Source organism: Klebsiella sp. R445 (assembly GCF_051131755.1).
Classification (GTDB): Bacteria; Pseudomonadota; Gammaproteobacteria; order Enterobacterales; family Enterobacteriaceae; genus Klebsiella; species Klebsiella lignicola.
Map to the genome: position 1 here is coordinate 2,927,668 of NZ_CP180446.1, position 57,671 is coordinate 2,985,338.

General features: G+C 55.5%; 50 protein-coding genes, 6 tRNA genes and 3 rRNA genes (1 of these 59 running past the window's edge). 12 read left to right on the forward strand and 47 right to left on the reverse strand.

Annotated elements, in window-relative coordinates; all coding sequences use genetic code 11:
- The 8 genes from rplK to ACMYSN_RS13700 all read right to left on the reverse strand — a co-directional run.
- Positions 1 to 409: the 5' portion of a 50S ribosomal protein L11 gene (rplK, locus tag ACMYSN_RS13665; protein WP_004097640.1), read on the reverse strand. 20 nt of this gene lie to the left of the window's left edge; only the first 409 of its 429 coding nucleotides appear in the window; it begins with the start codon at positions 407 to 409; the stop codon falls past the left edge of the window.
- Between the two features lie 156 nt (positions 410 to 565).
- The gene (nusG, locus tag ACMYSN_RS13670; RefSeq protein WP_002438628.1) at positions 566 to 1,111 is read right to left on the reverse strand and encodes a transcription termination/antitermination protein NusG; all 546 of its coding nucleotides are present in this window, start codon (positions 1,109 to 1,111) and stop codon (positions 566 to 568) included.
- A gap of 1 nt (position 1,112) precedes the next feature.
- Complete coding sequence (gene secE, locus ACMYSN_RS13675) at positions 1,113 to 1,496, reverse strand: preprotein translocase subunit SecE (RefSeq protein ID WP_123758148.1); 384 nt, start codon at positions 1,494 to 1,496, stop codon at positions 1,113 to 1,115.
- 229 nt (positions 1,497 to 1,725) lie between these two features.
- Positions 1,726 to 2,910, reverse strand: coding sequence for an elongation factor Tu (gene tuf, locus ACMYSN_RS13680; RefSeq protein WP_187042249.1), 1,185 nt, complete (start codon positions 2,908 to 2,910; stop codon positions 1,726 to 1,728).
- Between the two features lie 115 nt (positions 2,911 to 3,025).
- Positions 3,026 to 3,101, reverse strand: a tRNA-Thr gene (locus ACMYSN_RS13685).
- Positions 3,102 to 3,106: 5 nt separating this feature from the next.
- A tRNA-Gly gene (locus tag ACMYSN_RS13690) sits at positions 3,107 to 3,181 on the reverse strand.
- Positions 3,182 to 3,301: 120 nt separating this feature from the next.
- A tRNA-Tyr gene (locus ACMYSN_RS13695) sits at positions 3,302 to 3,386 on the reverse strand.
- A gap of 10 nt (positions 3,387 to 3,396) precedes the next feature.
- Positions 3,397 to 3,472, reverse strand: a tRNA-Thr gene (locus ACMYSN_RS13700).
- A 502-nt stretch (positions 3,473 to 3,974) separates the two neighbouring features.
- Here ACMYSN_RS13700 and coaA point away from each other — a divergent pair.
- Positions 3,975 to 4,925, forward strand: coding sequence for a type I pantothenate kinase (gene coaA, locus ACMYSN_RS13705; protein ID WP_123753639.1), 951 nt, complete (start codon positions 3,975 to 3,977; stop codon positions 4,923 to 4,925).
- A 46-nt stretch (positions 4,926 to 4,971) separates the two neighbouring features.
- Here the strand turns inward: coaA and birA are convergent, their stop codons facing one another.
- From birA to pepQ, 11 genes are all read right to left on the reverse strand, one after another.
- On the reverse strand, positions 4,972 to 5,934 hold the full coding sequence (gene birA / locus ACMYSN_RS13710) for a bifunctional biotin--[acetyl-CoA-carboxylase] ligase/biotin operon repressor BirA (protein ID WP_462495207.1): 963 nt from the start codon (positions 5,932 to 5,934) through the stop codon (positions 4,972 to 4,974).
- Positions 5,931 to 6,959, reverse strand: a complete 1,029-nt coding sequence (gene murB, locus ACMYSN_RS13715) for a UDP-N-acetylmuramate dehydrogenase (RefSeq protein WP_462495208.1) — start codon at positions 6,957 to 6,959, stop codon at positions 5,931 to 5,933. The genes birA and murB overlap by 4 nt, the downstream gene beginning before the upstream one ends.
- A gap of 260 nt (positions 6,960 to 7,219) precedes the next feature.
- Positions 7,220 to 7,335: ribosomal RNA gene (gene rrf / locus ACMYSN_RS13720) — 5S ribosomal RNA — on the reverse strand.
- A gap of 93 nt (positions 7,336 to 7,428) precedes the next feature.
- Positions 7,429 to 10,335 (reverse strand): 23S ribosomal RNA (locus ACMYSN_RS13725).
- A 206-nt stretch (positions 10,336 to 10,541) separates the two neighbouring features.
- Positions 10,542 to 10,617: transfer RNA gene (locus tag ACMYSN_RS13730), tRNA-Ala, on the reverse strand.
- Positions 10,618 to 10,726: 109 nt separating this feature from the next.
- A tRNA-Ile gene (locus tag ACMYSN_RS13735) sits at positions 10,727 to 10,803 on the reverse strand.
- A gap of 71 nt (positions 10,804 to 10,874) precedes the next feature.
- Positions 10,875 to 12,413 (reverse strand): 16S ribosomal RNA (locus tag ACMYSN_RS13740).
- The 16S, 23S and 5S rRNA genes sit together here with 2 tRNA genes alongside, the layout of an rRNA operon.
- Positions 12,414 to 12,804: 391 nt before the next feature.
- A complete protein-coding gene (hemG, locus tag ACMYSN_RS13745) occupies positions 12,805 to 13,338 on the reverse strand; it encodes a protoporphyrinogen oxidase (protein ID WP_462495209.1) in 534 nt (177 codons plus the stop codon).
- Between the two features lie 11 nt (positions 13,339 to 13,349).
- Positions 13,350 to 14,801 carry a Trk system potassium transporter TrkH gene (gene trkH / locus ACMYSN_RS13750; RefSeq protein WP_462495210.1) on the reverse strand — a complete coding sequence of 484 codons (1,452 nt, stop codon included), beginning with the start codon at positions 14,799 to 14,801 and terminating at the stop codon, positions 13,350 to 13,352.
- Between the two features lie 40 nt (positions 14,802 to 14,841).
- Positions 14,842 to 15,456, reverse strand: a complete 615-nt coding sequence (locus ACMYSN_RS13755) for an IMPACT family protein (protein WP_123758071.1) — start codon at positions 15,454 to 15,456, stop codon at positions 14,842 to 14,844.
- Positions 15,456 to 16,787, reverse strand: coding sequence for an aminopeptidase P family protein (gene pepQ, locus ACMYSN_RS13760; RefSeq protein WP_462495211.1), 1,332 nt, complete (start codon positions 16,785 to 16,787; stop codon positions 15,456 to 15,458). Before pepQ ends, ACMYSN_RS13755 begins: the two co-directional genes overlap by 1 nt.
- Before the next feature lie 191 nt (positions 16,788 to 16,978).
- Here pepQ and fadB point away from each other — a divergent pair, with 191 nt between their 5' ends.
- Both fadB and fadA read left to right on the forward strand, forming a co-directional pair.
- Positions 16,979 to 19,168, forward strand: coding sequence for a fatty acid oxidation complex subunit alpha FadB (gene fadB, locus ACMYSN_RS13765; protein WP_462495212.1), 2,190 nt, complete (start codon positions 16,979 to 16,981; stop codon positions 19,166 to 19,168).
- Between the two features lie 9 nt (positions 19,169 to 19,177).
- A complete protein-coding gene (gene fadA, locus ACMYSN_RS13770; RefSeq protein ID WP_462495213.1) occupies positions 19,178 to 20,341 on the forward strand; it encodes an acetyl-CoA C-acyltransferase FadA in 1,164 nt (387 codons plus the stop codon).
- Positions 20,342 to 20,564: 223 nt separating this feature from the next.
- On the opposite strand, the gene fre is transcribed toward fadA, so the two are convergent.
- Both fre and ubiD read right to left on the reverse strand, forming a co-directional pair.
- Entirely contained in the window at positions 20,565 to 21,266 is a 702-nt protein-coding gene (gene fre, locus ACMYSN_RS13775) for an NAD(P)H-flavin reductase (protein WP_462495214.1), read from the reverse strand.
- Positions 21,267 to 21,321: 55 nt separating this feature from the next.
- Positions 21,322 to 22,791 carry a 4-hydroxy-3-polyprenylbenzoate decarboxylase gene (gene ubiD, locus ACMYSN_RS13780; protein WP_462495215.1) on the reverse strand — a complete coding sequence of 490 codons (1,470 nt, stop codon included), beginning with the start codon at positions 22,789 to 22,791 and terminating at the stop codon, positions 21,322 to 21,324.
- 177 nt (positions 22,792 to 22,968) lie between these two features.
- Between ubiD and rfaH the strand changes: the two genes are divergently transcribed.
- On the forward strand, positions 22,969 to 23,457 hold the full coding sequence (gene rfaH, locus ACMYSN_RS13785; protein WP_462495216.1) for a transcriptional activator RfaH: 489 nt from the start codon (positions 22,969 to 22,971) through the stop codon (positions 23,455 to 23,457).
- 8 nt (positions 23,458 to 23,465) lie between these two features.
- Here the strand turns inward: rfaH and tatD are convergent, their stop codons facing one another.
- From tatD to udp, 9 genes are all read right to left on the reverse strand, one after another.
- Positions 23,466 to 24,260: an amidohydrolase family protein gene (gene tatD, locus ACMYSN_RS13790; RefSeq protein WP_462495217.1), complete on the reverse strand. Its 795-nt coding sequence runs from the start codon at positions 24,258 to 24,260 to the stop codon at positions 23,466 to 23,468.
- Between the two features lie 27 nt (positions 24,261 to 24,287).
- Positions 24,288 to 25,061, reverse strand: coding sequence for a Sec-independent protein translocase subunit TatC (tatC, locus tag ACMYSN_RS13795; protein WP_123758081.1), 774 nt, complete (start codon positions 25,059 to 25,061; stop codon positions 24,288 to 24,290).
- Between the two features lie 2 nt (positions 25,062 to 25,063).
- The gene (gene tatB, locus ACMYSN_RS13800; RefSeq protein ID WP_123758082.1) at positions 25,064 to 25,609 is read right to left on the reverse strand and encodes a Sec-independent protein translocase protein TatB; all 546 of its coding nucleotides are present in this window, start codon (positions 25,607 to 25,609) and stop codon (positions 25,064 to 25,066) included.
- 3 nt (positions 25,610 to 25,612) lie between these two features.
- A complete protein-coding gene (gene tatA, locus ACMYSN_RS13805) occupies positions 25,613 to 25,864 on the reverse strand; it encodes a Sec-independent protein translocase subunit TatA (protein WP_123758083.1) in 252 nt (83 codons plus the stop codon).
- A 130-nt stretch (positions 25,865 to 25,994) separates the two neighbouring features.
- Positions 25,995 to 27,635 carry a ubiquinone biosynthesis regulatory protein kinase UbiB gene (gene ubiB / locus ACMYSN_RS13810; RefSeq protein WP_123758084.1) on the reverse strand — a complete coding sequence of 547 codons (1,641 nt, stop codon included), beginning with the start codon at positions 27,633 to 27,635 and terminating at the stop codon, positions 25,995 to 25,997.
- Positions 27,632 to 28,237, reverse strand: a complete 606-nt coding sequence (ubiJ, locus tag ACMYSN_RS13815) for a ubiquinone biosynthesis accessory factor UbiJ (protein WP_462495218.1) — start codon at positions 28,235 to 28,237, stop codon at positions 27,632 to 27,634. Before ubiJ ends, ubiB begins: the two co-directional genes overlap by 4 nt.
- Positions 28,238 to 28,250: 13 nt before the next feature.
- A complete protein-coding gene (gene ubiE / locus ACMYSN_RS13820; protein WP_123758086.1) occupies positions 28,251 to 29,006 on the reverse strand; it encodes a bifunctional demethylmenaquinone methyltransferase/2-methoxy-6-polyprenyl-1,4-benzoquinol methylase UbiE in 756 nt (251 codons plus the stop codon).
- A 66-nt stretch (positions 29,007 to 29,072) separates the two neighbouring features.
- Positions 29,073 to 30,521 (reverse strand): DNA recombination protein RmuC, encoded by a 1,449-nt coding sequence (gene rmuC, locus ACMYSN_RS13825; protein WP_462495219.1) that lies wholly within the window; start codon positions 30,519 to 30,521, stop codon positions 29,073 to 29,075.
- A gap of 139 nt (positions 30,522 to 30,660) precedes the next feature.
- Complete coding sequence (gene udp, locus ACMYSN_RS13830; RefSeq protein ID WP_123758088.1) at positions 30,661 to 31,422, reverse strand: uridine phosphorylase; 762 nt, start codon at positions 31,420 to 31,422, stop codon at positions 30,661 to 30,663.
- Positions 31,423 to 31,806: 384 nt separating this feature from the next.
- Between udp and ACMYSN_RS13835 the strand changes: the two genes are divergently transcribed.
- Positions 31,807 to 32,619 carry a dienelactone hydrolase family protein gene (locus ACMYSN_RS13835; RefSeq protein ID WP_462495220.1) on the forward strand — a complete coding sequence of 271 codons (813 nt, stop codon included), beginning with the start codon at positions 31,807 to 31,809 and terminating at the stop codon, positions 32,617 to 32,619.
- Positions 32,620 to 32,623: 4 nt separating this feature from the next.
- Here ACMYSN_RS13835 and ACMYSN_RS13840 read toward each other — a convergent pair whose 3' ends face one another.
- Complete coding sequence (locus ACMYSN_RS13840; RefSeq protein WP_462495221.1) at positions 32,624 to 33,313, reverse strand: type 2 periplasmic-binding domain-containing protein; 690 nt, start codon at positions 33,311 to 33,313, stop codon at positions 32,624 to 32,626.
- 257 nt (positions 33,314 to 33,570) lie between these two features.
- Positions 33,571 to 35,832, reverse strand: coding sequence for a 5-methyltetrahydropteroyltriglutamate--homocysteine S-methyltransferase (metE, locus tag ACMYSN_RS13845; RefSeq protein ID WP_462495222.1), 2,262 nt, complete (start codon positions 35,830 to 35,832; stop codon positions 33,571 to 33,573).
- A gap of 246 nt (positions 35,833 to 36,078) precedes the next feature.
- Here metE and metR point away from each other — a divergent pair, with 246 nt between their 5' ends.
- On the forward strand, positions 36,079 to 37,032 hold the full coding sequence (metR, locus tag ACMYSN_RS13850; protein WP_123758097.1) for an HTH-type transcriptional regulator MetR: 954 nt from the start codon (positions 36,079 to 36,081) through the stop codon (positions 37,030 to 37,032).
- Here the strand turns inward: metR and ACMYSN_RS13855 are convergent.
- From ACMYSN_RS13855 to pldB, 3 genes are all read right to left on the reverse strand, one after another.
- Complete coding sequence (locus ACMYSN_RS13855; RefSeq protein ID WP_123758098.1) at positions 36,920 to 37,819, reverse strand: carboxylate/amino acid/amine transporter; 900 nt, start codon at positions 37,817 to 37,819, stop codon at positions 36,920 to 36,922. The genes metR and ACMYSN_RS13855 overlap by 113 nt on opposite strands.
- 88 nt (positions 37,820 to 37,907) lie before the next feature.
- Positions 37,908 to 38,708, reverse strand: a complete 801-nt coding sequence (yigL, locus tag ACMYSN_RS13860; RefSeq protein ID WP_174510366.1) for a sugar/pyridoxal phosphate phosphatase YigL — start codon at positions 38,706 to 38,708, stop codon at positions 37,908 to 37,910.
- Positions 38,709 to 38,774: 66 nt separating this feature from the next.
- A complete protein-coding gene (gene pldB / locus ACMYSN_RS13865; RefSeq protein ID WP_462495223.1) occupies positions 38,775 to 39,767 on the reverse strand; it encodes a lysophospholipase L2 in 993 nt (330 codons plus the stop codon).
- A 109-nt stretch (positions 39,768 to 39,876) separates the two neighbouring features.
- Here pldB and rhtB point away from each other — a divergent pair, with 109 nt between their 5' ends.
- Positions 39,877 to 40,497 (forward strand): homoserine/homoserine lactone efflux protein, encoded by a 621-nt coding sequence (gene rhtB / locus ACMYSN_RS13870; RefSeq protein WP_462495224.1) that lies wholly within the window; start codon positions 39,877 to 39,879, stop codon positions 40,495 to 40,497.
- A gap of 44 nt (positions 40,498 to 40,541) precedes the next feature.
- Here rhtB and rhtC read toward each other — a convergent pair whose 3' ends face one another.
- The 3 genes from rhtC to pldA all read right to left on the reverse strand — a co-directional run bounded on the left by rhtC (position 40,542) and on the right by pldA (position 44,013).
- Entirely contained in the window at positions 40,542 to 41,162 is a 621-nt protein-coding gene (gene rhtC / locus ACMYSN_RS13875) for a threonine export protein RhtC (RefSeq protein WP_123758102.1), read from the reverse strand.
- An 84-nt stretch (positions 41,163 to 41,246) separates the two neighbouring features.
- Positions 41,247 to 43,073: an ATP-dependent DNA helicase RecQ gene (gene recQ / locus ACMYSN_RS13880; protein WP_462495225.1), complete on the reverse strand. Its 1,827-nt coding sequence runs from the start codon at positions 43,071 to 43,073 to the stop codon at positions 41,247 to 41,249.
- A 67-nt stretch (positions 43,074 to 43,140) separates the two neighbouring features.
- Positions 43,141 to 44,013 carry a phospholipase A gene (gene pldA, locus ACMYSN_RS13885; RefSeq protein WP_462495226.1) on the reverse strand — a complete coding sequence of 291 codons (873 nt, stop codon included), beginning with the start codon at positions 44,011 to 44,013 and terminating at the stop codon, positions 43,141 to 43,143.
- A 156-nt stretch (positions 44,014 to 44,169) separates the two neighbouring features.
- Between pldA and yigI the strand changes: the two genes are divergently transcribed.
- Both yigI and rarD read left to right on the forward strand, forming a co-directional pair.
- A complete protein-coding gene (gene yigI, locus ACMYSN_RS13890) occupies positions 44,170 to 44,634 on the forward strand; it encodes an acyl-CoA thioesterase YigI (RefSeq protein WP_154145220.1) in 465 nt (154 codons plus the stop codon).
- Positions 44,635 to 44,683: 49 nt separating this feature from the next.
- Positions 44,684 to 45,577: an EamA family transporter RarD gene (gene rarD / locus ACMYSN_RS13895; RefSeq protein WP_462495227.1), complete on the forward strand. Its 894-nt coding sequence runs from the start codon at positions 44,684 to 44,686 to the stop codon at positions 45,575 to 45,577.
- Between the two features lie 62 nt (positions 45,578 to 45,639).
- On the opposite strand, the gene corA is transcribed toward rarD, so the two are convergent.
- From corA to lptM, 8 genes are all read right to left on the reverse strand, one after another.
- Positions 45,640 to 46,590: a magnesium/cobalt transporter CorA gene (corA, locus tag ACMYSN_RS13900; RefSeq protein ID WP_123758105.1), complete on the reverse strand. Its 951-nt coding sequence runs from the start codon at positions 46,588 to 46,590 to the stop codon at positions 45,640 to 45,642.
- Between the two features lie 148 nt (positions 46,591 to 46,738).
- Positions 46,739 to 46,795: a YsgD/CorL family protein gene (gene ysgD / locus ACMYSN_RS13905; RefSeq protein WP_350028775.1), complete on the reverse strand. Its 57-nt coding sequence runs from the start codon at positions 46,793 to 46,795 to the stop codon at positions 46,739 to 46,741.
- 148 nt (positions 46,796 to 46,943) lie between these two features.
- Complete coding sequence (uvrD, locus tag ACMYSN_RS13910) at positions 46,944 to 49,106, reverse strand: DNA helicase II (RefSeq protein ID WP_123758106.1); 2,163 nt, start codon at positions 49,104 to 49,106, stop codon at positions 46,944 to 46,946.
- A gap of 78 nt (positions 49,107 to 49,184) precedes the next feature.
- Positions 49,185 to 49,901 (reverse strand): 5-amino-6-(5-phospho-D-ribitylamino)uracil phosphatase YigB, encoded by a 717-nt coding sequence (gene yigB, locus ACMYSN_RS13915; protein WP_123758107.1) that lies wholly within the window; start codon positions 49,899 to 49,901, stop codon positions 49,185 to 49,187.
- Positions 49,901 to 50,803, reverse strand: coding sequence for a tyrosine recombinase XerC (gene xerC / locus ACMYSN_RS13920; RefSeq protein WP_154145217.1), 903 nt, complete (start codon positions 50,801 to 50,803; stop codon positions 49,901 to 49,903). Before xerC ends, yigB begins: the two co-directional genes overlap by 1 nt.
- Positions 50,800 to 51,507: a DUF484 domain-containing protein gene (locus ACMYSN_RS13925; RefSeq protein ID WP_123758109.1), complete on the reverse strand. Its 708-nt coding sequence runs from the start codon at positions 51,505 to 51,507 to the stop codon at positions 50,800 to 50,802. Before ACMYSN_RS13925 ends, xerC begins: the two co-directional genes overlap by 4 nt.
- The gene (gene dapF, locus ACMYSN_RS13930) at positions 51,504 to 52,328 is read right to left on the reverse strand and encodes a diaminopimelate epimerase (protein WP_462498258.1); all 825 of its coding nucleotides are present in this window, start codon (positions 52,326 to 52,328) and stop codon (positions 51,504 to 51,506) included. The genes ACMYSN_RS13925 and dapF overlap by 4 nt, the downstream gene beginning before the upstream one ends.
- Before the next feature lie 35 nt (positions 52,329 to 52,363).
- Positions 52,364 to 52,567 (reverse strand): LPS translocon maturation chaperone LptM, encoded by a 204-nt coding sequence (lptM, locus tag ACMYSN_RS13935; RefSeq protein ID WP_174510362.1) that lies wholly within the window; start codon positions 52,565 to 52,567, stop codon positions 52,364 to 52,366.
- A 138-nt stretch (positions 52,568 to 52,705) separates the two neighbouring features.
- Here lptM and cyaY point away from each other — a divergent pair, with 138 nt between their 5' ends.
- Positions 52,706 to 53,026 (forward strand): iron donor protein CyaY, encoded by a 321-nt coding sequence (gene cyaY, locus ACMYSN_RS13940; RefSeq protein WP_123758112.1) that lies wholly within the window; start codon positions 52,706 to 52,708, stop codon positions 53,024 to 53,026.
- Between the two features lie 62 nt (positions 53,027 to 53,088).
- On the opposite strand, the gene cyaA is transcribed toward cyaY, so the two are convergent.
- Complete coding sequence (gene cyaA / locus ACMYSN_RS13945) at positions 53,089 to 55,641, reverse strand: class I adenylate cyclase (protein ID WP_123758113.1); 2,553 nt, start codon at positions 55,639 to 55,641, stop codon at positions 53,089 to 53,091.
- Positions 55,642 to 55,989: 348 nt separating this feature from the next.
- On the opposite strand from cyaA, the gene hemC reads away from it, so the two are divergent.
- Positions 55,990 to 56,931, forward strand: a complete 942-nt coding sequence (gene hemC, locus ACMYSN_RS13950) for a hydroxymethylbilane synthase (RefSeq protein WP_462495228.1) — start codon at positions 55,990 to 55,992, stop codon at positions 56,929 to 56,931.
- A complete protein-coding gene (gene hemD / locus ACMYSN_RS13955; protein WP_462495229.1) occupies positions 56,928 to 57,668 on the forward strand; it encodes a uroporphyrinogen-III synthase in 741 nt (246 codons plus the stop codon). The genes hemC and hemD overlap by 4 nt, the downstream gene beginning before the upstream one ends.
- Positions 57,669 to 57,671 lie beyond the last annotated feature (3 nt).

Genomic DNA, 57,671 nt, shown 5'->3' on the forward strand with positions numbered 1-57,671 from the left:
CCATGGAACGTGCAGTACCTTCAATGGAGCGAGTCATCGCTTCAATGTCGGAACCAGTCATGTCGGCAGCTTTGGTCTGCGCGATTTCCTGCAGCTGAGCGCGGGAAATTTTACCAACTTTATCTTTGTTCGGCTTACCGGAACCAGACTTGATGCCTGCAGCTTTCTTCAGCAGAACAGCAGCCGGCGGGGTCTTGGTAACAAAGGTAAAGGAACGGTCAGCGTAAACGGTAATAACAACCGGGATCGGCAGACCTTTTTCCAGGGATTCAGTTTTGGCGTTGAACGCTTTACAGAATTCCATGATGTTCACACCCTGCTGACCCAGTGCTGGACCAACCGGCGGGCTCGGGTTTGCCATACCAGCTGCAACCTGCAGCTTGACGTAGGCTTGTACTTTCTTAGCCATTTAAATTTCCTCGTTTGGGTATAACGCCTTCAGAAAAGGCTCCCCGTTATCAATATCGTTTTATGAACCCATGGCCCATAAAAACAAAAGGCGCGAAATTGTATGTCAATTTCGCGCCTCATGCAACGATTAAATCGCTGCTTTTTTGATCGCCGGTTAGGCTTTCTCTACCTGAGCGAAGTCCAGTTCAACCGGGGTTGCACGGCCAAAGATAGATACAGAAACCTTCAGACGGGACTTCTCGTAGTCAACTTCTTCAACGACACCGTTGAAGTCAGCGAACGGACCATCGCTAACACGAACCATTTCACCCGGCTCGAACAGCGTTTTAGGACGCGGCTTATCGCCAACCTGCTGCAGGCGGTTCATGATAGCGTCAACTTCTTTATCGCTGATCGGCGCCGGACGGTCAGAAGTACCGCCGATAAAGCCCATCACGCGTGGCACGCTACGCACCAGGTGCCAGCTTGCGTCGTTCATGACCATCTGGACCAGAACATAACCCGGGAAGAATTTGCGCTCGCTTTTGCGGCGCTGGCCACCACGGATCTCGACCACTTCTTCGGTCGGTACCATGACTTCGCCAAACAACTCTTCCATATTGTGTAATTTGATATGTTCACGCAACGAGGTAGCTACGCGACCTTCAAAACCGGAAAACGCCTGAACGACGTACCAACGTTTTTTAGGAGCTTCAGACATCTCAGAACCTCAGGCCAGTGATAAAGGATACCAGGCGAACCAGAATACCATCCAGCCCCCACAGGATCAGTGACATTACCGCAGTAACCGCAGCAACAATCAGCGTGGTGTGCAGCGTTTCCTGGCGAGTTGGCCAGATAACCTTGCGGACTTCGGTTCTCGCTTCACGGGCAAACGCCACGGTCGCCTTACCTTTAGTGGTTAACAGCGCGACGCCACCGGCAGCAGCGATCAGAACCACTACAGCCAGCGCACGCAGTGCTAGCATAATGTCACGATAAAGGAAGTTGCCTACGATGGCCACAATCAGCAGCGCAGCAACGATCAGCCACTTCATCGTTTCCAGGCCGCGCCCGCTCCCTTGAGCTTCGGTATTCGCACTCATAAACCAACCTGTCACAAGAATTCAGACAAATAATTTTGCCCCGCGAGAGCGAGGCAACCAAACCGAAATGCTCTGTTGCGTTTCGGACTCAACGCCCTCTACAGAGCCTGTCTCAGCAATGATTATGGCAAAAAAAATCACTGATGAGCCAGGTTCTGGTTCGAAAGCGTACAAAAAGGGCATCAAATGATGCCCTTTTATTGCGCATTGCGTCAAATGTTATCAGCGATTAGCCGAGAACTTTTGCTACCACGCCAGCGCCAACGGTACGGCCGCCTTCACGGATTGCGAAACGCAGACCATCGTCCATCGCGATCGGGTGAATCAGGGTAACAACCATTTTGATGTTGTCGCCCGGCATTACCATCTCTACGCCTTCCGGCAGTTCGATGGTACCAGTCACGTCAGTTGTACGGAAGTAGAACTGCGGACGGTAGCCTTTGAAGAACGGAGTATGACGGCCGCCTTCATCTTTGGACAGGATGTACACTTCAGATTCGAATTTGGTGTGCGGCTTGATGGAACCCGGCTTAGCCAGTACCTGACCACGTTCGATTTCTTCACGTTTGATACCACGCAGCAGAACACCAACGTTCTCACCAGCACGGCCTTCGTCCAGCAGTTTGCGGAACATTTCAACGCCAGTACAGGTAGACTTAGCAGTCTCTTTGATACCAACGATTTCAACTTCTTCGCCAACTTTAACGATACCGCGCTCTACACGACCGGTAACAACAGTACCACGGCCGGAGATGGAGAATACGTCTTCGATCGGCAGCAGGAACGGCTTGTCAATCGCACGCTCTGGTTCCGGGATGTAAGAATCCAGGTAGCCAGCCAGCTCAACGATCTTAGCTTCCCACTCTGCGTCGCCTTCCAGCGCTTTCAGAGCAGAACCACGGATGATCGGAGTGTCGTCGCCCGGGAAGTCGTACTGAGACAGCAGCTCACGCACTTCCATCTCAACCAGTTCCAGCAGCTCTTCGTCATCAACCATGTCGCATTTGTTCAGGAACACGATGATGTAAGGAACGCCTACCTGACGACCCAGCAGGATGTGCTCACGAGTCTGCGGCATCGGGCCGTCAGTCGCAGCAACAACCAGGATCGCGCCATCCATCTGAGCAGCACCGGTGATCATGTTTTTAACATAGTCGGCGTGGCCCGGGCAGTCTACGTGTGCGTAGTGGCGAGTCGGGGTGTCATATTCAACGTGGGAAGTGTTGATGGTGATACCACGAGCTTTTTCTTCTGGTGCGTTATCGATCTGGTCGAATGCACGAGCAGAACCACCGTAGGTTTTAGCCAGAACGGTAGTGATTGCAGCAGTCAGCGTTGTTTTACCATGGTCAACGTGGCCGATAGTACCGACGTTAACGTGCGGTTTTGTACGTTCAAACTTTTCTTTAGACATCGATTGTCCCTCTAAGACACGGATAAATCGGTGATATCACCACATCAACCGGGCAACATGCCCGACTTGTTGAATGCAATAAACAGAGAGAAACAGGGAAGGAGAGATAAAGAAGTGGTGCTGATACCCAGAGTCGAACTGGGGACCTCACCCTTACCAAGGGTGCGCTCTACCAACTGAGCCATATCAGCACGTCTGGAGCGGGCAGCGGGAATCGAACCCGCATCATCAGCTTGGAAGGCTGAGGTAATAGCCATTATACGATGCCCGCATCCTGAAACTCGGCTACCCAGTTCTTTCTATAACAAAAAAAAGAGAGTTCTCTCTTTTTTTTGTTTGAGTTGTTTAGTTTAACCAAGCAACTCTGGCTCCGCAAAGCGTTGCCGAAAGATGGTGGTGGGGGAAGGATTCGAACCTTCGAAGTCGATGACGGCAGATTTACAGTCTGCTCCCTTTGGCCGCTCGGGAACCCCACCAGGCACTTGATGGTGCCGACTACCGGAATCGAACTGGTGACCTACTGATTACAAGTCAGTTGCTCTACCTACTGAGCTAAGTCGGCATCAAGTAGCGCGCATTTTAGGGAGACATACGCATTCATGCAACTAAAAAATTGCATAAAATGTTCCATCGCTCATATTTTGTTCTCTAACGTGGAAAAATGGTGTAATTTCAATCAATGACGTACAAAAAACCGCCATCCCTTCGCATTAAAACGTCCAGTCATCCTCGCTATTTATGCCAGCAAAGGTATTCCCAGGCCGGACGATGGTGTTTCTTGCCGTATCCCGACAGTCAAAACCCACTTATATCCTGACCAGTGTCTGCGCGCGCCATCCTGCTTATGCGCATTCAGACGTGCAGGGACAACGTTGCCGCAGGCGAGTGACGCATAATGAGCAACAAACCCCGCTCTTGTGATGTCTGCATTAGAAAGCACCATTCGATGAGTTTTTTTCTTATTATTCCTCGCAATCTGGTGTTACCCTCCTGCCCATTGTCCTGATTAACTTGTGTGAAGCATCCCTCGCAACTTCTGATTTGGCGATGCTAAGAACATGCTTATGAGCAAAAAAGAGCAGACGTTAATGACACCTTATCTACAATTTAACCGCAACCAATGGGCTGCACTTCGTGATTCCGTTCCGATGACGCTGACAGAGGAAGAAATCACGCGGTTAAAAGGCATCAACGAAGATCTTTCCCTTGAAGAAGTTGCAGAGATCTATTTGCCGCTGTCGCGTTTGCTTAATTTCTATATCAGTTCCAACCTGCGCCGTCAGGCCGTGCTGGAGCAATTCCTCGGTACTAATGGTCAGCGCATCCCGTATATCATCAGTATTGCCGGAAGCGTTGCGGTAGGTAAAAGCACGACCGCACGCGTATTACAGGCGCTGCTTAGCCGCTGGCCGGAACATCGTCATGTTGAATTAATTACGACTGATGGCTTCTTACATCCGAATGCCGTACTGAAAGAACGCGGATTGATGAAGAAGAAAGGCTTCCCGCAATCCTACGACATGCATCGACTGGTGAAATTTGTTTCTGATTTGAAATCTGGCTTACCGACAGCTACCGCCCCGGTTTATTCCCATCTTATTTATGATGTGATTCCTGAAGGCGATAAGACAGTGGCGCAACCAGATATATTGATTCTTGAAGGGTTGAATGTCTTACAAAGTGGCATGGATTATCCCCATGACCCGCACCATGTATTCGTTTCTGACTTCGTTGATTTCTCTATATATGTCGATGCGCCAGAAGAACTGTTGAAAACATGGTATATCAACCGCTTCTTAAAATTCCGTGAAGGGGCATTCACCGATCCGGATTCTTATTTCCATAATTATGCAAAGCTTTCCAAAGATGAGGCTGTGAATATTGCCACCTCATTATGGAATGAGATTAATCTGTTGAATCTTAAAGAAAATATACTTCCAACCCGAGAGCGCGCTAGTTTAATCATGACCAAAAGCGCGAACCATTCGGTCGATCAGGTCCGACTGCGGAAATAATCAAGTGCATAATAAAAAGGGAGCTCAGGCTCCCTTTTTATTTGGTTTATTCCGCGCTACGCAGCGATATTTCACCGCCGACCCATGGCTTGATAACGCCATCCTGCTCAAGCAACAATGCCCCTTGAGTATCGATACCGCGCGAAATCCCAAAGATTTCTTTATCACCAATAATAAGCTTTACCGGCCGATTGAGGAAATTATCCAGTTTTTCCCAACGCGCAAGATAAGGTGCCAGACCATCCTGCTCGAACAGCTGCAGGCCAGCACGCAGTTCTTTAATCAGCCGTGCAGCCAGGGTGTTACGATCGATAGATACCCCGGCTTCCTGCAGACTGATCCAGCCCTGGTTCACCACCTCAGACTCAACGCGGCGCATGGCCAGATTGATCCCTGCCCCACTCACGATCTGCGCCGCATCGCCAGTTTTTCCCGTCAGTTCGACCAGAATACCCGACAGTTTACGATCCTGCAGATAGAGATCGTTAGGCCACTTCACGCGAACGTTATCTGCCCCCAGGCTCTGGAGAACTTCGGCAATAACAATACCGATGACCAGACTCAGGCCAATCGCCGCGGCCGGCCCCTGCTCCAGACGCCAGTACATCGAAAGATAAAGATTTGCCCCAAAGGGTGAGAACCACTTACGCCCTCGGCGGCCACGCCCCGCCTGCTGATACTCGGCAACGCACGCATCCCCGGATTGCAGCTCGTTGAGGCGATCGAGCAAGTACTGGTTTGTCGAATCAATGACCGGAAGAACCGTTACCCGACCATGTTCGATCTGTGCGGCAATGCTGTCTTCATCTAATAACTGGATAGGCTCCGGCAAACTGTAACCCTTGCCAGGGACGGTAAAGACATCAACGCCCCAGTCACGCAATGTCTGAATATGTTTATTGATGGCCGCCCGGCTCATTCCGAGACGTTCGCCCAGTTGCTCTCCGGAATGAAACTCGCCATCGGCTAAAATGGATATCAATGTCAGGGGGATTGTATTATCTCTCACGCAATGGTCTCCTCGGCATTCACTTCGCCGGTAGTGCCAATAAAACGAACTTCCGGCTGTAGCCAGACATTGAATCTCTCGCCGACCTGCTGGCGTACGTAGTGGGCCAGCTGAACAACATCATCGCTGGTTGCATCTTTGTCATTGATTAAGACCAGCGCCTGCTGGCGATGCACCGCAGCTCCGCCGATGGTTTTCCCTTTAAGCTGGCATTGATCGATCAGCCAGCCCGCGGCCAGTTTCATACTGCCATCCGCCTGTGGGTAATGTGGCGCATTCGGGAATGCTGCCAGCAGCGCCTGGCTTTGCTCCGCGCTGATAACAGGGTTCTTAAAGAAGCTACCGGCATTGCCATTTACTTTCGGATCTGGAAGTTTTGTCATGCGCATATGGCAAATGGCATCAAATACCTGACGTGGCGTCACGGTCTGTGGGTCCAGGCGAGTCAGGTCACCGTACGTTAATACCGGATGCCAGGTTCTGGACAGACGAAGTCCCACCGCAACAATGGCATAGCGATCCTGATACTCATGCTTGAAGATACTGTCACGATAGCCAAAACGGCACTCGCTGGCGGAAAGACGTTGCTTACGGCCGCTCGCCAGCTCGATACAGTCGACATAATGACAAACACGTTGGAGTTCAACACCATACGCGCCGATATTCTGGATTGGGGAAGACCCTGCGCAGCCAGGAATCAAGGCAAGGTTTTCCAGGCCCGGCATGTCATTCTCCAGCGTAAACTGCACCAGTTGATGCCAGTTTTCCCCGGAACCAACGTGCAAGAGCCAGGCATCAGGTGTTTCCGTGACCTCAATCCCCATGATGCGGTTAATAATAACCGTACCGGCATAATCCTTCAGGAACAGCACATTGCTCCCTTCACCGAGGATCAAAACGGGCTGATCTTCTGCTGTGGCTCTCTGCCAGGCAGACAATAGCTGCTGTTCATTATCAGCACGTACGATGACTTTGGCTGTACGGTCGATGCCAAAGGTGTTCCAGGGTTTGAGAGAATGATTCATAGTGGCTTCCTGATGCAAAATCCGGACTAGTTTACCGTATCTGCTGTGGGAAGGCTTGTTTGAATGCGGCGGTATGGGTGTCGTGCGATGCTGTGCTGTTTTGTGACGCCATAAGGCTAAACATAAAGCTAAAACGCAAAAAGCCCATCCGTCAGGATGGGCTTCTGAGCTGTCTGATAGCCCGGAAATACCTTTCCCGGCTAAATCGCAGACAAAACAAAAGGCCCAGTCTTTCGACTGAGCCCTTTGCTTTATTTGATGCCTGGCAGTTCCCTACTCTCACATGGGGAGACCCCACACTACCATCGGCGCTACGGCGTTTCACTTCTGAGTTCGGCATGGGGTCAGGTGGGACCACCGCGCTATTGCCGCCAGGCAAATTCTGTTACCAGGATGCTAAAAGCACCCCAGTTAATCTGTATCAGGCTGAAAATCTTCTCTCTGCTCACCAAAACAGCTTTGGCGTTGTAAGGTTAAGCCTCACGGTTCATTAGTATCGGTTAGCTCAACGTATCGCTACGCTTACACACCCGACCTATCAACGTCGTAGTCTTCAACGTTCCTTCAGGACTCTCAAGGAGTCAGGGAGAACTCATCTCGGGGCAAGTTTCGTGCTTAGATGCTTTCAGCACTTATCTTTTCCGCATTTAGCTACCGGGCAATGCCATTGGCATGACAACCCGAACACCAGTGATGCGTCCACTCCGGTCCTCTCGTACTAGGAGCAGCCCCCCTCAATTCTCCAGCGCCCACGGCAGATAGGGACCGAACTGTCTCACGACGTTCTAAACCCAGCTCGCGTACCACTTTAAACGGCGAACAGCCGTACCCTTGGGACCTACTTCAGCCCCAGGATGTGATGAGCCGACATCGAGGTGCCAAACACCGCCGTCGATATGAACTCTTGGGCGGTATCAGCCTGTTATCCCCGGAGTACCTTTTATCCGTTGAGCGATGGCCCTTCCATTCAGAACCACCGGATCACTATGACCTGCTTTCGCACCTGCTCGCGCCGTCACGCTCGCAGTCAAGCTAGCTTATGCCATTGCACTAACCTCCTGATGTCCGACCAGGATTAGCTAACCTTCGTGCTCCTCCGTTACTCTTTGGGAGGAGACCGCCCCAGTCAAACTACCCACCAGACACTGTCCGCAACCCGGATTACGGGTCTACGTTAGAACATCAAACATTAAAGGGTGGTATTTCAAGGTTGGCTCCACGCAGACTGGCGTCCACGCTTCAAAGCCTCCCACCTATCCTACACATCAAGGCTCAATGTTCAGTGTCAAGCTATAGTAAAGGTTCACGGGGTCTTTCCGTCTTGCCGCGGGTACACTGCATCTTCACAGCGAGTTCAATTTCACTGAGTCTCGGGTGGAGACAGCCTGGCCATCATTACGCCATTCGTGCAGGTCGGAACTTACCCGACAAGGAATTTCGCTACCTTAGGACCGTTATAGTTACGGCCGCCGTTTACCGGGGCTTCGATCAAGAGCTTCTCCTTGCGGATAACCCCATCAATTAACCTTCCGGCACCGGGCAGGCGTCACACCGTATACGTCCACTTTCGTGTTTGCACAGTGCTGTGTTTTTAATAAACAGTTGCAGCCAGCTGGTATCTTCGACTGGTTTCAGCTCCGTGAGCAAGTCACTTCACCTACACACCAGCGTGCCTTCTCCCGAAGTTACGGCACCATTTTGCCTAGTTCCTTCACCCGAGTTCTCTCAAGCGCCTTGGTATTCTCTACCTGACCACCTGTGTCGGTTTGGGGTACGATTTTGTGTTACCTGATGCTTAGAGGCTTTTCCTGGAAGCAGGGCATTTGTTACTTCAGCACCGTAGTGCCTCGTCATCACACCTCAGCGTTAACAGAGTTCCGGATTTACCTAAAACTCCCGCCTACATGCTTAAACCGGGACAACCGTCGCCCGGCTAACATAGCCTTCTCCGTCCCCCCTTCGCAGTAACACCAAGTACAGGAATATTAACCTGTTTCCCATCGACTACGCCTTTCGGCCTCGCCTTAGGGGTCGACTCACCCTGCCCCGATTAACGTTGGACAGGAACCCTTGGTCTTCCGGCGAGCGGGCTTTTCACCCGCTTTATCGTTACTTATGTCAGCATTCGCACTTCTGATACCTCCAGCAACCCTCACAGGCCACCTTCAACGGCTTACAGAACGCTCCCCTACCCAACAACACATAGTGTCGCTGCCGCAGCTTCGGTGCATGGTTTAGCCCCGTTACATCTTCCGCGCAGGCCGACTCGACCAGTGAGCTATTACGCTTTCTTTAAATGATGGCTGCTTCTAAGCCAACATCCTGGCTGTCTGTGCCTTCCCACATCGTTTCCCACTTAACCATGACTTTGGGACCTTAGCTGGCGGTCTGGGTTGTTTCCCTCTTCACGACGGACGTTAGCACCCGCCGTGTGTCTCCCGTGATAACATTCTTCGGTATTCGTAGTTTGCATCGGGTTGGTAAGTCGGGATGACCCCCTAGCCGAAACAGTGCTCTACCCCCGAAGATGAGTTCACGAGGCGCTACCTAAATAGCTTTCGGGGAGAACCAGCTATCTCCCGGTTTGATTGGCCTTTCACCCCCAGCCACAAGTCATCCGCTAATTTTTCAACATTAGTCGGTTCGGTCCTCCAGTTAGTGTTACCCAACCTTCAACCTGCCCATGGCTAGATCACCGGGTTTCGGGTCTATACCCTGCAACTTAACGCCCAGTTAAGACTCGGTTTCCCTGCGGCTCCCCTATACGGTTAACCTTGCTACAGAATATAAGTCGCTGACCCATTATACAAAAGGTACGCAGTCACCTGACAAATCAGGCTCCCACTGCTTGTACGTACACGGTTTCAGGTTCTTTTTCACTCCCCTCGCCGGGGTTCTTTTCGCCTTTCCCTCACGGTACTGGTTCACTATCGGTCAGTCAGGAGTATTTAGCCTTGGAGGATGGTCCCCCATATTCAGACAGGATACCACGTGTCCCGCCCTACTCTTCGAGTTCACAACGTGTGCATTTTAGTGTACGGGGCTATCACCCTGTACCGCCGGACTTTCCAGACCGTTCCACTAACACACGCGCTGATTCAGACTCTGGGCTCCTCCCCGTTCGCTCGCCGCTACTGGGGGAATCTCGGTTGATTTCTTTTCCTCGGGGTACTTAGATGTTTCAGTTCCCCCGGTTCGCTTCGTTAAGCTATGTATTCACTTAACGATAGTGTGACGAATCACACTGGGTTTCCCCATTCGGAAATCGCCGGTTATAACGGTTCATATCACCTTACCGACGCTTATCGCAGATTAGCACGTCCTTCATCGCCTCTGACTGCCAGGGCATCCACCGTGTACGCTTAGTCGCTTAACCTCACAACCCGAAGCTGTTTCGTAAAACAGTCCGCGTTGCGAAAATTTGAGAGACTCGAACACACCATTTTTCCTTTCTTATTACGGAGAAAGGAAACAGTGTGTCGTTTCAATTTTCAGCTTGATCCAGATTTTTAAAGAGCAAAACTTCGCAGCATACCTTTTCAGGTATGCTCTGAAGTTTTCTTGTTATTCAGCAGTAAAGGATGGTGGAGCTATGCGGGATCGAACCGCAGACCTCCTGCGTGCAAGGCAGGCGCTCTCCCAGCTGAGCTATAACCCCATCGTAATACTCATCTCTCGTACCGGTAATTCAGACTGAAACAAGGCGTGGAAGGGCGAAGCATACTGACGTATGCGAGTCGTTTCACAACGCAGTATCAGGATGAATTTGGTAGGCCTGAGTGGACTTGAACCACCGACCTCACCCTTATCAGGGGTGCGCTCTAACCACCTGAGCTACAAGCCTGCAGAGATGTTTTACTGCTTATTTTTCATCAGACAATCTGTGTGGACACTACAAAGGCAGGTTCTTTCAGGTAAGGAGGTGATCCAACCGCAGGTTCCCCTACGGTTACCTTGTTACGACTTCACCCCAGTCATGAATCACAAAGTGGTAAGCGCCCTCCCGAAGGTTAAGCTACCTACTTCTTTTGCAACCCACTCCCATGGTGTGACGGGCGGTGTGTACAAGGCCCGGGAACGTATTCACCGTAGCATTCTGATCTACGATTACTAGCGATTCCGACTTCATGGAGTCGAGTTGCAGACTCCAATCCGGACTACGACATACTTTATGAGGTCCGCTTGCTCTCGCGAGGTCGCTTCTCTTTGTATATGCCATTGTAGCACGTGTGTAGCCCTACTCGTAAGGGCCATGATGACTTGACGTCATCCCCACCTTCCTCCAGTTTATCACTGGCAGTCTCCTTTGAGTTCCCGACCGAATCGCTGGCAACAAAGGATAAGGGTTGCGCTCGTTGCGGGACTTAACCCAACATTTCACAACACGAGCTGACGACAGCCATGCAGCACCTGTCTCAGAGTTCCCGAAGGCACCAAAGCATCTCTGCTAAGTTCTCTGGATGTCAAGAGTAGGTAAGGTTCTTCGCGTTGCATCGAATTAAACCACATGCTCCACCGCTTGTGCGGGCCCCCGTCAATTCATTTGAGTTTTAACCTTGCGGCCGTACTCCCCAGGCGGTCGACTTAACGCGTTAGCTCCGGAAGCCACTCCTCAAGGGAACAACCTCCAAGTCGACATCGTTTACAGCGTGGACTACCAGGGTATCTAATCCTGTTTGCTCCCCACGCTTTCGCACCTGAGCGTCAGTCTTTGTCCAGGGGGCCGCCTTCGCCACCGGTATTCCTCCAGATCTCTACGCATTTCACCGCTACACCTGGAATTCTACCCCCTCTACAAGACTCAAGCCTGCCAGTTTCAAATGCAGTTCCCAGGTTGAGCCCGGGGATTTCACATCTGACTTAACAGACCGCCTGCGTGCGCTTTACGCCCAGTAATTCCGATTAACGCTTGCACCCTCCGTATTACCGCGGCTGCTGGCACGGAGTTAGCCGGTGCTTCTTCTGCGAGTAACGTCAATCACCAAGGTTATTAACCTTAATGCCTTCCTCCTCGCTGAAAGTACTTTACAACCCGAAGGCCTTCTTCATACACGCGGCATGGCTGCATCAGGCTTGCGCCCATTGTGCAATATTCCCCACTGCTGCCTCCCGTAGGAGTCTGGACCGTGTCTCAGTTCCAGTGTGGCTGGTCATCCTCTCAGACCAGCTAGGGATCGTCGCCTAGGTGAGCCATTACCCCACCTACTAGCTAATCCCATCTGGGCACATCTGATGGCATGAGGCCCGAAGGTCCCCCACTTTGGTCTTGCGACGTTATGCGGTATTAGCTACCGTTTCCAGTAGTTATCCCCCTCCATCAGGCAGTTTCCCAGACATTACTCACCCGTCCGCCGCTCGTCACCCGAGAGCAAGCTCTCTGTGCTACCGCCCGACTTGCATGTGTTAGGCCTGCCGCCAGCGTTCAATCTGAGCCATGATCAAACTCTTCAATTTAAGTTTGATGCTCGTGAATTAAACTTCGTAATGAATTACGTATGTTCACTCAGAGACTTGGTATTCATTTTTCGTCCGAGGACGTTAAGAATCCATGTCACTTTGAGTGCCCACACAGATTGTCTGATAAATTGTTAAAGAGCAGTGCAACGCGGCTTTCGCTCACCGTTGCGAGGTCCCGTATAATACGTTTTCCTCATTCAGAGTCAAGCATTTGTTTTCGCTTTTCTCTGTCAGAATTTCCGGAGAAACCCTGCTGACCCGGCGGCTTGCGTGCCGTTGTTCCGTGTCAGTGGAGGCGCATTATAGGGAGTTCTGAGACGTTGACAAGCCCTGTTTTAAAAAAACTTTTCAACCGCTCAAATTCCCGCCATGACGCCGGTTTTACGCGCTATTTGCGCGTCATTTGTGCGATTTCCTGCGCAAAATTAGCGACCTGCTTCCAGTCGGTATACACCACCTCTTTACTGGTATCCGTTTCACCACCGGTCATTTTCATAATCAGGCGAATCATAAAGCGGTCATACCAGCGATAACGCGGATAACGCAGCGCACCGGCAAACACCGCGCTGCGCTGCGGCTGCCACGGCGAGTTGAGCAGGAACTTGCGCGTATAGCTATTCGTTTGTGGTGTGCGCTTCTCTGGTTTACGTGCCACCAGGTTCACCGAGAAAAATGCGCCGGGGCGTGCCTGCAACGACGAAAGGTGTTTCTTCACAAAGCGGTCCACTGCCGGATGAAAGTGCCCGTAGCGAATCGACGCGCCAATCACCACGCGATCGTAATGCTGCCATTCGACGTCCACGGTACGGTTTAGATTAACCGTATCTGAATCAACGCCCAGCTCTTTCAGTTCAGACGCCAGGAAGGAGGCAATTTCGCGGGTCTGCCCGTCACGGGTGGAAAATAGAATCAACGTTTTCACAAGCACTCCTGTTATTCGCGCCAGAAAGTGGGGGTAAAGAGCACCAGTAAAGTGAACACTTCCAGACGACCAAACAGCATATTAGCAATCAAGATCCATTTCGCGACCGGGTTCATTGTAGCGAAGTTATCCGCCACCACGCCAAGCCCTGGTCCCAGGTTATTAAGTGTCGCCACGACCGAGGCAAAAGCAGAAAAGTCATCCACGCCGGTCGCAATGATAGCCAGCATACTGATAATAAAGACCAGCGCATAGGCGGAGAAGAATCCCCATACCGCTTCCAGAATACGTTCAGGCAGTGCACGGTTGCCTAACTTAATGCTGTATACCGCATTCGGGTGCACCAGCCGTTTAAGTTCGCGGTTCCCCTGTTTAAACAGAAGCAGGATACGAATCACTTTCAAACCGCCGCCCGTCGAACCGGCGCAGCCGCCGATAAATGCCGAGCACAATAACAGGACTGGAAGGAACAGCGGCCAGCGGGCGATGCTGTCAGTGGTAAAGCCCGCGGTGGTGGCCATCGACACCACCTGGAAAAAGGCCTGATTGACCGTAGTCAATGCCGAGCTGTAGACGTCATGCAGCCAGAGCACCAGTGTGCAAATCACCACCAGCGTCAGTTGGACGCCGATAAACATACGGAATTCAGGATCACGCCAGTACACCCTCAGGCTGCGTCCGCTCAGCAACGAAAAGTGCAGGCCGTAGTTACAGCCGGAAATCAGCAGGAAAATCGCGATAATCGTGTTAATGGTCGGGCTGTTAAAATACCCCACGCTGGCATCATGAGTAGAAAAACCGCCGATCGCGATAGTCGAAAAACTATGGCCGATGGCGTCAAATGCCGGCATCCCCGCAAACCATAGCGCCAGCGCGCAGGCCACGGTTAACAGGACATAGATGAGCCACAAGGTTTTTGCCGTTTCGGCGATGCGAGGGCGCATTTTATTGTCTTTTAGCGGCCCGGGCATTTCTGCCCGATACAGCTGCATTCCCCCGACGCCCAGAATCGGCAGTATCGCGACCGCCAGCACAATGATCCCCATACCGCCAAACCACTGCAGCATCTGGCGATAGAACAAAATAGCGTGAGGTAACGAATCCAGCCCCACCAACGTGGTTGCCCCGGTGGTGGTCAGGCCTGAGAAGGATTCAAAGAACGCATCGGTGATGGTCAGGTTCGGCTGTTCGGCAAAAATAAACGGTAGCGCACCGACGCTGCCAAGCACGGTCCAGAAGAGTACAACGATCAGAAAACCTTCGCGGGATTTCAGCTCCCCCTTTTCACGGCGGTTCGGCCACCATAATAGAGAACCAATCGCCAGTGCGACAAAAAAGGTCTGGGTAAACGCCCGTCCCGCGCCATCACGGTATATCAGGGCCACTAATCCCGGCAGGATCATGGTCCCCGAAAATAAAATGACCAGCAGTCCAACGATTCGGGTTATCGCGCGAAAATGCATCTCTGGCGCTTCCTATGATATGCAAAAAATCAGGTGGGGATTATTCGTCAATCTTTAATAATTGCAACGAACCACGACTAAAATCAGCCAGTTTTGTCGAAAAAGAGGCCACTTCAGCTTGCGGAAGCGCCACTCTGAGCTGGACGAACGCCTGATATTCGCTTTCGACAATGCGTCCTGAGAACTGAGCCAACAGCGTTTCAATCCCGGCTAACTGCCCGTATTCACACTGCAAAGTATATGCGGTTAACGGCGTCTTGCGCTGGGTTGTTAGCTCAGCAAGCGCCTGATGCACACCACCACCGTAGGCTTTGACCAGACCACCGGTGCCCAACAAAATCCCGCCGTAGTAGCGCACCACCACAGCGGTTATTTCGCCGACGCCGCTGCCCATCAGCTGTGCCAGCATCGGCTTACCTGCCGTCCCCGCCGGTTCGCCATCGTCAGAGAACCCCAGTTGCTGCGAGTCATTGGGCGGCCCGGCCACCCACGCCACACAATGGTGACGGGCGTCCGGATGTTCTGCCCTGACGGACTCCACAAAGGCTTTCGCCGCAACCACGCCGTCGGTATGTGCCAACAGCGTGATAAAGCGACTCTTTTTAATCTCTTCAACGAAGGTGACCGGCGCGGCCGGTATCAACCAGCTATCCATTACGCCAGTTTCAGGTCACGCGTCATATTTTCAACACTGTTTTCGTGAATGACGACGTTATCTTCAATACGGATCCCACCAAACGGCTTCAGCGCGTCAATTTTCTGCCAGTTGAAGTGTTTGCTGAACTGCCCTTCGCGCCACGGCGCCAGCAGAGATTCAATAAAGTAGATACCCGGCTCAATCGTCAGCACCATACGCGGCTGCAGAATGCGCGTGCAGCGCAGATACGGATACTTCGACGGCGCCGCCAGATGCGTGCCTGAATCATCCTGCATGAACCCCGCCACATCATGAACCTGTAAACCCAGCGGGTGACCAATGCCGTGCGGCATAAACGGCCCGGTGAGGTCGTTTTCCACCATCGCTTCTTCGCTCATGTTGGTGACGATCTGGTGCTTACGCAGCAGCTTCGCGATGCGCTGATGGAACTGGATATGGTAATCCACATAGCTGGTGCCCGCTTTCATGGTGCTAATCAGCGCCAGCTGCTCATCGTTGACGTCTTTAATCAGATGCGCATAGTCATTGTCGCTGTGCGCAGCCCAGGTGCGGGTCAGGTCGGCTGCGTAGCCGTTGTATTCCGCCCCGGCATCCAGCAGGAAGCTGCGCGCATCTGCCGGTGCACGGTGATCCAGTTTGGTGTAGTGCAGCACGGAAGCATGTTCGTTCAGCGCCACGATATTGCTGTAAGGCACATCGGTATCGCGGTGGCCGGTAGCCGTCAGGTAGGCCTGGTTAATATCGAACTCGCTCATTCCGGAAAGGAAGGCTTCATGAGCGGCACGGTGGCCATTCACCGCCGATTTCTGCGCTTCGCGCATGCAGGCCAGTTCATAGTCGGTTTTATAAGAGCGGTAGTAGTGCAGGTAATCGATCACCCCTTTCGGGTTGATATTTTCGGCGGCGATATCCAGAGCCAGCGCCCGCTCCGGTACCGGCCCGATATAGCCGATGTTGCCGCGTGCTGCCGGCAGCTGGCTACCAATGCCGTCCGCTTTCGGCAGCGCAATCACTTCAACTTCTTCCGTCCAGAAAGAGGTCGGCAGCGGTTCCACGTTATGCCAGTAATCCACCGGCAGATAGAACCACAGTTTCGGCTTGTTGATGCCATCTACCAGCAGCCAGCAGTTTGGCACCTGGGTCACCGGTACCCAGGATTTAAATTGCGGGTTGACCTTAAACGGATACGGATGATCGTCGAGGAAGACGTTGACCAGCTCACCAGAGTGAATCAGTAACGCATCGAGCTTAAAACGCGCTAAAGCATCACGGGTACGTTCTTGTAGGGTAACGATATGATTTTTATAGAGCGCGGCTAGTGATTCCATCTTTCATCCTTTGCTTTTATTGGATCGTGATGTTCCGCATCTTAGCACATTGGCCTCGGGCAGGGTGATTTCCGCCGGGTGTGATCAGACCAGCATTTATTTAAAGACTCATTTGCAATTCTTTAACATAAATCCCACACTCCGTTGCATCTGGTACGACCAGATAACATTGCTGGATTCAGGAGACTGACATGCTCTACAAAGGCGACAACCTATACCTCGACTGGCTGGAAGATGGCATTGCCGAACTGGTGTTCGATGCCCCCGGCTCGGTGAACAAGCTCGACACCGCAACCGTAGCCAGCCTCGGTGACGCGCTGGACGTGCTCGAAAAGCAAAAAGATCTCAAGGGGCTGCTGCTGCGTTCAGAAAAGGCGGCCTTTATCGTCGGTGCCGACATTACCGAATTCCTTTCCCTGTTCCTGGTACCACAGGAACAGCTCAGCCAGTGGCTGCATTTTGCCAACAGCGTCTTTAATCGCCTGGAAGATTTGCCGGTTCCCACGATTTCAGCGGTAAACGGCTATGCGCTGGGCGGCGGTTGCGAATGCGTCCTCGCGACGGACTATCGCCTGGCGACTCCAGATCTACGCATCGGCCTGCCGGAAACCAAACTGGGTATCATGCCGGGCTTCGGTGGTTCAGTGCGTCTTCCGCGCCTGCTCGGTGCCGATAGCGCGCTGGAAATTATCGCTGCCGGTAAAGATGTCAGCGCCGATCAGGCGTTGAAAATTGGCCTGGTGGATGGGGTTGTCAAACCGGAGAAACTGCGTGATGGCGCGATCGCCATTCTTCGTCAGGCCATCAACGGCGATCTGGACTGGAAAGCCAAACGTCAGCCGAAGCTGGAACCGCTGAAACTCAGCAAGATTGAAGCCACCATGAGTTTCACCATCGCCAAAGGCATGGTTGCACAGACCGCCGGCAAACACTATCCGGCACCGATAACGGCGGTGAAAACTATCGAAGCGGCCGCCCGTTTCGGCCGTGAAGAAGCGCTGAATTTGGAAAACCAAAGCTTTGTCCCACTGGCGCACACCAAAGAAGCCCGGGCACTGGTGGGTATTTTCCTCAACGATCAGTACGTCAAAGCCAAAGCGAAGAAGCTGACCAAAGACGTTGAGACCCCGCAACAGGCTGCAGTGCTGGGCGCCGGGATCATGGGGGGCGGGATTGCCTACCAGTCCGCCTGGAAAGGCGTGCCGGTGATCATGAAGGATATCAATGATAAATCACTGACGCTTGGGATGAACGAAGCCGCCAAACTGCTCAACAAGCAGCTTGAGCGCGGGAAAATTGACGGTCTGAAACTGGCAGGCGTGATCGGTACGATTCACCCTACCCTGGATTACACCGGTTTTGAACGCGTTGACGTTGTGGTGGAAGCCGTCGTCGAAAACCCGAAAGTGAAAAAGGCCGTGCTGGCGGAAACCGAAGAGAAAGTGCGCCCGGATGCGGTACTGGCTTCTAATACCTCAACGATTCCGATCGGTGAGCTGGCCAGCGTCCTGCAACGACCGGAAAACTTCTGCGGCATGCACTTCTTTAACCCGGTGCATCGCATGCCGCTGGTTGAAGTCATTCGCGGCGAGAAAACCTCGGATAAAACCATCGCCAAAGTGGTGGCCTGGGCCAGCAAAATGGGCAAAACGCCGATTGTGGTCAATGACTGCCCCGGCTTCTTCGTCAACCGTGTGCTGTTCCCCTACTTCGCCGGCTTCAGCCAGCTATTACGCGATGGCGCCGACTTCCGCAAAGTCGATAAGGTGATGGAAAAAGTGTTTGGCTGGCCGATGGGCCCGGCATACCTGCTGGACGTCGTTGGCATTGATACTGCACACCATGCGCAGGCCGTCATGGCTGCCGGTTTCCCACAGCGCATGCAAAAAGATTACCGCGACGCCATTGACGCCCTGTTCGACGCCAGCCGCTTTGGTCAGAAAAATGGTCTCGGCTTCTGGCGCTATCAGGCGGACAGTAAAGGTAAGCCGAAGAAAGAAGAAGACCCGGCCGTTGATGCACTGCTGGCCGATGTGAGCCAGGCAAAACGCGACTTCAGCGATGAAGAAATTATCGCCCGCATGATGATTCCGATGGTCAATGAAGTGGTGCGCTGTCTGGAAGAAGGCATCATTGCCAGCCCGGCCGAAGCAGATATGGCGCTGGTTTATGGGCTCGGCTTCCCGCCATTCCACGGCGGTGCCTTCCGCTGGCTGGATACCCTCGGCAGCGCAAAATACCTCGATATGGCGCAGCAGTACCAGCACCTCGGTCCGTTGTATAACGTCCCGGAAGGTCTGCGTAATAAAGCGGGCCATAACGAACCCTACTATCCTCCGGTAGAACCAGCCCGCCCGGCGGGTGTTCTGAAAACGGCTTAAGGAGTCACAATGGAACAGGTTGTCATTGTTGATGCAGTTCGTACCCCGATGGGCCGTTCAAAGGGCGGCGCTTTTCGCCACGTGCGCGCGGAAGATCTCTCCGCGCACCTGATGCGTAGCCTGCTGTCGCGTAACCCGTCGCTGGATCCGTCCGCGATTGACGATATCTACTGGGGCTGCGTGCAACAAACGCTGGAGCAAGGTTTCAATATTGCGCGTAATGCCGCGCTCCTCGCCGAAATCCCGCACTCGGTACCGGCGACAACGGTCAACCGCCTGTGTGGATCATCGATGCAGGCGCTGCATGACGCCGCCAGAATGATCATGACCGGAGACGCCAGCGTCTGTTTGATTGGCGGAGTGGAACATATGGGCCACGTCCCGATGAGCCACGGCGTCGATTTTCACCCGGGGCTGAGCCGCAATGTAGCAAAAGCGGCCGGCATGATGGGATTGACCGCCGAAATGCTGGCGCGCCTGCACGGCATTAGCCGGGAAATGCAGGACCAGTTCGCAGCGCGCTCCCACGCCCGGGCATGGGCAGCCACGCAGTCCGGCGCGTTCAAAACGGAAATCATCCCGACGGGCGGTCATGATGCCGACGGCGTACTGAAGTCATTTAACTATGATGAAGTGATCCGCCCGGAAACTACCGTGGAAGCACTGTCGACGCTGAGACCGGCATTCGACCCGGTAACCGGTACCGTGACGGCAGGAACCTCATCGGCACTTTCGGACGGCGCTGCCGCCATGCTGTTAATGAGCGAAAGCCGCGCCCGCGAACTGGGGCTGACACCTCGTGCACGTATTCGCGCCATGGCGGTGGTCGGCTGTGACCCTTCTATTATGGGCTACGGCCCGGTACCAGCCTCAAAACTGGCGCTGAAAAAAGCCGGGCTATCAGTGAACGATATCGACGTGTTTGAAATGAACGAAGCCTTCGCCGCACAGATCCTGCCGTGCATTAAAGATCTTGGGCTGATGGAGCAGATCGACGAGAAGATCAACCTCAACGGCGGCGCGATCGCTCTGGGTCATCCGCTGGGATGTTCCGGCGCGCGTATCAGCATTACCCTGATTAATCAGATGGAGCGCAAAGACGCCCAGTTTGGTCTGGCCACCATGTGTATCGGACTGGGTCAGGGGATCGCGACGGTATTCGAACGGGTTTAATCGGGAAGATATCCCCTCACGCATTTGCGCTGTATCGCGGCGGCAACTGAGCACATCCCCGGGAGCATAGATAACTATGTGACCGGGGTACGCGAGGGCAGCCAATAAAGAGACAGCGTAAAGGCGGACGGGGAAGAGTTTAGTTGCCGTTTTTCCCGCCTGTCAGGGGCGGGTTTTTTAATTCTGTGATCCCTGATCCTCTCCCCGAAGAGAGAGGAAGGCATCAGATAAAGGCAAACGCATCGCCGAACAGGCGATCTTCACGGGCGCTACGCTCATTGCAGAACAGCTCACGGGCAATTTTGGCCATCTCGAAGCGACCGGCAATATAGATATCATGCTCCGCCAGCGTACCGTAATCCTGCAGTACCGCGGTCAACACGGTGCCGGAACGGCCGCGCCAGTCTTCTTCAGGCTGTTCAACCACCGGCTCCACCCGCAGACCCGGATGTTCCACGCTCAGCGCTTCCAGTTCCGCCAGATCGTAGAGGTGCTTCGCTTCGCGGCCACCCCAGTAAACAGCGATGTCCCGCTGAGGATTCTGCGCCAGCGCCGTCAGCAGAATAGAACGCACATAGGAGAACCCGGTGCCCCCGGCAATGAGAATCAGCGGACGATCTTCGTCTTCGCGCAGCCAGGCTTCACCATGCGGGATATCAACCTCAATTTCACGCTCTTTCAGAATGCGATCCATCACCGCCATCGCATACAGGTTGAGCTCAGAAGCGCCGATATGCAGTTCAATACATTCCTGTTCCGACGGCGTGGAAGCCATAGAGAACGGGCGCTTGTCGCGCTCATCCATTACCACCATCAAATACTGACCAGCGCGGAAAGAAAATGCCGCTTCCGGCACTAATCGAACGCGATATACGGTATCGGTAATCGCCTCCACCGAGGTCACTTTACAGCTTAAGGTTGTCATGCGTCCCCTCTGTCGGGTCTATAGAGCAAAACAGCGGCGTTAGCCCCGCTTACTATTATTTAAAGATAGCCAGCTCATCCCAGATGGCGTCGATGCGTGCCGTCACCTCAGGATCTTTCTTGATTGGACGACCCCATTCACGCTGGGTTTCGCCAGGCCATTTATTTGTGGCATCCAGCCCCATTTTTGAACCCAGACCGGAAACCGGCGAGGCAAAATCCAGATAATCGATTGGCGTATTTTCTACCAGTACCGTATCACGAGCTGGGTCCATACGGGTAGTAATCGCCCAGATCACATCGTTCCAGTCGCGTGCATTAACGTCATCATCGCAGACGATCACGAACTTAGTGTACATAAACTGGCGTAAAAACGACCACACGCCCATCATTACGCGTTTCGCGTGACCGGCGTACTGTTTTTTCATCGTGACCACGGCCAGGCGATAAGAACAGCCTTCCGGCGGCAGATAAAAATCGACAATTTCAGGGAACTGCTTTTGCAGAATCGGCACGAACACTTCATTCAACGCCACGCCCAGCACCGCCGGTTCATCCGGCGGACGGCCGGTGTAGGTGGAGTGGTAAATGGCGTCTTCGCGCTGGGTAATATGCGTCACGGTAAAGACCGGGAAGTTGTCCACTTCGTTGTAGTAGCCGGTATGGTCGCCATACGGCCCTTCCGGCGCCATTTCACCCGGTTCGATATAGCCTTCGAGCACAATTTCCGCACTGGCGGGCACTTCAAGATCGTTAGAAATGCACTTCACCACTTCGGTTTTCGTGCCGCGTAGCAGACCGGCAAAGGCATACTCTGAAAGGGTATCGGGAACCGGTGTCACCGCACCCAGAATCGTTGCCGGATCGGCGCCCAGCGCCACGGAGACAGGGAAACGCTCGCCCGGATGAGCCGCGCACCACTCCTGGAAGTCCAGCGCGCCGCCGCGATGCGAAAGCCAGCGCATGATCAGCTTATTCTTGCCAATCAGTTGCTGGCGATAGATCCCGAGGTTCTGCCGCTCTTTATGCGGACCGCGGGTGACCGTCAGCCCCCAGGTGATCAGCGGCGCGGCATCTTCCGGCCAGCAGGTCATGATCGGGATGCGCGTCAGATCGACGTTGTCGCCTTCAATGATTTTTTGTTGGCAAGGGGCGCCGCGCAGACGTTTCGTCGGCATATTCAACACCTGCTTAAACTGCGGCAGCTTATCGAACAGATCGCGAAAGCCTTTCGGGGGTTCCGGTTCTTTCAGGAAGGCCAGTAACTTACCGACTTCTCGCAGCGAGCTAACATCTTCCTGCCCCATCCCCATGGCGACGCGACGCGGCGTGCCAAACAGATTACACAGGACCGGCATGGTGTAGCCTTTGGGATTTTCAAACAGCAGGGCCGGGCCGCCGGCACGTAAAGTACGATCGGCAATTTCGGTGATCTCGAGATGCGGATCGACCGGCAGGGAGATTCTTTTAAGTTCGCCCTGCTGCTCCAGTAATGTCAGAAAGTCGCGTAGATCATGGTATTTCATGGAGTTGTTATTGACCTCTATACAGGCGGCTGATTATACGGTGTTCGCCGGTGCCATGCTGTACTTTTGTTAAAGTAGCGTGAAAGAATATGGAATTTTTAATTTCACGGGTATTGGCTTTCGCGATCGCTCCAGGCTTTTGTTATGCTTGCTGCTAATAGAGTGGAAAGAGTTATTATGCAAGCTTGGTATTTACTGTATTGCAAACGTGGGCAGCTCCAGCGGGCCCAGGAACATCTCGAGCGACAGGCTGTGAATTGCCTGATGCCGACGATCGCGCTGGAAAAAATCGTCCGAGGTAAACGCACTACAGTCAGTGAGCCTTTGTTCCCCAATTATCTGTTCGTCGAGTTCGATCCCGAAATTATCCACACCACGACCATCAGTGCCACCCGTGGCGTGAACAGTTTCGTACGCTTTGGCGCCCAGCCGGCTATGGTGCCGTCCGCCGTCATTCATCAGCTGTCGATCTACAAGCCGGAAGGTATCACCGACCCGGAGACACCGCATCAGGGCGATGCCGTACTGATTACCGACGGCGCGTTTGAAGGCCTGCAGGCTATCTTCACCGAACCGGACGGCGAAGCGCGTTCGATGCTGCTCCTGAACCTGCTTAACAAGCAGGTGCTGCAAAGCGTCAAGAACACCGACTTCCATAAACTCTGATTACCACGTTAAAAACGGATGCCCAAAAGCGTTCTGACATTGGTATCCGTTATCTCTTCCAGCCGCTGCGCCTCCTCACCGCGCCACCCCGCAATACTTGCCAGAATATGTGGCAGGTGAGCAGGTTCGTTACGGCGGGAGGCCGGTTTCGGGCTCAGATCACGAGGCAGTAAATACGGAGCATCCGTTTCAATCAGCAGGCGTTCTGCCGGGATGTCCGGTAGCAGGTTACGTAGCTCGAGTCCGCGTCGTTCATCGCACACCCAGCCGGTGATCCCGATATACAGGCCGTGGTCCACACACGCCTGCATTTCGTCACGGGTTCCGGTGAAGCAGTGCAGCACCGCGCCTGGCAGCTTGTCCAGCCACGGGGTCAGTAGCATCAGAAAGCGTTCATGGGCATCGCGGCAGTGTAAAAACACCGGCATAGCCAGCTCTGCGGCCAGCGCCAGCTGTGCGCTGAAGGCGGCTTCCTGCTCCTGAGGCGTTGAAAAGTTGCGGTTAAAATCCAGGCCGCATTCGCCGACGGCGACCACTTCCGGCTGGCGCGCCAGCTGAAATACCGCCTCCGCCACCGATGCCGTCCAGCTGCTGCTGTCATGCGGATGGACGCCTGCCGTTGACCAGCAATGGGCATAGCCAAGCGCCATTTCCCGGGCCTGTTCGCTTTCGTGCAGATTGGTCCCGGTAATCAGCATACCCGTCACGCCTGCGGCCTGAGCGCGGGCTACCACCTCATCGCGATCGCGTGAAAACTGTGAACTGGTCAGATTAACGCCGATATCAAACATCGCTGCTCCCATATGACAACCGCCCTGACGGGCGGTTGATTACTCTTCTTTGCTCCCCGCCTCTTCCGCGGCGGCATCTTCGTCACGCGTCATGCGTTTCCCGGTATAGAACCGGGCAAAAAAGACCCCGACCTCAAACAGGCAGTACATCGGAATCGCCAGCAAGGTCTGCGAGAAGACATCCGGCGGCGTCAACAGCATGCCGACGACAAAGGCCCCCACCAGAACGTACGGGCGCTTCTTACGCAGGTCTTCCGGCGTTGTAACCCCTACCCAGCACAGCAGGACAATCGCCACCGGCACTTCAAACGACACGCCAAAGGCGATAAACAACGCCATGACAAAATCAAGATAGCTGCGGATATCGGTAGAAACCTGTACCCCTTCCGGCGCCGCGTGCGTCAGGAAGCCAAACGCCAGCGGGAAAACGACAAAATAGGCAAACGCCATGCCGATATAGAACAGCAGCGTGCTGGAAACCAGCAGCGGCATCACCAGTCGGCGCTCATGCTTATACAGCGCTGGCGCAACGAAGGCCCAGACCTGATAAAGAATGACCGGCACAGACAGAATCACCGAAACCATAAAGGTCAATTTGATCGGTGTAAAAAACGGAGACGCCACGTCGGTCGCGATCATTGTCGCGCCCACCGGCATCTGTCGAATCAGCGGAGCCGAGACCAGCTGATAGATATCGTTGGCGAAGTAAACTAACGCCAGAAAAATCACCAGAATCGCGACGATGCTATTGATCAGGCGCTTGCGCAGCTCAATCAAATGCGAGATTAGCGGTTGAGTATCTTCTACGCCCATGGTTACGATTTATCACTTGATGCAGGAGTGGAGTCGGAAGCGGTTACCGCCACTTTTTCTTTAGCGGCGGCCGGGAGAGGTTCAGCTGGCGCCGCGGCGTGCGCGTCAGCAACGGGCTCTTCCGGCGCATGTACAGGTGCACTGGCCTGGTGCTCAGCCGTGGCTGGCGTAATGTCCTGGCGCTGTGCTTCACTCCCCTTCACCACCGGGTTATGGATCGTGTGTGCTTCGTCGCTGGTTTTCTCAGGGTCGTGGGCGGTATAGGAGCGCTTCATGGATTCCGCGGCTTCACGCAGCTCATCCATGGATGCTTTCAGCTCCGGCGTCAGGTTATCCAGGCTCGCCTTTTCAACTTTCTTCAGGCTATCCTGGAACTCCTGCAGTTTTAGTTCCTGAGTTATCTCATTTTGTACGGTAGCCGCCAGAGACCGTAGCGTACGAATCCAGCTGGCCACCGTTTTTACCGCGACGGGTAGCCGCTGAGGCCCCAGTACGATGAGGCCAATAACGAACACCAGCAGCAGTTCACTAAAACCGATATCGAACACGAATTACACCTGCTCTTTGTCGTGGCGTTTTGCTTCGTCTTTTTTCGCATCATCCGGCTTATCAGCGATGGATTTCGCCGCGAAATCTGCATCCGGCTCGGATTTTTCAGGCTTATCTTCATCGCTCATGGCTTTTTTAAAGCCTTTAATCGATGCACCTAAATCCGACCCCAGCGAGCTCAGCTTTTTCGTCCCGAAAAGCAGAACCACAATGACGACAACAATTAACAACTGCCAAATACTGATACCACCCATACACATTCCCCTATGACAGATGATGAAGAATTAGCACGCATTATACACGTCAACCCGCGGGCTGCCTCGTGTCAGGCCACTCGCATGACTCCACGCCACAACGCATGCACGATAAAAAAGACAATACCTGTCAGCGCGTTTTCCGCCAGCCAATCAACCATGAGACGACGCCAGCGGCCATCAGCCAGCCCGGCATCATGCCCCATTCCGGGCGATGGATGAACAGCAGCGTACCACTCAGTAACAGAACCGCACCTATACCAAACAGATATCGGGACTGTCCCTGGCGCACATGTCGCACCTGGAAGTCGCGCACGATGGTATCCACGCTAGTCTGCAACTGACGGCTCTGCTGCAACGTCTGATACACCAGCTCAGGGATTTCCGGCATTCTTTCAATCCAGAACGGCGCTTTTTCTTTAAACGCACGCACCAGTGCCGGAATGCCAACCTGATCTTTAATCCACGACTCAAGGAAAGGTTTCGCCGTTTTCCATAAGTCTAACTGAGGATAGAGCTGGCGGCCTAACCCTTCTACGTAAAGTAATGTTTTCTGCAACAACACCAGCTGCGGCTGGACTTCCATATTGAAGCGCCGGGCGGTGTTAAACAGGTTCAGCAGAACATGACCAAACGAAATTTCCGCCAGCGGCTTTTCGAAGATGGGTTCGCAAACGGTACGGATGGCAAACTCAAACTCTTCCACGTTGGTGTCCGGCGGAACCCAGCCTGAATCGACGTGCAGCTCGGCCACTTTGCGGTAATCGCGGTTGAAAAAGGCGATAAAGTTTTCCGCCAGATAGCGTTTATCTTCTTTGTTCAGCGAGCCCACAATGCCGCAGTCAATCCCGATGTACTGTGGGTTCTCCGGGTGGTCGTAGCTGACGAAAATATTGCCCGGATGCATGTCCGCATGGAAGAAGCTGTCACGGAAGACCTGGGTGAAAAAGACCTGCACGCCACGCTCGGCCAGCAGCTGCATGTTGGTGCCCTGTGCGTTCAGCGCGTCAATGTCGGAGACCGGGATCCCGTAAATCCGCTCCATCACCATCATGTTTTCGCTGCAGTAATCGGAGTAAACCTCCGGTACATAGAGCATCGGGCTGTCTTCAAAGTTGCGCCGTAGCTGAATCGCGTTTGCCGATTCACGCAACAGGTTGAGCTCATCCAGCAGCGTTTTTTCGTATTCGCGAACCACTTCCTGCGGGCGCAGACGGCGGCCGTCGGGTAACAGCCGTGGTACCCAGCGCGCCAGGCGGTAGATAAGCTTCATGTCCGCTTTGATCACCGGCACGATGTCCGGGCGGATCACCTTGATAACGACCTCTTTGCCGTTAGCTTTCAGGCGTGCGGTATGCACCTGAGCAATCGAGGCTGACGCCAGTGGTTCAATCGAGAAATCATCAAACCATGCTTCGACGGGCAGACCGCCCATCGCCTGTTCAATCTGCTGCTTAGCCAGCTGGCCATCAAACGGCACCACACGATCCTGCAACAACGCGAGCTGATCGGCAATCTGCGGCGGAAACATGTCGCGGCGGGTGGAGAGCATCTGACCGAACTTGATCCACACCGGCCCCAGCTCCTGTAGCGCCAGGCGTAAACGTTCACCGAGTGGTTTGTCTTTATGGCGGTTCGGCATCCAGAACAGCGTCCGCCGCCAGAGGCGTAGCGGGAGCGTAATACGCATTTTGGGAATGAGCTCATCAAGCCCGTAACTCAAAAAGGTGCGGATGATAAGATACAGGCGCCGTAATTCTCCTGGCGTCATTTGCCCTCCAGCGTTTCCAGCCGTTTTTCCAAAGCAGCAAGGGTGCGTTCTACCGCAGCCGTCTCTTCACCAAACCACGCCATTTCCAGCGGTCCTGGTGCCAGACGCCACTCTTCGGTCAGCGCCTCAGCGACATAGCGCTGCTGGCGTTGCGCGCCGTGTAACAGAAAGCGTGCCCCGGAACGAAACAGTTTACTGAAACCTTCCGCGACGATATCGCCAGTATAGGGTGCCAGCAGTTCCGCGGGGTCGAACTCTGCCAGGTCGCATAATGCCACCGCGTTCTGCACCACCTGCAGGTCGCCCTGCACTTCCAGGTCACCGCTGCGGATAAGTGCGGTCAGCTGTTGGCGATTCCGCAGCTGCGGCAACACGCTGAGACGGGTCATCACGGTACAGTCGGCATCGCCTTCCCAGGCCCCCAGTACGTCGATCTGGCGTTCACTGAAAACCAGCACGACCGGCGTCGACAGCTCTTTGATCTCAACGCGCAGCACTTTCCCCAACAGACGCTGACGAGCAGGTTTTAACGCTTTGTCCCGCCAGAGAAAAGTATTGAGGGTGGTTTCAATGCCGGCGGTGACCAGTGGTGTGAAAGGCATAGGCTCCCTCCTGTCAGAACTTATAGCCGCGGTGCAGCGCAACGATACCCGCCGTCAGGTTGTAGTAGTCAACGCTCTCAAAACCGGCGTCCTGCATCATGGATTTCAGGGTGTCCTGATTCGGATGCATTCGGATAGATTCGGCCAGGTAGCGATAGCTTTCACCATCTTTCGCGACCAGTTCCCCTACGCGCGGCAGTACATGGAAGGAGTAGGCATCATAGGCTTTGCTGAGCGGCTCAATAACCGGCTTCGAGAATTCCAGCACCAGCAGGCGTCCGCCCGGCTTCAGCACGCGATACATGGAACGCAACGCTTTGTCTTTATCCGTGACGTTACGTAAACCGAACGAAATTGTGATGCAGTCAAAGGTGTTATCGGCAAACGGCAGCGCTTCTGCGTTCGCCTGAACGTACTCTACGTTGCCGACGATACCGATATTACGCAGCTTTTCGCGGCCCATTTTTAACATTGAGTCGTTGATATCGGCCAGCATAACGCGACCCGTTTCACCCACCAAACGGGAGAACTTCGCCGTCAGGTCACCGGTGCCACCCGCCAGATCCAATACAGTCTGACCACGGCGCACGCCGCTGCAATCAATGGTGAAACGCTTCCACAAGCGATGAATACCGAACGACATCAGATCATTCATAACATCATATTTCGCGGCCACAGAATGGAATACATGTGCCACCATGTCCGCCTTCTGCTCTTTGGCTACCGTCTGAAAACCAAAGTGCGTCGTTTCTTGTGAATCCTCAACCATCTCAATGCCTGCTTATCAAGAAAATGTTCGTCGAGTGTAACAGATTCAGCGCATTTCCCATACGCTTCAACGTGGCGTAGAGGGCTCCGCAGACATCTTCTGGTGGGCCGGGTCGGACATAAATTCGTTATCTTCCAGCGCGTTTTCGTCCTCTTCAGAACGATATTCATCATCCTGGGCGGTCGCCTGTTCAACTAAATCAGGATTAATCTCGCGCTTGACCTCTACGCCCAGTTCACGGAAGGACTCGGCCTGCACCAGCAGGTTGCCGCGCCCGGAGGCCAGCTTTTTCATCGCCTGGTGATAGTTATCCTGCGCTTTGTCGAGGCTCTGCCCGATAGCCGACATATCGTCGACGAACAGCCGCATTTTGTCGTACAGGCGCCCTGCACGCTCGGCGATTTTCTGTGCATTACGGCTCTGGTGTTCATAGCGCCATAGGTTGGCAATCGTGCGCAGCGCCACCAGCAGCGTGGTCGGGCTGACCAGCATGATGTTGTGCTTCAGCGCTTCGGTGATCAGTTCAGGTTGACGGTCTATCGCCAGCAGGAATGCCGGCTCGACGGGGATAAACATCAGGACATAGTCGAGCGAACGCAGGCCCGGCAGCTGTTGATAGTCTTTGCGCCCCAGCAAACGAATATGGTTACGCACCGAGGCGATATGCTCCTGCAGCGCCGCCTCGCGGGTGTAGTCATCTTCGGCGTTAAAATAGCGTTCATAGGCGACGAGGGTCATTTTGGCATCAATGACCACGTCTTTCCCCTGCGGCAGACGGACGATCACATCGGGCTGCATGCGTGAACGACCTTCCGTTTCGATGCTCACCTGGGTCTGGTACTCGTAACCCTCGCGCAGCCCGGATGCCTCCAGCACGCGGGTTAACACCACTTCTCCCCAGTTGCCCTGGGTTTTGTTATCCCCTTTGAGCGCCCGGGTCAGGTTCAGCGCTTCCTGAGCCATCTGGGCATTCAACTGCTGCAGGTTGCGAATTTCATGCGCCAGAGTATGCCGCTCGCGCGCCTCCTGACCAAAACTGTCCTGCACCTGGCGTCGGAAACCGTCCAGCTGTTCACGCAACGGCGTCAGCAGGCCGTGCAGGCTCTGCCGGTTCTGTTCATCCACGCGGCGGTTGCTGTGTTCAAAAATGCGGTTTGCCAGGTTTTCAAACTGCTCGCTCAGGCGCTGCTCGCTGTTGACCATCTGGCGAATTTTATCTTCCGCATGCATGCGGGTAGATTCAAGACGAGTGGTGACCTCACGGAGGTCGGCCTCCAGCGAGCTGTTGATTTCACGCAGGCTGCGCAGCTCGTTGTTCAGCAGCTCGCACTCGTCGCGCCAGTGGGCCTCCTGTACCAGCTGCTGGCGCGCGGCGCTGAGCTCGATGTCCAGCTCACGACGCTCTTCAATCAGATCGGCACGGATTTGGTCGGCTCTGGCTTTGGTCGCCAGCCATCCAGCAACCAGCCCGACGGCCAGCGCCACGATGGCACTTATCATAATCGAGATATCCACAACGCCCCCTGCGGCAACGGCTTACGGCACAAAAATAGAATTGTGCTGTACAAACGTCCAGTTGAAAAGGAATTTCCTGCGAGGCGCTGCGCAAAAAAGAAAGGCCGGAAGATCCGGCCTGGCATTAAGAGAGGGGGAACTACAGCAGGCGGCGTGCCGCTTCCACCACGATTTTTACCGCGTGGCTTTCTGTTTTCTTCATGGTTTCAGCATTCGGAATTTCCTGCTGGGTACGGTTCACGATAACCCCGGCCACCATCCCGGCACGCAGGCCCTGGCTGGCGCACATGGTCAGCAGCGTCGCCGATTCCATTTCGTAGTTCATCACGCCCATTGACTGCCACTCTTCCATCGAGCCTTTGAAACGGTTGACGACACGACCTGAGAAGGTGTCGTAACGCTCCTGGCCTGGGTAGAAGGTATCAGACGATGCTGTTACGCCAATATGCGTGGTCGCGCCGATCGATTTCGCCGCTTCAACCAGCGCAGTGGTGCACGCAAAGTCAGCCACTGCCGGATATTCCATTGGTGCAAAGTGCAGGCTCGCGCCGTCAAGGCGCACGGATGCGGTGGTCACCAGCACGTCGCCGACATTGATGTGCGGCTGGATTGCGCCGGTGGTGCCGATACGCAGGAAAGTACGAACCCCCAGTTGAGCCAGTTCTTCAACGGCGATGGAGGTGGACGGGCCACCGATACCGGTGGAGCACACGATAACCGGCTTGCCATCAAGCTCGGCACGCCAGGAGGTAAATTCGCGATGAGATGCCAGCTTGACCGGCTTATCCATCAGCGCGGCGATCTTTTCCACACGCTCCGGATCGCCAGGGACGATAGCCAGCGTAGCCCCTTGTAAATCGTTTTTGGTGAGGCCGAGATGAAAAACATCAGACTTAGACATAAAAAACTCCTCTGTGGGTCGAATTATCAGCAGAAGCAAAACGGTACTTTACAGAAGCTATCCGCATAATTTTGTGATGCCAATCACTACAGGTGAAAATCATTGCAATGATTTTCCATTAAAAAGTGATAAACATCACATTAACAAGTTATATTCACCGTGCCTGAACAAAAGATAGCCTGTTTGAGGCAGTGTGGTTCGTTAACGTCCGATCGATAACGTCTATACCCGCCATACTTCAAGCTGCATAGGTGTTGGCTGCGCCCCAGTCAGTTACCAGTGTAAGCTCCTGGGGATTTACGGCCTTGCCGCCTTTATGCAACTTGCCGTATTTAGGGTCTATAGTTATCGGTGCGCTAATAATTAAAGGGTACGGAGAATACCATGACCACAACCAAGCAACCTGGCTTTGCGCCTGCAGCCACGCCGCATGCTTCTACCGCTGTTCATACCTCGGAGGAGAGCATTATCACTGGCGAAACGTCGATCCCGACTCAGGGAGAGAATATGCCGGCGTACCACGCTCGCCCGAAAAACGCTGATGGCCTGCTGCCGGTCGTTATCGTGGTGCAGGAGATTTTCGGCGTTCATGAACATATCCGCGACATTTGCCGCCGTCTGGCACAGGAAGGATATCTGGCGATCGCACCAGAACTCTACTTCCGCCAGGGCGATCCTAATGATTACACCGACATCCCCACGCTGTTCCAGGAACTGGTCAGCAAAGTGCCGGATGCTCAGGTACTGGCAGACCTCGACCATGTTGCCAGTTGGGCCGCGCGTCACGAAGGCGATGCCCATCGGCTGCTGATCACCGGCTTCTGCTGGGGCGGTCGTATCACCTGGCTGTATGCCGCACACAATCCGCAGCTGAAAGCGGCGGTGGCCTGGTACGGGAAACTGGTGGGCCAGAAAACCCTGAACACGCCGAATTATCCGGTGGATATCGCGGTCGATCTCAACGCGCCGGTTCTGGGACTGTACGGCGGCAAAGATGCCAGCATTCCGCAGGATACGGTGGAAACCATGCGTCAGGCGCTACGTGCCGCCAACGCCAAAGCGGAGATCATCGTCTACCCGGAAGCCGATCACGCCTTTAATGCCGATTATCGCGCCAGCTACCATGAAGAATCAGCCAAAGACGGCTGGCAGCGCATGCTGGCGTGGTTTGCCCAGTACGGTGGCAAACGCGCTTAAGCCGTTACCGGTTGCCGATATGGTGGTGAATCATATCGGCAATCGTACCGTCATCGAGCCACCTTGCCAGGCAATCACGGATAAAAGCATAGTGCTGGAGCCGGGTACGCGGTACGCAAATCGCCTGCTGTATCTGACTGAAGCTATCGGGCAGGACGCGAAACTGCGGGTATTGCTGTGCCACGCCGCAGAGCGGCTGACGAATGCCGGCAACCATATCACCCTCACCGCCGATAAACGCGCGGATCGCCTCCTGGGACGTGGCATACTGCCGCATCGTCGCCTGCTTTAAGGTTCGAATCAGATACAGCTCATAGGCTGCCCCTTTGCCGACGTTAATCGTCACCCCAGGCTTGTCCATCTCTTGCACAGAGCGAATCTCATTGTCATCTCTGACCATCAGGGTGCTTTCAATGGTGATATAGGGCCGGGTGAAGCACAGCGCGTCTTCCCGGGCGGGGTCTATCGCCAGGAAGGCAATATCCCACTGGTCCTGCAGGGCGGCTTCCACCACCTTTCCGGCCGTCGGCCAGGTGATAAAGCGCGCTTCGCGACCGCACTCAGCGGCCAGCTTGTTGGCGAGCGCGACGGAGATCCCACCCGGTGTGTTATCGGGCAATAAGGTGGCGAGAACCGGGTTCCCGAGGTTAATGGCAAAACGTAAAGTGCGCGTTGAGTCGTCGTGCCCGGTCATCGTTCGCTCCCGGAAATGGTTGGCTTACAGGATTGGCGTATATCATGCCGCTAAGCGTAGCCCAGCCGGGGTGATTTCGCTGGCACAACGCCGCATTTTCCCACTACGCGATCGCTGATGGCGGGTAGCCATTTTCCTGCAGCTGCTGCCAGACGAGACCGTAAACTGGTGCTTCGGGCAAGCGCGGGTAAAATAAGAAAAATGCAAAAAAAAGAGGAGGCACGGGGCCTCCTCTGGGGATGAATAAGCTGAGGTTATTACGCCTGACGTAGGTTCTGCGCGGCTTTTACCATGTTAGCCAGCGCCGCGCGGGTTTCCGGCCAGCCGCGGGTTTTCAGGCCGCAGTCCGGGTTGACCCACAGACGTTCTGCCGGGATACGCTGCGCCGCTTTCTCCAGCAGCGCTTCGATCCACTCTACGCCAGGGACGTTCGGCGAGTGAATGTCATACACCCCCGGCCCGATTTCGTTCGGGTATTCGAACTCTTCAAACGACTCCAGCAGCTCCATATCGGAACGCGACGTCTCAATGGTGATCACATCGGCATCCAGGGCGGCGATGGAATCCATGATGTCGTTGAACTCGCAGTAACACATGTGGGTGTGGATCTGGGTATCATCCTGCGCCACCGCGGCGTTGATGCGGAACGCTTCGACGCCCCACTGCAGATACGCATCCCAGTCGCTGCGTTTGAGCGGCAGCCCTTCGCGCAGCGCCGGCTCATCAATCTGGATGATACCAATACCGGCAGCTTCCAGATCCGCGACTTCGTCACGCAGCGCCAGCGCAATCTGTTTAGCGATGGTTTCGCGGCTGACATCTTCACGCGGGAAGGACCAGCACAGAATGGTCACCGGACCGGTCAGCATGCCCTTCACCGGTTTGTCGGTCAGCGATTGTGCATACTTCGCCCACTCCACGGTAATGGCTTCCGGGCGGCTGACATCGCCGATCACCACCGGCGGCTTCACGCAGCGGGAACCGTAGCTCTGCACCCAGCCGTTCTGGGTGAAGATGAAGCCGTCCAGGTGCTCACCGAAGTACTCCACCATGTCATTGCGCTCGGCTTCGCCGTGCACCAGAACGTCCAGTCCCAGGCGCTCCTGCTCAACGATCGCTTGCTTAATATGTTCGGCAATTCCGGTGCGGTAGTTGCCAGCATCCAGATTACCTTTTTTGAAGTCCAGACGCAGGCCGCGGATCTCGGTCGTCTGCGGGAAAGAGCCAATGGTGGTGGTGGGCCACGCCGGCAGGTTGAAGCGGCTGCGCTGCGCCTCGGCACGTTCAGCGTACGGGCTGTTGCGTTGGCTGTCCTTAGCGGTAATGGCCGCCAGACGTTTTTCTACCGCCGCGTTATGAACCCGGGCCGAGTGGCGACGGGCCTGAATCGGCGCGCTCCACGCCTCCAGCGCGACCGTATCACCGCTGTTCAGGGCATCGCGCAGTAGGGATAGCTCCTCACATTTTTGCAGGGCGAAGGCAAACCAGCTTTTCACTTCCGCATCGAGGCGAGTTTCAACGCTCAGGTCGATCGGGCTGTGCAGCAGGGAGCAGGAAGAGGCAATCCACAGCGGGCGTTTGCCGACAATATCTTTGATCTGCGCATACTTCTCGGTCAGATCGGCGCGCCAGACGTTTCGACCGTTGATCAAGCCCGCAGAGAGCAGCCAGTCGGCAGGCAGGCGCTGGTGCAGCGCCGCTACCTCATCTTTGCCGTGCACCAGGTCAACGTGCAGGCCCTGGACCGCCAGGTCAGCAATCGTCCCAAGGTTCGCGGTAATGCCTTCAAAGTAGGTGGTCAGCAGCAGCTTAACCTGGCCTGAGAGCGCGTCATACGCTGGCTTGAACGCGTCCAGCCACGCCTGCGGCAGCTCCAGCACCAGCGCCGGCTCATCAATCTGTACCCACTCAATGCCGCGTTTTGCCAGTTCCGCCAGCACCTTCTGGTAAACCGGCAGAATGTCGTTCAGCAGGGTCAGGCGGTCAAACTGCTCGCCTTTCACTTTACCGAGCCACAGGTAGGTCACCGGGCCAAGCAATACTGGTTTCACCTTGTGACCGAGTGCCAGCGCTTCGTCGACCTCATCCAGTAGCTGCGTCCAGGTCAGCGCAAACTCCTGACCTTTGCTGAATTCCGGTACCATGTAGTGGTAGTTGGTGTTAAACCATTTGGTCATTTCCGCCGCTGCCGCCGGTTCACCGGTTGGTGCACGACCGCGGCCAATGCGGAACAGGGTATCGATATCGACGGAACCGTCTTTATTCTGATGACGAGCCGGCACGTTACCCAGCAGCAGGCTGGTGGTCAGAACATGGTCGTACCAGGCGAAATCCCCGACCGGCAGCAGGTCAATACCCGCCTGCTTCTGCTGATCCCAATGACGGGCGCGCAGCTCGCGCCCCACCGCCAGCAACGCTTCACGGGTCGAATTACCCGCCCAGTAGCTCTCTTGTGCTTTTTTCAGCTCGCGACGAAGGCCAACGCGAGGGAAACCGAGGGTATGATTAATAATTGTCATTTTTGTTCCTCTCTTATTTCATTGAATCTGAAGAAAAACGCTAAATAATTCGGTTTGCAGGAAGGCGGCAACGATACGCATCCCCAGGAGCTTACTGAAGTAAGTGACTGGGGTAAGCGAGGCAGCCAACGCATCTGCAAGTCGAAATATGACGAGTTTAGACGTCCAGATGTTTACACATCCATAATTGAAGGTTACTGTATCTTCCTCAAGCGCAACATTTTCATGCCGAAGTGAAGGACTTTCATGATCGAAATTAAACACCTGAAAACGCTACAGGCGTTGCGGAACAGCGGGTCGCTGGCAGGCGCTGCGGCGGCCCTGCATCAAACCCAGTCCGCCCTGTCCCACCAGTTCAGCGATCTGGAACAACGCCTTGGCTTCCGCCTGTTTGTGCGTAAAAGTCAGCCCCTGCGCTTCACGCCGCAGGGGGAAATCCTGCTGCAGCTGGCAAACCAGGTGCTGCCGCAAATCACCCGCGCGCTGCAGGATTGCCACGAGCCGCTGCAAACGCGCCTGCGCATCGCCATCGAGTGCCATAGCTGCATTCAGTGGCTCACCCCGGCGCTGGAGAATTTCCGCGCCCGCTGGCCGCAGGTCGAAGTGGATTTCCATTCTGGCGTCACCTTTGACCCGCAGCCGGCCCTCCAGCAAAGCGAGCTGGACCTGGTGATGACCTCAGATATCCTGCCGCGCAGCGGCCTGCACTATTCACCGATGTTTGATTATGAAGTGCGCCTGGTCCTCGCGCCGGAGCATCCGCTGGCAGCGAAAACCCGCATTTCGCCGGAGGATCTGGCGACAGAGCTGTTACTGATTTATCCGGTTCAGCGTGGTCGCCTGGATATCTGGCGCCATTTCCTGCAGCCGGCCGGGATCAGCCCGCAGCTGAAGAGCGTCGACAATACGTTGCTGTTAATTCAGATGGTTGCTGCACGCATGGGCATCGCCGCCCTGCCGCACTGGGTCGTAGAAAGTTTTGAGCGCCAGGGTCTGGTGGTCACCAAAACCCTGGGCGAAGGACTGTGGAGCCGACTGTACGCTGCGGTGCGCGACGGCGAGCAGCGTCAGCCGGTGACCGAAGCATTTATTCGCTCAGCGCGGAACCACGCTTGCGATCATTTGCCGTTTGTCCGGAGTGCGGAGCGACCCAACGGCGATGGACCCACAGTGAGGCCAGGATCACCAGAGCCCCAATAATAAAGCTCGGCCAGTGAGGCTGCTCCTGCCAGATGGCGAGGTTAACCAGCAGCCCGGCCGGCACATGCACGTTGTTCATGATGCCCAACGTGCCGGCATCCACCTGCGTCGCCCCGTAGTTCCACATAAAGTAGCCAAGTCCCGACGCCACCACGCCCAACCACACCAGAACGCTCCACTGTAGCGTCGTGGTCGGCAGCCGTTGCGGATTGCCGAGCATCAGCCAGGCCGCCACCGCCACCAGCAAGGCGCCCATATAGAACCAGGCAAAGGCGTTATGCTGCGGCATCGGACGCAGCTCCATCAGCCGCTTATAGCCCACCATGCCGATCGCAAAGCTGAGGTTCGACAGCTGAACCAGCAGCAGGCCGGTCCAGAAATGATCGCTCACTTTGTCATAGCGAATAATCGCCGCACCCAGCACCGCCAGCCCGGCGCTCAGCAGGTATCCCCAGCGCAGCTTACGCCCGCTGATCAGATCATAAATCAGGGTGATATAGAGCGGCGTGAAGACGGTAAACAGCAGAAATTCAGAGACCGTCAGGTATACATAAGCGCGGAAGGCCAGCAGATACATGATGCCCAGCTGCATCGCGCCGACTAGCATGTAGAGCACGATGGTCCGCGGCGATTGCCCACGGGTACGCAGAAACGGCAGGAACACCAGAGCCGCCAGCCCCACCCGCATCAGCACGGAGAAGTAGCTATCGACGCTACCCGCCAGGTATTCGCCTATCAGGCTAAAGGAAAAGGCCCACAGGATAGTGGTGATAATCAGTAGCGCCACAATGAATGTCTCTCAGGAAGAAGAGCACTCATTGTAGCGGAGAGTTCGGTTGACAACTGAACGATATATGAACAGTCGTCAATCTTTATCAGGCGAGGTAGAGATTGCGCAGGTAGTGCGGCACCGCGTCGTCGGCGTTGCTGCCGATCACTTCCAGCTCCGGATGCAGGTCTTTCAGCCGCTGGTGCGCGTTCAGCATGATGCAGCCTTTGCCAGCCATCGACAGCATTTCCGCATCGTTCATGCCATCGCCAAAGGCGATGCAGTCTTTCAGATGGTAGCCGAGCATTTTGGCAACCGCTTCCAGCGCATGTCCCTTCGACACGCCGCCGGCCATCACTTCCAGGCAGGTCAGGGTCGAGAAGCTGACGTTGACGCGATCGCCCCAGCGCGCGTTGATCGCCTGCTCCAGCGGCAGCAGGTGCTCGTGATCTTCGCAGGTGAAGAACACTTTGCTGATCCCCTGCGGATCGAGCTCGCCCGCTTCATACAGCTTGTAGTTGAAGACCGCCTCTTTGAAAAAGCGCATCTCTTCCGGACGATGGCGGTTCATATACCACTCATCTTCACGGTAGACGTTGGTCACCACTTTCGGGTCGTTACGCATCATCTCAAACAGATCGGCCGCGATATCGCGGTCAAGGTTATGCGCAAAGATCTGCTGCCCGTCGCTATCGTGCACGCGCGCGCCGTTGGAGGTGATCATGTAGGATTTAATACCGAGATTATCGCGAATCTGCCCAACATCGATGTAATGGCGACCGGTTGCGAAGACAAAATTGATACCGCGCGCGGTCAACAGCTGCAGCGTCTCTTTTGCGTAGGGGGTTAAGTAGTGATCGGGAGAAAGCAGCGTGCCATCTAAGTCAGATGCAACAACCTGGTACATAAAAATTTTAACCTCTAAGCAGGGCGACGAGCATTTCGCCGGATTAAGAGCCTGTCCTGGCAGACTCTAATTGTGTCGACTGAAAAAATCGACGATGGCATTCAGCGCGACTGAGCGCATGGCGTCCTTTTCAAAAAGGATCTCATGGTATGCCCCTTCTATGACAAGCGGCTTATTATCTTCGCAGGGATGACCTGCTGCGGCACGACGTTCGCAATAGCGCTCGTGCATGCGGTTATCGACAACCCGTTCTTCTTCGGCCTGCAATAACAATGTCGGGGTGGTGTCTTTCTCAACGCCCGCCAGCGCTTCTTCGCCGGCAAGCACCCCCTCACGTACCCAGTGGTAGGTTGGCCCGCCAACGCGCAGCTGCGGTTCATCGGCATAAAATCGCAGGTTACGCTGGTAGCGTTGACGGCTGTGTGTCAGCACGTTGAGCGAGAAGGGCAACGCCCGCCAGCGCCCGGTACCGAGCGCGTACTCTTCCCGAATGCGCTGATGGCCCTCAGCCCAGTCGAGAATATGCCGCACCATCCAGTCAGGGAAACGCATGACAATGCCAAACATCGGCGCGCACAGCGCAATCGCATCACAATGCGGCTGATGACGCTGCAAAAATAACGTGGCGATCGCGCCCCCCATCGAATGGCCGAGTATAAACCGTTTTCGCCAGTGACCGGGAGCGACTTCCTGCTGCCAGAGCGCAGCCAGATCGTCGACATAATCGCTAAAGCGCACCACGTGACCGCGATGGCTATCGTTGAGGATGCGTCCGGAGCGTCCCTGACCGCGATGATCGATAATCATCACATCAAAGCCGCTGTGGAACAGGTCATAAGCCAGTTCAGCGTATTTCACATAGCTTTCAATACGCCCCGGGCAAATCACCACCACCCGATCGTTATCTTTGGCGCAAAAGCGCACGAAGCGAACCGGGACATCATCTACGCCCCTGAATTCCGCCTCTTCCCGCTGACGCCAGAAATCGGTAAGTGGCCCCATCGTAAAAGCCGCAAACGCGTTTTCTCGCGTGTCCCAATCCTTTTGCTGCTTGAACATCGGGTTTACACCCCTGTTAACCACTGAAAATCGTTTTTTTATCGCGCATCAGACAATGCTTACACAATAGCGTATTGTGGCATAAAAACAGACAATCAGGGAGTTTCTCATGACGTTCGAGTGGTGGTTCGCCTATCTGCTGACATCTATCATTCTCAGCCTGTCGCCGGGATCCGGGGCGATTAATACCATGACGACCTCAATCAACCACGGCTACCGTGGCGCGGCCGCCTCTATTGCTGCTTTACAGGCCGGGCTGGCCATTCATATCGTACTCGTCGGGATTGGGCTGGGAACGCTGTTTTCCCGTTCTGTGCTGGCCTTCGAAGTGCTGAAATGGGCCGGGGCAGCCTATCTTATCTGGCTGGGTATTCAGCAGTGGCGGGCGGCGGGTTCCCTCAACCTCAACACCCTGGCGAAGGCCCAAACGCGTGGAAAACTGTTCCAGCGTGCGGTGTTCGTTAACCTCACCAATCCGAAGAGCATTGTCTTCCTGGCCGCGCTGTTCCCGCAGTTCATCACGCCGGATCAGCCCCAGCTCATGCAGTATCTGGTGCTGGGCGTCACGACCGTCGTGGTGGATATCATCGTCATGATTGGCTACGCGACGCTGGCGCAGCGGATTGCGGCATGGATTAAAGGTCCAAAGCAGATGAAGGCCTTGAACAAGGTGTTCGGATCGTTATTTATGCTGGTAGGGGCGTTGCTGGCTTCCGCACGCCATGCCTGAGAAGTAGGTCCCGGTTTACCTCAGGCGAACCGGGACATATCTGCTTAGCGTGAAATGATCAGATGAATACCAAAACCGGCAAACAGCGTACCGGCAATACCGTCGATCCATTTCGCCATTCGCTGATAACCGCGACGCATCGTCGGTAACGCAAACAGGCTGGCGACGACGGTGAACCAGGCCAGGGTTTCAAGGACGATCAGCAGGAAAATACCCCAGCGTTCACCCGCGCCAACATCATCCCCGACAAACAGCGAGAACACGGAACCGAAGTAAATGATCGCCTTCGGGTTGGCGAGGTTTGTCAGCAGCCCTTTCAAAAAGCTGCGCCCGCTGCGGGCCAGTTCAACCTGCGGTTCCGCCGCCGTGACGTCGCTTTTCTTCAGCGCGCCGCGCAGCATCTGATACCCCATCCAGCACAGATACAAGCCGCCGCCGACCATAATAATGGTGTGCAGCCAGGCCATTTTTTCGATAATCAGGTGCAGGCCAAGCAGCGCCACGCCCGCCCAAACCATGACGCCAACGGTAATGCCCAGCACGCCCATCATCGCCTCTTTACGAGAGCGGCTGACGGCGGTCTGCGAAACAAAGAAAAAATCCGGGCCAGGACTCATCAGCGCAATGATATGCACCAGCGCGACGGTCAGGAAAAGCATCAGCATGATTGAACCCTACTTAACAGGCTATTTTACTAGCAGGAATATAGTGAAGACCGAAACTATCCTGGCACTTTTTGGCCCGGCTGACTACTCATCTTCACCATCGACATGGGCGCGGATCAGCGCCATAAACTCTTTACCGAAGCGCTCCAGTTTCCGCGTGCCCACGCCGTTGACGCTCAGCATCTCACCGGCGGTGATCGGCGATTGCTCGGCCATTTCAATCAGCGTCGCGTCGTTAAATACGACGTACGGCGGGATATTCTCTTCGTCGGCAATGGCCTTGCGTAACTTGCGCAGCTTGGCAAACAGCTTGCGATCGTAGTTGCCGCCGAAGGTTTTTTGCATCGCCTTCGGTTTGAGCGCCACGATACGCGGCACGGCGAGCTGCAGCGGCACCTCGCCACGCAGTACCGGACGGGCGGCCTCGGTCAGCTGTAGCGCCGAATGCTGGGCGATATTTTGCGTCACCAGGCCGAGATGAATCAGTTGGCGAATCACGCTCACCCAGTGTTCGTGGCTCTGATCGCGACCAATGCCGTACACCGGCAGCTTGTCATGGGCCATCTCGCGAATGCGCTGATTATTGGCCCCGCGCAGCACCTCAACCACATAGCCCATCCCGAAGCGCTGATTCACGCGGTAAATGGTCGACAGCGCCTTACGCGCGTCCATTAAGCCGTCGTACTGTTTCGGCGGGTCGAGGCAGATATCGCAGTTACCGCACGCCTCCTGACGCCCCTCGCCAAAATAGTTCAGCAGCACCAGACGGCGGCAGGTTTGCGCTTCGGCAAACGCGCCCATCGCGTTGAGCTTATGGCGTTCGATGTCCTGCAGCGGCCCGGCGGGTTTCTCCTCCAGACAGCGGCGTAACCACGCCATATCGGCCGGATCGTAAAACAGCATCGCTTCTGCCGGCAGGCCATCACGCCCGGCGCGCCCGGTCTCCTGGTAATAGGATTCAATATTGCGGGGAATGTCGAAGTGCACCACAAAGCGGACGTTGGGTTTGTTGATCCCCATGCCGAAGGCAACGGTCGCGACCACGATTTGCAGATCGTCGCGCTGAAATTTTTCCTGCACGTCCGCCCGGATGTCGTTTTCCAGCCCGGCATGGTAGGCAGCCGCGCTTATACCCCGGCTTTGCAGACGGGCGGCGGTGTCCTCCACTTTCGAACGGCTGTTGCAGTAGATGATGCCCGATTTGCCACGCTGGTCCTGCACGTAGCGCATCAGCTGATCGAGAGGTTTAAACTTCTCCATCAGCATATAACGGATGTTGGGACGATCGAAGCTGCTGACCTGAATCAGCGGGTCGTTCAGCCCCAGCAGGCGCACAATATCGCGGCGAGTGGTGTCATCGGCGGTCGCCGTCAACGCCATAAACGGGATCTGCGGCATGCGCTGCCGCAGCTGGCCCAGCGCGGCATACTCCGGACGGAAGTCATGTCCCCATTGGGAAATACAGTGGGCTTCATCCACCGCCAGCATCGCCAGGTTCCAGTGGCTGAGATGCTCGAGGAAATTATCCAGCATCAATCGCTCAGGGGCGATATACAGCAGGCGGATCTGGCCGTTGCGACAGCCCGCCATCACTTCCTGCTGTTGTTCGCGGCTCTGCGTCGAGTTAAGACAGGCGGCGGCCACGCCGTTAGCCAGCAGCTGGTCGACCTGATCTTTCATCAGCGAGATCAGCGGCGACACTACAACGGTCAGGCCACCCAGTACCAGTGCCGGAACCTGATAGCACAGCGATTTACCGCCGCCGGTGGGCATGACGACCAGGCAGTCACGCCCGCCCAACGCCGTGTCGATAATGGTTTCCTGACCAGGGCGAAACTGCTGGTAGCCGAAGGTTTCCTGTAAAACCTGCTTTGCCAGCACTGTTTGATTCAATACTTCCGCCTGCGCCACGTTGACCCCACCTGCCTGAAAAGAAAACAGGCGCTATTTTCAGCGCCCGTGAGCCAGAGTGCAACGATTAAAACAGATCGTTGAGCGTTACACCGACGCCAACACGCGTCTGGTTAAAATTATAGTCAATCAGCGATTCACCATAACCACTGTAGACCTGGGTGTAGAAACGCACGTGGCGGGTGATCGGATAGCTCACGCCCAGTTCGGCGCCACCGTAACCGGTGTTCCAGTTATATTGCCCCTGGGCACTCAGAATCGCCTCACCGAGCTGATAGCCGACCTTCAGGCGGTAATAGCCCATATATTTGGTGATATCCGGGTTATCGCTGGTACTGCCGACGACGTACCAGGGCTTCACTTCCACCAGCCAGTTGCCGTTTTGCGCCATCAGGCGAGCATACAGGCGGTTCCAGCTGCGGGAGGTGGGGTCAGAGCGGCCGTTCGAGTCGTGGTTGTAACCCATTTCGATATCGCGCAACGTCCAGCCTGCCAGCTGGTAATCCGTCGCAAAGCCCAGGAACAGCTGCGGTTCATAGTTGGTTTCACGAAACGGTGCCGATTCCTTACTGTTAGAGAGCTCCCACCAGGATTTCTGGGTATAGGATGCCCCCAGCAGCGAGTTCTCGCCGAGGATCCCGCGCCACAGCGGGAAGGCCAGGCTGAGCTGGAATTTCACTTCATCTTTGCGGGCGTTCTCCGCCCAGTCATAGCTGGAGATCGCTTCCTTGTTGATATCGCTGCTCCACGTATAGAGCAGATAGTTGCTCTCATAGGGATACAATATGAAAGGGTTGTCGTGGTCCTGTAACAGGTTAGCGATAATGCTACCGCGTACCGCTGGTGTATCGTGAACGGGACGACTAACCGGCGCGTCCTGCGCCAAAACGCCTGCCGGAAGCGCACCAAGCGCCAGCAGCCAGGCCAAAGAGATACGCATTGCTGTTCTCCTGAATGAATGATTTTTATTTCTGTTTTACCCCGGACTCATTCTACCTGTTTATAACCGCCCTGCCCGGTTATCCGTTCTGAAAGTGGTAATCACCGTTTTAGAAGCATAAAATCAACATTTCATTAACGAACGGATATCATCGTCATGTCTGAACTTACTGCCGAAGCCGCCCTTAAGCTGGTAGGCGAAATTTTTGTCGACCACATGCCTTTCAACCGCGCCTTAGGCCTGAAGTTAGAGCGTTACGAAAAAGAGTTTGCTCAACTGAGCTTTAAAAATCAGCCAATGATGGTGGGCAACTGGGCGCAAAGCATTCTGCACGGCGGAGTCATCGCCTCGGCGCTGGACGTCGCCGCCGGGCTGGTCTGTGTCGGCAGCACCCTGACCCGACACGACACGATCAACGAAGAAGAGTTGCGCCAGCGCCTGTCGCGCATGGGCACCATCGACCTGCGCGTGGACTATCTGCGTCCCGGACGCGGCGAGCACTTTACCGCCACCAGCAGCCTGCTGCGTGCCGGCAACAAAGTCGCGGTGGCCCGGGTAGAACTGCACAATGAAGAGCAGGTTTATATCGCCAGCGCCACGGCAACGTATATGGTGGGTTGAGCGCGCTAAATAAAGTAACATCGTTGTTTTGGCGTAACGGATTCTACTGATGGATGCAAAACAAACGCGGCTGGGGATTATTCTGGCTCTTGCCGCCTATTTTATCTGGGGCATCGCACCAGCCTATTTCAAACTTATCTACTATGTTCCCGCCGATGAAATCCTGACCCATCGCGTGATCTGGTCGTTCTTTTTCATGCTGGCGTTGATCAGCCTCAGCCACCAGTGGCCGCAGGTGAAGAAACTGCTGCATACGCCGCGGAAGGTGTTTCTGCTGGCGGTATCGGCGGTGCTAATTGGCGGCAACTGGCTGCTTTTCATCTGGGCGGTGAATAACCACCATATGCTGGAGGCTAGCCTTGGCTACTTTATTAACCCGCTGGTGAATATTGTGCTGGGGATGATCTTCCTCGGCGAGCGCTTCCGCCGGATGCAGTGGCTGGCGGTACTGTTGGCGCTTTGCGGCGTGCTGGTACAGCTGTGGACCTTTGGTTCGCTGCCGATTATCGGCCTGGGGCTGGCCTTTAGCTTCGCCTTTTACGGGCTGCTGCGTAAAAAGATCGCCGTTGATGCGCAAACCGGCATGCTGGTTGAAACCCTGTGGCTGCTACCGGTGGCGGCGCTGTATCTGTTCGCCATCGCCGACAGCCCGACCAGCCATATGGGGCAAAACCCGTGGTCGCTGAACCTGCTGCTGATGGCGGCCGGGGTTGTCACCACCATTCCGCTGCTGTGCTTTACCGGCGCTGCCACCCGCCTGCGACTCTCTACGCTGGGGTTCTTCCAGTATATTGGCCCGACGCTGATGTTCCTGCTGGCGGTGGTGTTTTACGGGGAAGTGCCGGGGGCCGATAAGATGGTGACCTTCGCCTTTATCTGGATTGCGCTGGCGGTCTTTATCGTTGATGCGCTGTATACCCAGCGCCGGCTGCGTAAGGGATAACCCCGCTCGAAACCGTATAAAGCCCGGGCAGCGGCGCTGCCGCTATCCGGGCATCTGCCAATCTACAGCCAGTTTTTACGCTTAAAGTAGAGATACGGTGCCAGACCGGCGAGCATCATAAAGACAATCGCGCCCGGGTAACCAAAGCTCCAGTGCAGCTCCGGCATAAACTCGAAGTTCATCCCGTAGCTGGAAGCCACCAGCGTTGGCGGCAGGAAGACTACCGAGACCACCGAGAAGATCTTGATGATGCGGTTCTGCTCGATGTTGATAAAGCCCATCGCCGCCTGCATCAGGAAGTTGACCTTCTGGAACAGCGATTCATTGTGCGGCAGCAGGGATTCGATATCGCGCAGGATCTCACGTGCCTGCTCCAGCTGCCCCGCCGGCAAACGGGCCTTACGCACCAGGAAGTTCAGTGCTCGCTGGGTATCCATCAGACACAGGCGCACCTTCCAGCCGATATCCTCTTGTTCCGCCAGCGTTGACAGCGCGTCATCGTACTCGTCGCCCTGACGGCCTTCCATAATCACGCGGCTGAGTTTTTCCAGGTCGCTATAGATGTTTTCGATTTCATCCGCCAGCTGTTCAATTTTGGTTTCGAACAGATCCAGCAGCAGCTCATAGGCGTTGCCATCAACCATTAGCTGGTTGCGCACGCGCATGCGATAGAGACGAAACGCGGGCAGTTCGCGCTCGCGCAGGGTGAACAGGCGCCCTTCACGAATCGTAAACGCCACGGTGGAGTTACCGGCGTGGTCTTCGGCATCTTCAAAAAAGAAGAATGAGTGAATGTGCAAACCGTCTTCGTCTTCGAAGAAACGCGCCGATGCTTCGATGTCTTCCAGTTCCGGACGGGTTGCCAGGTTCTGACCCAGTTCCGTCTGTACGCGGCTTCGTTCATCGTCGTCTGGCTCCACCAGATCGACCCACACCGAACTGGCGAGATGTTTTATTTCATCCGCTTCCAGGCGTGTTAAACGATTATTTTCCAGTTGAAATGCGCTCAGCATGACCGGGACTCCCAATGCAAAAAAATTATCGGACAGTTCGGTGGGCACACAGAAACAATTTGGGTTTCAGACCATTAAGCCTGACTCAGAGCGACGGGAATGACGGGTCGCCGACAACCGCTAAGGCTATCAGCATAAGAGGATAGCCTTAGGAGTTGTTCCTGACGGACAGGAAGTTGAGCCAGCATCTACTGGGTGTGTCCAAGGCGAATGTCCTCTTAGCGTAATCGTGCGCGCATGTTACGCCAGCGCAAAAACGGCGTCAACACGCAACGGAACGCTAAAGAGCAAATCCTGCCCTTTAGCATATAAGGCTAGCAGATAATTATAAAAAAACGATATTTTTCTTAATGTTACACTGTTTCCAGCCGCGCATAAGCCGCCACCAGCCATTTGATACCTTGCCCCTGGAACGCCACTTGCAGGCGACTGTGTTCGCCGCTTCCTTCCAGATTCACGATAGTACCTTCGCCGAACTTAGGATGGCGAACCCGCTGGCCCAGCTTGTAGCCGGTATCGTTTTCCGCCATCGGCGTTCCCATCCGCTGATGGCTGACCGGACGGCTCACCGTCGCCCGCAGACGCACCTCTTCCACGCAGTCTTCCGGCAGCTCACCGATAAAGCGCGACGGACGGTGGTAGACCTCTTTGCCGTACAGCCGACGGGTTTCCGCGTAGGTCAGGGTCAGTTTCTGCATCGCCCGCGTCACGCCAACGTAGGCCAGGCGACGTTCTTCTTCCAGACGGTCGCCTTCATCCAGCGCCATCTGGCTCGGGAACATCCCCTCTTCCACGCCGACGATAAACACCTGCGGGAACTCCAGACCTTTCGCCGAGTGCAGGGTCATCAGCTGTACCGCGTCCTGCCAGGTATCCGCCTGCCCTTCGCCCGCTTCCAGCGCGGCGTGGGAGAGAAACGCCTGCAGCGGCATTAAATCTTCATCTTCGTCGTTGTAGCTGAACTGGCGCGTTGCCGTCACCAGTTCCTCTAAGTTTTCAATACGGGTCTGGCCCTTCTCGCCTTTCTCCTGCTCGTACATGATCCGCAGGCCGGAATCCTTAATGACCCGGTCGGTCTGTACATGCAGCGGCATATCCACGGTTTCCTGCGCCAGGGCGTCTATCAGCTCCATAAAACGCTGTAACGCGCTAGCGGCACGACCGGCCAGGGCTTTATCTTTCAGCAGTTCACGACACGCCTGCCACAGTGTGAGCTGACGATCGCGCGAGGTCTGACGCACCACGTCGAGCGTGCGATCCCCGATGCCGCGCGTCGGAGTGTTGACCACGCGCTCAAAGGCCGCGTCGTCGTTGCGGTTGGCAATCAGGCGCAGATACGACAGCGCATCTTTAATTTCCTGGCGTTCGAAGAAGCGCATACCGCCGTAGATCCGGTACGGCATGCTGGCCTGTAACAGCGCCTCTTCCAGCAAACGCGACTGGGCGTTGCTGCGATACAAAATCGCGCACTGCTCCAGCGCCCCACCGTTCTCCTGCCAGGTCTTAATACGGTTTACCACAAAGCGCGCTTCATCAAGATCGTTGAAGGCGCAATAGAGCGAGATCGGTTCGCCGTCGGCGCCATCGGTCCACAGCTTTTTGCCCAGACGCCCGCTGTTGTTTTCAATCAGGGCGTTCGCCGCGCTCAGGATGTTGCTGGTTGAACGGTAGTTCTGCTCCAGGCGGATGGTTTCTGCACCGGGGAAGTCGTTAAGGAAGCGCTGGATGTTCTCTACCTGGGCGCCGCGCCAGCCGTAGATCGACTGGTCGTCATCGCCGACAATCATTACCTTGCCGCTGTCGCCCGCCAGCAGGCGAATCCAGGCGTACTGAATGTTGTTGGTATCCTGAAACTCATCGACGAGGATATTGGTGAAGCGCTCACGGTAGTGCTGGAGAATATGCGGCTTGTTGAGCCACAGCTCGTGCGCGCGCAGCAGCAGCTCGGCAAAATCCACCAGACCAGCGCGATCGCAGGCTTCCTGATAGGCCTGATAGACCTTCTGCCAGGTTTGCTCAACCGGGTTACCGTAGCTTTGAATATGGTGCGGGCGTAGCCCTTCGTCTTTCTGGCTGTTGATGTACCACATTGCCTGACGCGGCGGCCACTGCTTCTCGTCGAGGTTCATGGCTTTAATCAGGCGTTTCAGCAGACGCAGCTGATCTTCGCTATCGAGGATCTGAAAATCCTGCGGCAGGTTAGCATCCAGATGGTGAGCCCGCAGCAGTCGGTGGGCCAGTCCGTGAAATGTGCCGACCCACATGCCGCCCTGGCTGGTTCCCATCAGTTGGCTGATACGATGACGCATCTCTGCTGCCGCTTTGTTGGTAAAGGTCACCGCCATAATCGAATAGGGCGAGCAGTTTTCCACGCTCAGCAGCCAGGCGATACGATGCACCAGGACACGAGTCTTACCGCTGCCCGCACCAGCCAGAACCAGCATATTGGTACGCGAAGCAGCAACGGCTTCGCGCTGTTTGTCATTAAGGCTGTCGAGCAGGTAAGAAACGTCCATTGGCACCGCCGGAAAAGAGCTGCCCGGTCACGCAAGGTCTACCGGGCATACTGTTAATATATACAGAACTAGTGGTGATTATATCAGCGAGGTCAGAGATGCCAACTGCGAAATTTCAATGTGCGGCAGCAGACGGCTGTCGCTGGCGCGCATCAGGTCGGCCCCCTGCGGTTTGATCCAGCAGGCCTGCATACCGCAGCGGATCGCCCCGGCGACGTCGGTCGTCAGGTCATCCCCCACGTGCAGTATCTGACCGAGCGGCAGTTCGAGGCGCTCGGCCGCCAGATGATACATATCGGCAAAGGGTTTCGAGCGTCCGTCCGGACCGGCACGTAATACAAAACGGAAATAGTCATTCAGCCCAAAGCGTTCCGGCTGCGCGTTCCCGTTCGTCACCGCCACCAGCGGCCATTTTTTTGCCAGGGCGGCCAGCGTATCGTGGGTTTCCTGCGGGACATCGATCAGGCTGCGCCAGTGGGCAAAATTGGCCATCGCCGCCTCTGCACCTTCGGCAGCCTGCCCGGCGGACAGCCCGGCATTCGTCATTCCCAGCACCAGCGCGCGGCGGCGCCATTCGGTCACGTCGTGGTAAATCTCCGGCTCCGTCTCCAGCAACGTTTCGCGTAGCTGGTGCAGCTCGTGAACGTCGAAGTGGCTCAGCGCCGGATGGTATTGCCGCACGAAGGCCAGCGACTCATGCAGCGTGCGGTCGATGACCGGGCGGTTGTCGTAAAGGGTATCGTCCAGGTCAAACGTCAAAGCAGAAATCTGGCCCAGAGGTCGGTAAAAGCGCATTATTTCCCCCGTTTGGCGCGCGGATGCGCCGCATCATACACCGAGGCAAGGTGTTGAAAATCAAGATGGGTATAGATTTGAGTGGTGGACAGATTGGCGTGACCCAGCAGCTCCTGCACGCCACGCAGATCGCCGCTCGATTCGAGCATATGTGTCGCAAACGAGTGGCGTAGTTTATGTGGATTCACGTGGCTGTTCAGCCCCTGCTTGATGCCCCATTCGGCAAAACGCTTCTGCACGTTTCGCGCGGAAATCCGTTTCCCCAATTTGGATAAAAACAGCGCGTCGTCATCGGTGCCAAACAGCCCGCGGAGATCGAGCCAGTGCTCAATCCACGCCACCGCGCTGCGGCCAATCGGCAGGCGACGCTCTTTGCTGCCTTTCCCCATCACCCACACCTCGCCGGATTCCAGATCGAGGTGTTTGATATCGAGATTGACCAGCTCGGAGAGACGCAGGCCCGCACCGTACATCACTTCCAGCATCGCCCGGTCACGCACCGCCAGCGGATCGTTGAGGTCGATATCCAGCAGTCGGTTCACGTCATCGACGTCGATATTTTTCGGCAAGTGACGCGGGATTTTCGGGGCGGAGATGCCTTTCGCCGGGTTCGCCGTCAGCTCGCCCTGCGCCACCAGCCAGTCAAAGAAGCTGCGCAACGCGGAAAGCCGCAGCGCAAGGCTGGCGGGCCCCAGACCCTGCTTGCGGCTGCGCACCGCCAGGCCACGAACCTGAGCGGCATCGCACTGCTGCCAGCTTTTCAGTCCTGCCGGTTCAGCCAACGCCATCAGCGCCTCGAGCTGACGCCGGTAGTTCAGCAGCGTAATCGGGCTGAGCTGACGCTCCACGCCCAGATAACGCAGAAAACGTTCAACGGCGGTGAATAACGGGGAGTCGGTCATGCGCGTTCAACCCAGCGCTCCAACAGTCCCGGCAGCATTAACGCGATCTCCTGCAGCAGCTGCGTCCCCTGCCCGGGCTGATAATGCTGAGCGTCACGGCTGCTGAACAGCATCACGCCAGGCGCGTCATCGCCGCCGAGCAGCGACATCGCGACCGACCCGATGGCTTTCGCTTCAGGCAGCACCACCAGCAGTTCCGGCCCGTGTAGCGGCCCGAGATAGTGGCGTGCCTGGCCAAGACGCTGGATGCGAATGGGCTCAAACGCCTGCCGGCTCAGCGCCAGATGAGTGAATTTCGATGGCGCACCGAGCCGCCAGCTGTCAGGAAACAGACGCACCGTCGCCCCCGCCAGCCCGATCTCACGGGCCCAGCGGTGAAAGCGGTTCAGCATCTCATCGAGGCTTTCCGCCGACGCCAGCCGCGTCTGCAGATGCAGCAGGCGCTGGAACAGGCTTTCATTCGCCGTCGCCTGCTCCATCAGCAGCATCATGTTTTCTTCCAGCACGTTGATATGGTTACGTGCCCGCACCATATGCCATTCCACCAGCGAAATGGTGCCACGCACCGGATGCGGTACGCGCATGTGCTCCACGAGGGCGGCATTGCGAATAAAGAATTCAGGATGTTGCAACAGATAGTCCACCACCGCGCGATCGTCCAGCGCGCCAGTGATTTCCTGCTGTTCTTCCCCGACTTGTTTCATAAGTGAATAAATCCGTCGTAGACATGTGCCGCCGGGCCAGTCATAAGCAACGGTTGGCCCGGGCCTTTCCAGGCGATATCAAGACGCCCGCCTGGCAATTCCACGCGTACTTCTTCGGCCAGCAATCCTTGTTGGATGCCCACCGCGACCGCCGCACAGGCGCCGCTGCCGCAGGCCTGGGTTTCACCCGCGCCGCGTTCATATACCCGCAGACGAATGAGATTGCGCTCGACGACCTGCATAAAGCCGATGTTCGCGCGTTCCGGGAAGCGTTCGTGGCTTTCCATCACCGGGCCCAGCGTTTCTACCGCCGCGGTTTCCACATCATCGACCTGGATAACACAGTGCGGATTGCCCATCGAGACGACGCCGCACAATACTGTCTGTTCCGCCGCGCGCATGATATAGGTCTTTTCCGCTTTGTTGGCGCGGAAAGGCACCTGAGAGGGCTCGAAGTTCGGCTCGCCCATATTCACCCGCACCAGATCGTCTTCCGTTACGCTTAATACCATACGACCGTTCGCCGTGCTCACGCGGATGTCACGTTTATTGGTCAGGCCTTTCAGGCGCACGAAGCGAGCAAAGCAGCGCGCACCGTTACCGCACTGTGAGACTTCACTGCCGTCGGCGTTGAAGATGCGATAGTGGAAATCCAGATCAGGATCGTAAGGCGGTTCAACCACCAGCAGCTGATCGAAACCAACGCCCAGATGACGATCCGCCAGGCGGCGAATCAGCTCCGGTGAGAAAAAAACATTCTGCGTTACCGCGTCAACGACCATAAAGTCGTTGCCAAGGCCATGCATTTTAGAGAACTGCATCATCTACTCCAGTTGCGCGGAACAGAACGTTATCGTTAATAGTTTATCTGGGTCGGGCCGCCGCTATCACCGCGATCGTTACGATCTGGCGTCGAGCTCTGGATCCCGCTATCGACCGGTTTGGTCGGCGGTGCAGCCGTCTTTTCTGCCGGAGGGAAGTACAACGGTCCCTTCAGACCACAGCCGGTCAGGCTAAAGACCGCCAATAAAACGGCAAGCGCTGGAAAAACGTTTTTCATTGATAGTTGCCCGTGATTCACTCTTTCTGCTTTCTATCATCGCAGGAGAAGACGTAAAAGCAAGCGTTTAGCATCCGACTGCGCGCGCTTTTGTTTCGCGCTATACTGCCGGCATCTTCAAAAAAGCAGGGTAGAACGATGAACGACAGTGAATTCCATCGACTGGCTGACAGCCTGTGGATGACCATCGAAGAGCGTCTGGACGACCGCGACGGCGATAGCGATATCGACTGTGAAATTAACGGCGGCGTACTGACCCTCAGTTTTGAAAACGGCAGCAAAATCATTATCAACCGTCAGGAGCCGCTGCATCAGGTGTGGCTGGCCACAAAACAGGGCGGCTATCATTTTGATTTAAAAGGTGATGAGTGGGTTTGCGATCGCAGCGGGGAAACCTTCTGGGATCTGCTGGAACAGGCGGCCACGCAGCAGGCAGGCGAAGAGGTCAGCTTCCGCTAAGGATATGCCCGGATAGCAGCGCGTCGCGCGTTATCCGGGTTACTGGTACTCAGGGGACGCTCTCAGGAATAGTGCTGCTGCAGCATCGGCGAGACGGTCGTATCCTGGCTCACCGGCGTCGCGGTGGTGCCGATCGCCTGGCTACGGAAAGGAATCACCTGCGGTCGGCCGTCTACGTCAACAATCTGATAGAACTGCGGCAGGTTGAAGTTGATAAAGCTGGAGCCGTAGGTAAAGCGGTCATGGGATGACGAGTAGAAACGGCTCACGTCACGCACCAGCTCCTCTTTACTGCCTTCACAGTGGTGATACACCTCAGCGCGGTTGCTCTCGTCGAGAATATAGATGTTAAACCCGCTGTCGTTATCAGCATCTTCAAAGAAGAACTGAATAATCCCTTCACTGGCAAACCCGTCCACCACCTGCGGCAGCTTAACGTGGTTGGTTTCCACCTGAACCGACAGGCCATGCAGTTTGTTATGCGAGATAGCGCCGTAGAATTCGATCGCGTTTTCCAGCTTCTGCACCGAAACGTTCAGCCGTTCAAAGAACAGGCCCCAGGTCTGTCCGGACACCCGCAGCGCCTTAAAGCGGCCGGTATCCTGACGGGTACTCGAAAGACGCAGTTCAATACACTCGGAAACCATCTGCTGCACGCGGGTACGGATTAAGCCGCGCAGATGCTGGCTGTAGCAGAAGACTTCAACGCTGTCCGGCGGCGCTGCATCCTGGTGCATCTTGCCCAGAATGGTTTTAAGCGCTTCGATCATCGCCTGCTCGCCGTTAAAGTGCAGGGTTCGCACTTCGTTCCACGAGTTACGATACAGCAGGTCGACGCTGCCAATTAAACACTTCTGCTCTTCACCGAAGCTAAAGACATCCAGCTTACGGAAGTCAAAATGCACTACCTGATTGCGGAACGCCGCGGTCGGGTCATATTCGAGGTTAACGATAATGGCCAGGTGGCGAATTTCGCACGGGCTGTACAGCGCTTTTGGCGTTGGCGACGGCAGGCGCAGCGGGAAGTGGTGCGACACATCGGCCACCATCTCCTGCAGTTTCGCCAGATCAACGATACCGTTGCCCTTAATAAACAGGCGAGTACGTGACGTCAGCAGGCCATTAAACCAGGCCCATGCCACCAGCTTATTAAGATAACGGTTATATTCCAGCGGCTGATGGCTGATGATCGATTCCATATCCGGCGCGCGGTTATAGACGTACCAGCCGGTGCGGTTGGCACGGCCAGGCGGCACGTGGATAAAGGTCAGATTCGGCTCGGAGAGATCCGGTGAAATTTGCGGGTTCACCAGGGTCACTTTCCCCGGCAGCGCTTCAAACGCGGCATACAGCTTACGGGTCAGCACGCCGATATCCTGTGGGCTGGCGGAAACGCTCAGGTTATTGCGCCGCGCAAAGCGGATCAGGTTGCGATAGCTTTGCATCATCGCATCCAGCAGTTCGTTGTGCGCTTTGCGGACTTCGTCGATCTTCCAGTTCGCCCGGTTGTCCAGCATCATCAGACGCTTTTCATCCCAGCCCCACTCTTTGACCAGATGGCTGACGACTTCACGACGCCAGCCCACGCAGGCGCGCTCGCGGCTGAGTTTTTCGCAGACTTTCAGGTAGAAGCAACGGCGTACCAGATCGAGACGAGTGTCATCTTCGATCGCCTGCAGATAGGCGGTAACACGCTCCAGCATCATGCAGTAAGGGTCGAGACCAAAAGAAACGATCTCACCATCATGCAGGCGCTGTTTAATGTCTTTCGCCAGCAGACGGTTGTTCGGGTACTCCCAGGAGTACGCTTCCAGCAGCAGGGTTTTCAGCACGGCCTTATATGGCGAATCGATGCTTTTATACAGCTGCCACAGGCTGGCGCCGAAGTACTCTTCCGCCGACAGCGAGCTCAGGCCGCCGAGATCCAGCCACTCGTTTGGCGTCAGTACGCCCTGGGCATACAGGCTCATGACGTAATCGTCGTAGTGATCTTCTTCTTCGCACGGCACCATATTCCACAGAATACGTTTCCCGGCGAGGCGCACCGCGGTGCGGTAGAACTCATCTAGCAGCAAAATATGCTGCGTGGAGCCGCAGTCTTCGCCGCCCAGGCTGCCGCTTTCATTGTGGCGGAAGCGGTTTTCGTCAATCAGGAAGAAGCTGACTTCAACGCCCAGCGATGCCGCCCAGCTTTCAAGCAGGCTGCATTTACGTTGTAACAGCTGGCGTTCTTCGGTATCGAGCCATGCCTGATGGCACACCCAGATATCGAGGTCGGAGGAACAGCTTTGCCCTACAGAGGAGGTACTGCCCATCGAGTACAGGCCGGTAATCGGCAGCTCGCCTTTCGGCGGCTCCTGCGTTAGCAGGCCCCGGTGGAGTTCCAGCTCATCAAGGTAGTGGCGTTGGGTTTCATCAGGCGTGTAGAGGCAAATGCCACGGGGAACGTTACCGTCAAGGTAACCCGGCATCAACGGGTGATGATAATGTAATAATGTCGGCAGTAGACTGTAAACCTGCTGGAAAGCGGGTCCCATGGCAGCAAGCGCGCGATCTACGCGCAGTTGGTTGATGGCATCCAGTCTCTGTTTCAGTGTCTCAATATAGAGGTACAAGACATATCGCCTGATGTTCAAAAAACCGTCGTACAATAGTACGGAGGATTTCAGTATTTCAACAAAAACCGTCACCATTCGTCGTCGGTGTGGTTGTGATGAACTGCTGACGGACAAATGGTTTAAAACGTGATCAATCTAACACCTTGCTGATTGACCGTAAAGAAAGATGCGCTACATACAAGTGTAGCACCGTTTACTGTGTGTAAATTCATCACTACGGTTGCGGCAACCGCGATGCGCATCAAACGTCAATAACCAAAGCGCCACGGCCCTATACCCACAAAACTAACATCCCTAAGGCAACAATGTTAGGATAGTTTGTGGTCGACAATGACGGTAACAAGCATGTTAGACAAAGTTTTGAGAATTGCCACACGGCAAAGCCCACTTGCGCTATGGCAGGCGCATTATGTGAAAGATCGCCTTGAGTCCTGCCATCCTGGCCTGGTCGTAGAACTGGTGCCGATGGTCACGCGCGGCGACGTACTCCTTGATACACCGCTGGCAAAAGTGGGCGGTAAAGGTTTATTTGTCAAAGAATTAGAGCTGGCCATCATGGAAGGACGCGCGGATATCGCCGTGCACTCCATGAAAGATGTTCCCGTCGAGTTCCCTGAGGGGCTGGGACTGGTCACAATTTGCGAGCGCGAAGATCCGCGCGACGCTTTCGTGTCGAATAACTACGCCTCAATCGATGCACTGCCGCACGGCAGCATCGTTGGCACATCAAGTTTACGCCGTCAGTGCCAGCTCGCCGCACGCCGTCCGGATCTGGTGATCCGCTCGCTGCGCGGCAACGTGGGCACACGTCTCGGCAAACTCGATAGCGGCGAATATGACGCCATTATCCTCGCCGCCGCCGGGCTTAAGCGCCTGGGTCTGGAAGCGCGCATTCGCCAGCCGTTGACGCCGGAGCAGTCACTGCCTGCCGTCGGCCAGGGCGCCGTTGGAATTGAATGTCGCCTGGACGATAGCTGGACGCAGACGCTGCTGGCCCCGCTCAATCACGACGAGACCGCCATTCGGGTACGCGCCGAACGGGCGATGAACACCCGGCTGGAAGGTGGCTGTCAGGTGCCTATCGGCAGCTACGCCGAGCTTATCGATGGTGAGTTGTGGCTGCGGGCGCTGGTTGGCGCGCCGGACGGTTCGCAAATGGTCCAGGGTGAGCGACGCGGTCATCCGCAAGAGGCGGAACGTCTCGGTGTTTCCCTTGCCGAAGAGCTGCTGGATAACGGCGCCCGCGATATTCTCGCCGTGGTGTATGCCGGAGAAGCGCCGCGATGAGCATCCTGGTCACCCGTCCGCTGCCGCAAGGCGAAGAGCTGGTCAGCCGCCTGCGCTTACAAGGACAGGAGGCCTGGAGCTTTCCGCTTATTGAATTTACCCCCGGTCGCCAACTGCACGCGTTAAGCGGTCAGTTGGCCGCCTTATCGGCCGGCGATCTCCTGTTCGCGCTGTCGCAGCACGCCGTCAAGTTTGCTCACGCGCGCCTGCAGCAGCTGGGTCAGCGCTGGCCGCAGGCAGCGGACTATTTCGCGATTGGCCGCACCACCGCACTGGCGCTGCATACGGTCAGTGGTCAGAATATTCGCTACCCATTAGATCGGGAAATCAGCGAAGTCTTGCTACAATTACCTGAATTACAAAACATTGCGGGAAAGAAGGCGCTCCTTCTTCGCGGTAATGGTGGGCGGGAATTGTTAGGTGAAACGCTCCGTGAACGCGGTGCAGAAGTCACTTTTTGTGAATGTTATCAACGCAATACAAAGCATTATGATGGCGCAGAAGAAGCAATGCGCTGGCAGTCCCGCGGCATCAACACCCTGGTCATCACCAGCGGTGAGATGCTGCAACAGCTTTGGACACTGATGCCGCAGTGGTATCACGAGCGGTGGCTCCTACGCTGTCGCATTGTCGTTGTCAGTGAACGCCTGGCCCGGCAGGCCCGTGATTTGGGCTGGCAGGATATCCAGGTTGCCGATGGTGCCGACAACGATGCGCTGCTACGCGCATTACAATAACTC

Excerpts from the sequence above, each read along its gene's own strand:
- nusG (WP_002438628.1), bottom strand. The coding sequence starts at position 1,111 with ATGTCTGAAGCTCCTAAAAAACGTTGGTACGTCGTTCAGGCGTTTTCC.
- secE (WP_123758148.1), bottom strand. The coding sequence starts at position 1,496 with ATGAGTGCGAATACCGAAGCTCAAGGGAGCGGGCGCGGCCTGGAAACG.
- tuf (WP_187042249.1), bottom strand. The coding sequence starts at position 2,910 with ATGTCTAAAGAAAAGTTTGAACGTACAAAACCGCACGTTAACGTCGGT.
- coaA (WP_123753639.1), top strand. The coding sequence starts at position 3,975 with ATGAGCAAAAAAGAGCAGACGTTAATGACACCTTATCTACAATTTAAC.
- murB (WP_462495208.1), bottom strand. The coding sequence starts at position 6,959 with ATGAATCATTCTCTCAAACCCTGGAACACCTTTGGCATCGACCGTACA.
- trkH (WP_462495210.1), bottom strand. The coding sequence starts at position 14,801 with ATGCATTTTCGCGCGATAACCCGAATCGTTGGACTGCTGGTCATTTTA.
- ACMYSN_RS13755 (WP_123758071.1), bottom strand. The coding sequence starts at position 15,456 with ATGGATAGCTGGTTGATACCGGCCGCGCCGGTCACCTTCGTTGAAGAG.
- pepQ (WP_462495211.1), bottom strand. The coding sequence starts at position 16,787 with ATGGAATCACTAGCCGCGCTCTATAAAAATCATATCGTTACCCTACAA.
- fadB (WP_462495212.1), top strand. The coding sequence starts at position 16,979 with ATGCTCTACAAAGGCGACAACCTATACCTCGACTGGCTGGAAGATGGC.
- fadA (WP_462495213.1), top strand. The coding sequence starts at position 19,178 with ATGGAACAGGTTGTCATTGTTGATGCAGTTCGTACCCCGATGGGCCGT.
- fre (WP_462495214.1), bottom strand. The coding sequence starts at position 21,266 with ATGACAACCTTAAGCTGTAAAGTGACCTCGGTGGAGGCGATTACCGAT.
- ubiD (WP_462495215.1), bottom strand. The coding sequence starts at position 22,791 with ATGAAATACCATGATCTACGCGACTTTCTGACATTACTGGAGCAGCAG.
- rfaH (WP_462495216.1), top strand. The coding sequence starts at position 22,969 with ATGCAAGCTTGGTATTTACTGTATTGCAAACGTGGGCAGCTCCAGCGG.
- tatD (WP_462495217.1), bottom strand. The coding sequence starts at position 24,260 with ATGGGAGCAGCGATGTTTGATATCGGCGTTAATCTGACCAGTTCACAG.
- tatC (WP_123758081.1), bottom strand. The coding sequence starts at position 25,061 with ATGGGCGTAGAAGATACTCAACCGCTAATCTCGCATTTGATTGAGCTG.
- tatA (WP_123758083.1), bottom strand. The coding sequence starts at position 25,864 with ATGGGTGGTATCAGTATTTGGCAGTTGTTAATTGTTGTCGTCATTGTG.
- ubiB (WP_123758084.1), bottom strand. The coding sequence starts at position 27,635 with ATGACGCCAGGAGAATTACGGCGCCTGTATCTTATCATCCGCACCTTT.
- ubiJ (WP_462495218.1), bottom strand. The coding sequence starts at position 28,237 with ATGCCTTTCACACCACTGGTCACCGCCGGCATTGAAACCACCCTCAAT.
- ubiE (WP_123758086.1), bottom strand. The coding sequence starts at position 29,006 with ATGGTTGAGGATTCACAAGAAACGACGCACTTTGGTTTTCAGACGGTA.
- udp (WP_123758088.1), bottom strand. The coding sequence starts at position 31,422 with ATGTCTAAGTCTGATGTTTTTCATCTCGGCCTCACCAAAAACGATTTA.
- ACMYSN_RS13835 (WP_462495220.1), top strand. The coding sequence starts at position 31,807 with ATGACCACAACCAAGCAACCTGGCTTTGCGCCTGCAGCCACGCCGCAT.
- ACMYSN_RS13840 (WP_462495221.1), bottom strand. The coding sequence starts at position 33,313 with ATGACCGGGCACGACGACTCAACGCGCACTTTACGTTTTGCCATTAAC.
- metE (WP_462495222.1), bottom strand. The coding sequence starts at position 35,832 with ATGACAATTATTAATCATACCCTCGGTTTCCCTCGCGTTGGCCTTCGT.
- metR (WP_123758097.1), top strand. The coding sequence starts at position 36,079 with ATGATCGAAATTAAACACCTGAAAACGCTACAGGCGTTGCGGAACAGC.
- yigL (WP_174510366.1), bottom strand. The coding sequence starts at position 38,708 with ATGTACCAGGTTGTTGCATCTGACTTAGATGGCACGCTGCTTTCTCCC.
- pldB (WP_462495223.1), bottom strand. The coding sequence starts at position 39,767 with ATGTTCAAGCAGCAAAAGGATTGGGACACGCGAGAAAACGCGTTTGCG.
- rhtB (WP_462495224.1), top strand. The coding sequence starts at position 39,877 with ATGACGTTCGAGTGGTGGTTCGCCTATCTGCTGACATCTATCATTCTC.
- rhtC (WP_123758102.1), bottom strand. The coding sequence starts at position 41,162 with ATGCTGATGCTTTTCCTGACCGTCGCGCTGGTGCATATCATTGCGCTG.
- pldA (WP_462495226.1), bottom strand. The coding sequence starts at position 44,013 with ATGCGTATCTCTTTGGCCTGGCTGCTGGCGCTTGGTGCGCTTCCGGCA.
- yigI (WP_154145220.1), top strand. The coding sequence starts at position 44,170 with ATGTCTGAACTTACTGCCGAAGCCGCCCTTAAGCTGGTAGGCGAAATT.
- rarD (WP_462495227.1), top strand. The coding sequence starts at position 44,684 with ATGGATGCAAAACAAACGCGGCTGGGGATTATTCTGGCTCTTGCCGCC.
- corA (WP_123758105.1), bottom strand. The coding sequence starts at position 46,590 with ATGCTGAGCGCATTTCAACTGGAAAATAATCGTTTAACACGCCTGGAA.
- uvrD (WP_123758106.1), bottom strand. The coding sequence starts at position 49,106 with ATGGACGTTTCTTACCTGCTCGACAGCCTTAATGACAAACAGCGCGAA.
- yigB (WP_123758107.1), bottom strand. The coding sequence starts at position 49,901 with ATGCGCTTTTACCGACCTCTGGGCCAGATTTCTGCTTTGACGTTTGAC.
- xerC (WP_154145217.1), bottom strand. The coding sequence starts at position 50,803 with ATGACCGACTCCCCGTTATTCACCGCCGTTGAACGTTTTCTGCGTTAT.
- ACMYSN_RS13925 (WP_123758109.1), bottom strand. The coding sequence starts at position 51,507 with ATGAAACAAGTCGGGGAAGAACAGCAGGAAATCACTGGCGCGCTGGAC.
- dapF (WP_462498258.1), bottom strand. The coding sequence starts at position 52,328 with ATGCAGTTCTCTAAAATGCATGGCCTTGGCAACGACTTTATGGTCGTT.
- lptM (WP_174510362.1), bottom strand. The coding sequence starts at position 52,567 with ATGAAAAACGTTTTTCCAGCGCTTGCCGTTTTATTGGCGGTCTTTAGC.
- cyaY (WP_123758112.1), top strand. The coding sequence starts at position 52,706 with ATGAACGACAGTGAATTCCATCGACTGGCTGACAGCCTGTGGATGACC.
- hemC (WP_462495228.1), top strand. The coding sequence starts at position 55,990 with ATGTTAGACAAAGTTTTGAGAATTGCCACACGGCAAAGCCCACTTGCG.
- hemD (WP_462495229.1), top strand. The coding sequence starts at position 56,928 with ATGAGCATCCTGGTCACCCGTCCGCTGCCGCAAGGCGAAGAGCTGGTC.